We start from the raw sequence: 48,865 nt of genomic DNA, 5'->3' as shown, positions 1-48,865 counted from the left end.
CCATCCACAAAAGCGGATGATCGCACCAAATAATTGGCACTGACATTCATCGGCACACTGTTGAGTTCTCAAAGAACACGCACACACCATCGCGTTCCAGACTGTGTCTGACCCGCTCCGGGGCAACCGTTCCAATCTATCACCTTCGACCGGCGGCCCGCAACTCGTGCGTTCCTCGATCTTCGGCTGTTCTGAGTGACGTTCAGGACACCACTGAACTCCGAACCTCTCGGTCCGGGGCGGGTGTCCCTGTCGCTCGAACGAGGACTAAGTTACGCCCACGCTTCCGGGCCGTCAAATCGCCTGGTCAACGGCCCGGAAGCGAGTCAGAACCTCCGCGGTCAGCTGCGGTGCACGCGAACGCCGGCGAAATTACGCTTCCCCCGGCGGATCACCAGCCAGTGCCCGTGCAGGAGCTCTGCGTCGGACGGTGTCCACTCCTCCGACGAGACGCGGACGTTGTTGACCGACGCGCCGCCCTCCTTGACCGTGCGGCGCGCAGCGCCCTTGCTCTCGCACAGACCGGTCGAGACGAGCAGGTCGACGATGGTGTCGGGCTCCCCCGGACGCAGGTCCATCACCGAGGCCTCCGTGAGCGCCGCCGCAAGGGTGGGCTCGTCGAGGTCCGCGAGTTCCCCGCGCCCGAAGAGAGCGCGACTCGCCAATTCCACGGCTGCGGTGTTCGCAGCGCCGTGGACGAGCGTGGTCATCTCCGCCGCGAGCCGCTTCTGGGCCTCGCGTGCATGGGGACGCTCGGCCGTCGCGGTTTCGAGTTCGGCCAGTTCCTCGCGGTCGAGGAACGTGAACCACCGCAGGTACTTGACGACATCGGCGTCCGCGGCATTCACGAAGTGCTGGTACCAGGCGTACGGACTGGTCATCTCCGGGTCGAGCCACAGGCTTCCCCCGCCCGTGGACTTCCCGAACTTCTTGCCGTCCGAGGAGGTCACCAGCGGGACCGTCAGCGCGTGGACCGATGCTCCGTCGGTCCGTCGGTTCAGTTCGACGCCGGCGATGATGTTGCCCCACTGATCCGAGCCACCGACCTGGAGCGCGCACCCGTAGTCGCGGCGAAGCTGCACATAGTCGTTCGCCTGCAGCAGCATGTAGCTGAATTCGGTGTACGAGATGCCGTCGCCTTCGAGCCGCCGCTTGACGGTGTCGCGTGCCAGCATCACGTTCACCGAGAAGTGCTTGCCGATGTCGCGCAGGAAGTCGACCGCCGTCAGGCGCCCCGTCCAGTCCAGGTTGTTCGCGACGACGGCACCGGTCGGCGAATCGTCGAAGTCCACGAAGCGTTCGAGTTGTCCCCGGATCCGATCCGCCCAGTCGGCGACGGTATCGGCGGAGTTCATCGTGCGCTCCCCCACGTCCCGAGGATCGCCGATCAAGCCGGTCGCTCCGCCGGCGAGGACGATCGGACGGTGGCCCGCGCGCTGGAATCGTTTCAGTGCGAGAAGCGGCACGAGGTGACCGGCGTGCAGGCTCGGTCCGGTCGGATCGAAGCCGGCATACAGGGTGATCGGACCTGCGTCGAGATCGCGTCGGAGTGCATCGAGATCGGTCGATTGGGCAATGAGCCCGCGCCAGGTCAGTTCGTCGAGAATGTGCTCAGTCACCGCTCGATCATCCCATTCGTGTTCGGAGTGCGGGCGCCCGTGGGCTCCGTCGATACGCCGAGACCCCCGGAGAGCCCGGAATCCACAGACGCCACGGCCGGTCTGCGGCGACGCTGATCCCGACGCGCGGGCCGGAGGCCACGTCGACGTCGTCCCGTCGCTCGGGCAGTTCGAGGCGAACCCGCGACCGCGGAGAGAATACGTCGAGACCGTTGTCGGAGATATCCAATCCCAGTGCCGCGGCGAGGTTTCCGGGTCCGCGTGCAAGCTTGTCGGACGGCATCCCCGGGGTCCGTCGCCGGCTCGCGCACTGTTCGCCGTCCACGATCTCGCCGCCGCGCAGCAACACGGCGGCGGCCACGCCGTCGGGTCCGACCGAGATGTTGGCGCACAGATGCAGGCCGTAGCTGCGGTAGACGTACAGATGGCCGGCGGGTCCGAACATCACGGCGTTGCGCGCGCTCGGCCCCCGATACGAATGAGCGGAGGGGTCGGGCCACGGACCGTCCTCCGGTCCGCCGTACGCCTCGACCTCGGTGAGCCGAATGGCGACATCGCCTACCCGGACCACAGCACCGAGCAGCGCACGAGCCGCCTCGACAGGGTCGAGGGATTCGAGGTACTGCGCGCTCATCGCGGCGGGGTCGGTCAGTCTCGGGTCCAGCCGGGAACACCCCGCGTGACGTAATCCTCGTGCTCTGCGTCACCGACGGCCACGGCCTCGTCGATCAGGAGCACCGGGATGCCGTTCTCGATCGGGTAGGCGCGGCGCAGCCGAGGGTTGTAGAGGACCGTGTCGTCGACGAGAAGCAGCGGCCCCTTGTCCTCGGGGCAGGCAAGAATGTTCAACAGCGTGGGATCGACGGCCACGGGGGTCCTTCCGACTTCGTACACAACGGAACGGGTTCAGCCTACCGGGCGGCGGGCGTGGCTCCCGCCGTGCCCGTTGCCCATTTCGTGGCGACCGCCTTGGTGAACCGCTTGTAGGTGCCGGTGTCCCGGTCCGCGTACCACGAGCGAACGGTCGGGGTCGGCAGGCCGTGTTCGCGCAGCTTGTCGGCGGCGGGACGGTAGGACGGCCCGATCGGGATGGACGGGACGATGTGCACCAGATCGGGGCGCTCCGCTTCGGGAACGACGTCGAGAGCGGCCGTGATCTCCGCTGCCGTCGGGGCCTTCTTACCGCGCAACGTACACGCGGCCACCGCGATATCGCTGTCCCCCAGAGTGATTCCGTACGAGACTGCAAGATCGATACGCGGAATCATCCCGAGCATGTCGATCACCGGCTGCGAGTACACCGGTCCGTGCGCGGTGACGACCACCCCGCGTTTGTTGTCGAGAAGCCAGTAGTCACCGTCCGCGTCACGGCGGAACAGGTTTTCGGTGGCGATCCACACGTCACCCGGTTCGAACACACCGCGCATGACGTCGCCGAGCGCTTCGTTGGACGCACCAGGTTTGCCGAGGAGAAGTCCGACCTCGCCGTCGGCGCACGAGCGTACGAAGCCGCGGTCGTCTTCGATGAGCCGTCCGGTGAGCGGGTCGTAGGCCGCGAGACCGACCGCAGCGCTGCCGGGGAGCGGGCGTCCCTTAGATCCCACTTTCGAACCCGACACGTTGGCGAGGATCACGTCGCCTTCGGTGGACGCGTAGAACTCGACCACCCGCGCGGGAGCAAAACGTTCGAGGGTGCGCCACCACAGCCCGGGCGGCATGCCGGAGCCGATGAACAACCGGATGGGGTGACTGGCGTCGATGTGCAGGGAAGGGCTGTCGAGCACCTCTCGCATCATCGACCACGTGTACGTGACCACCGTGACGCCGTAGCGATGGACTTCCTCCCCGAACTTCGCCGGGTCCAGTCCGTTCGACAAGGCGATCCGCGCTCCACCCGCCAATGCACCGCCGAAGCTCACGAGCAGGCCCGACGAGTGATGCAGCGGTGCCAGGCAATACATCGTGTCGCGGCGGCCGAGCGACGCAGCGGTCGCCGTACCGAACGCCGACAGCGCCCAGCGATAGTTGGTGACCCGCTTGGTTTCGAGCGTCGGACCACTCCCCACGAAGAGCACGAACGCCAATTCGCGGGCGAGGCCCGGATCCGGGACGTACCAGCCCGGCAGGTGCACCCCGGAGATGTCGGTCCGCTCGAGATCGACGACGTCGGCGCCGGGCTCGACGTCGAGGTCGCGGACGTCGCCTCCACCCAGCACGAGAACCGGCAGGCCCGTGCCGATAGCGAGGTCGAGGTTTTCCGGGTCGGAGACGAGTTTTTCCACACCGCCGAGTCGGGCGGCGGCGGCCGCGTCCGGTCCGGGGGGGATCAGGACCGATACCGCGCCGAGACGGGAGACGGCGGCCACCGCCGCCATGGCGCTGGGCCGGACGTTCATGAGCACACCGACACGCATCGCCGGCCGGACGCCGTTGTCGACCAGACCGAGAACGATGTTGTCGATACGGCGGTTGACCGCTTCGTAGGTGTAGACCCGGTCCTCGAAGATGAAGCACTCGCGCTGAGGCCCTCTCCTCCCCTGTTCGGCGAGGAGGCTGCCGACGGAGACACGGGTGCGGGGCTGGATCTGTCCCAGGCGGGCGAGACGCGGAAGTGCTCGCGCGGCTTCGCCCGACAGGTCGCGGGCACCGCGCACCGCGCCGGTCGCGACCTCGGCGATCCCCTTCCCGATATCGGCGCCGACATCGGCGAGCGTTGCGACCGTGTGCGCCACCCGGCTACTGATGGAGACGCCGGTCGCGCCCTCGTCGCTCGGCTCCGGCGCGGTCATGGGACTGACCCCGACGGGCCGGTCCCCGATTCCCTCCCTCCACTGCACCCATTCGCTCGTCGCAGGCCACGTCTGTTGCGCTGCAACGGATCCGACGACGAGACCGAAATGGCCCGCGCGGAGCGAATATTCGTAGACCTCGGCGCGCGGCGACGCTCTGCGAATTCCGCGTACTGCGAGAGGCTGGCCGATGTCGTCGACTTCTCCGAGGAACGCGAGGATGGGGCAGGTGATCTCCGCGAGCGTCACGGGCTTGTCGTTGATCACGAAGCCCCCGCTGACCATGCGGTTGTGCGCGACGAACTGGCGCAGCAGGTCGGCAACCGCGGGTCCGGACCACGCGACCCAGCCCTCGGTGTCGAGGAACCTGCGCTGGGGCTCCCGCGGAAGGAGAGCTTCGCGGTCGTGGAGCTGCCGGAGGAAGTCGATACGCGACCGCACCGTCTTGACCGGGTCGAGGAACTGGAATCCGGTACGAGCCATCCAGCCTGTGATCGCGAGACGGTTGAAGACGTGATCGGCCAGGAAATCGGCCGAGAGTGTCGCCACAGGGCCGGGGATGCCGAAGGGCAGTGCGGCGAGGGTATCGACGGGACTGCCGAAGGTGATGAGGCTGGCGATGTTGCGGCTGCGGCGATAGGCGGCAGCCTGGTAGCAGAACATGCCGCCCTGCGAGTAACCCCCGAGGTGGACGTCGCGTCCGGTGTACGCGTGAATCCGGTCGACGATTTCGTCGAGAGCGAGGATGTGGTCGGTGAGGGTGCGGTCCCACCCGCCTTCCTCTTGGTCGGGCGAGCCGAAGTCCACCACCCAGGGATCGAGTCCCGCGGCGTGCAGGACACCGACCGCACCGCTGTCGCGGGTGACGTCGTAAACGTCCGCGGACATCATCATCGGCGGCACCAACACCACGGGTGGACCGGACGCGGCGGTGTCCGAGTCGGGGAAATAGCGCCGGAGACGGTACATCCCGCACCGTTCGACGACCTGATACGGAGACGACGAGGTGCCCGGTTCGAGCCCCCCGAAGCGGATGACTTCGAGACCGTTCTGCGCCGTCGCGATGAGCCGACGCATCGGTCCGGTCACCGCTCTACCGTCCAGTCCCACGATCGCTTCCCTCCACGATGCCCATGACCCCGGTACATGACGGGTGTACGCGTAAGCCTGCCATATCCGTGATCCGGTCCCGGGCAATTCGGACGCCGCCCGGTCCCGGGCTATTCGGATGCCGCCCGGGACCGGAAGAGGAACAGACGCAGCGCGGCGCCCGCCTACGCGAGGGGCGTCAGGCCCGCACCCAGGCCCGCAGCGCCGCCGCGGTCTCGCGCACCCTGCCGAGTTGCTCGGCAACGCGGACTCCCGCGGTGCCGCCGCGAGCGTTCCGCGACGCGATGGAGCCCTCGACCGTGAGAACTTCACGCACCTGAGGGGTGAGTGCGGGATCGACTGCCGCGAGTTCGGCGTCGGTGAGGTCTTCGAGCCCCACCCCGCGCGTCTCCGCTGCCCGGACGCAGGCGCCGGCAGCTTCGTGGGCCACGCGGAACGGGACGCCCTGGCGCACCATCCACTCGGCGATGTCGGTCGCCAAGGTGAATCCGGCGGGCGCGAGTTCGGCCATCCGTTCGGTGTGGAACGTCAGCGTCGACACGAGCCCGGTGATCGCCGGAAGCAGAAGCTCGAGCTGGGCGACCGAATCGAAGACCGGTTCCTTGTCTTCCTGGAGGTCCCGGTTGTAGGCCAGCGGCTGTGCCTTGAGCGTCGCGAGCAGGCCCGTGAGGTTTCCGATGAGCCTGCCCGCCTTGCCGCGGGTCAGTTCGGAGACGTCGGGATTCTTCTTCTGCGGCATGATCGACGATCCGGTGGACCACGCGTCGGCGAGGGTGATGTACCCGAACTCCGGTGTGCTCCACAGGATCACCTCCTCCGCCATCCGCGAGAGGTCGACCGCGATCTGAGCGAAGACGAACGCCGCTTCTGCGGCGAAGTCGCGCGCACTGGTCGCGTCGATGGAATTGTCGGCGGCAGCGTCGAATCCCAGATCGGCGGCGATTGCCTCGGGGTCGAGCCCGAGGGACGAGCCCGCGAGCGCGCCCGACCCGTACGGCGAGACAGCCGTGCGCCGGTCGAAGTCACGCAGACGATCGACATCACGCAGCAAGGGATGCGCGTGCGCGAGCAGATGGTGCGCGAGCAACACCGGCTGCGCCGCCTGCAGGTGGGTCTTCCCCGGCATCACGGCGTCGGGGTGCGCGGCGGCCTGGCCTGCGATGGCCTCGACGACATCGAGCACACCGTCGCCGATACGCCGCGCGCTGTCGCGCAACCACATGCGGAACAGCGTCGCGACCTGATCGTTGCGGGAGCGCCCGGCGCGCAGACGTCCGCCCACCTCGGGGCCGACCCGCTCGATGAGACCGCGCTCGAGTGCGCCGTGCACGTCCTCGTCGGAATCCGACGGGACGAACGCGCCCGATGCGACATCGGCGGCGAGGCCCTCGAGCCCGTCGAGCATGGTCGCGAGGTCGTCGTCACTCAGTAGCCCGGCCCGATGCAGGATCTTGGCGTGCGCCTGGGACGCCCGCACGTCGTAGGGCGCAAGCACCCAGTCGAAGTGGGTCGACTTGCTCAATGCCGCCATGGCGGCGGCCGGTCCGGATTCGAACCGGCCGCCCCACAGCGCACCTTCGTTGGTGCCGTGGGTGGCCATGACTACAGGCCCAGATCGCGCTTCGCGGCGACCTTCGACGACAGGCCGTGGATCTGGACGAAGCCCTTGGCGTTGGACTGATCGAAGCTGTCGCCCTCGTCATAGGTGGCGAGGTTGAAGTCGTACAGCGATTCGGGGCTGCGGCGTCCGTTGACGGTGATGTGCCCGCCGTGCATGGCCATCCGGATGTCGCCGGTGACGCGTTCCTGCGTGTTCTGGATGAACGCGTCGAGCGCGTACTTGAGCGGGGAGTACCAGAGGCCGTCGTAGACCAGCTCGCTCCACCGCTCTTCGACACGGCGCTTGTAGCGGCCGAGCTCACGCTCGAGGGTGACGTGCTCGAGTTCCTGGTGCGCGGTGATCAGCGCGATCGCGCCGGGCGCCTCGTAGATCTCGCGGCTCTTGATGCCGACGAGGCGGTCCTCGACCATGTCGAGCCGGCCGACACCCTGTGCGCCGGCGCGCTTGTTGAGTTCCTGGATCGCCTCGAGCACGGACACGGGCTTGCCGTCGATCGCGACGGGACGGCCCGCTTCGAAGGAGACGATGAGCTCGTCGGGGGCCTGCCAGTTGAGGGTGGGGTCCTCGGTGTAGTCGTAGACGTCCTTGGTGGGGGCGTTCCACAGGTCCTCGAGGAAGCCGGTCTCGACGGCACGTCCCCACACGTTCTGGTCGATGGAGAACGGGGACTTCTTGGTGACGTTGATCGGCAGGTTGTGCTCGGCGGCGAAGGCGATGGCCTTCTCGCGGGTCCAGGCGTAGTCGCGCACGGGTGCGATGACCTGCAGGTCGGGAGCGAGGGCGCCGAAGCCGACCTCGAAGCGCACCTGGTCGTTGCCCTTGCCGGTGCAGCCGTGCGAGACGATGGTGCCGCCGTACTCCCGGGCCGCCTTCACGATGTGCTTCACGATCAGCGGGCGGCTGATCGCGGAGACCAGCGGGTAGCGGTCCATGTAGAGCGCGTTCGCCTGCACGGTGGGCAGGCAGTACTCGTCGGCGAACTCGTCCTTGGCGTCGACGACGACGGACTCGACGGCACCGCAGTCGAGCGCACGCTGACGCACCACTTCCATGTCCTCGCCGCCCTGACCGAGATCTATGGCGACGGCGACGACCTCCTTGCCGGTCTCCTTGCCGATCCAGCTGATGGCAACGGAGGTGTCCAGCCCGCCCGAGTAGGCGAGTACGACGCGATCGGCCATTGTCTTGTGCTCCTTCTTTTCTTTCGTGTACGTCTCTCGACGTGATGGTTCAGGCCAGTGATTCGAACAGGGCGGCCAGTTGGGCCCCTGTCATCGGTTCCCGGGCGATCACCGCAATGGTGTCGTCCCCGGCGATCGTGCCGACCACCTCCGGTAATGATGCCCGATCGAGTGCGCTGGCCAGATAGTGCGCTGCCCCCGGTGGCGTCCGGAGGACCGCGATGTTGCCGCTGGCGTCGGTGGAGACGAGCAGTTCACCGAGTAGCCGGGAGAGTCGATCCGTGCCGCCGGACACTCCGCGGACGGGGCTGCCGTCCTCGGGCACGATGTACACGCCCGCTCCCCCGTCTGCGCCGCGCAGCTTGACGGCACCGAGTTCTTCGAGGTCACGGGAGAGGGTGGCGGTGGAGACCTCGATGCCTTCGGCCGCGAGGAGTGCCGCGAGTTCGGTGTGGCTGCGCACCGCGCGGGTTGCCAGGAGCGCGGTGATACGCGCCTGCCGCGCGGCCCGAGTCGGGGCGGCGCTGCCGGCCCGTTCGACGGCTCCCTCCGCGGTGTTCACGTTCAGCTCCTGCGCTGCTCGAGCAGCCACACGAGCAGGGCCTTCTGTGCGTGGAGCCGGTTCTCGGCCTCGTCCCAGACGACGGAGCGGGGTCCGTCGATGACCTCTTCCGTGATCTCCTTTCCGCGGTAGGCGGGCAGGCAGTGCAGCACGATCGACGCGGGATCGGACAGTGCCAGCAGCGTGTCGTCGAGCTGGTACGGCCGGAAGGGGGCCTCGCGGTCCTTGCCGTCGACTTCCTGCCCCATCGACACCCAGGTGTCGGTGACGAGGACGTCGGCGCCGGTCGCCGCTGCATGGGGATCGTCGGTGACGGTGACGCTGCCGCCGGTCTCCTCTGCCCGCGCGCGGGCTGCGGCGACCACTTCCGGGTCGGGGGTGAAGCCCGTCGGGGACGCGATGGTGACGTGGAGGCCGGCGGTGACGCCTCCCAGCATCAGCGAGTTGGCCATGTTGTTCGCGCCGTCACCGAAGTAGGTGAGTTTCAGCCCGTGGGTGCGGCCCTTGTGTTCGCGGATGGTCTGGAGGTCGGCGAGCACCTGACACGGGTGGAAGGTGTCGGTCAGCGCGTTGACCACGGGCACGGTGGAGTGCGCCGCGAGGGTCTCGATGCGGTCCTGCCCGAAGGTGCGCCACACGACCGCTTCGGCGAACCGGGAGAAGACGCGCGCGGTGTCCTCGAGCGTTTCGCCTTTGCCGATCTGCGTGGAGCCGGCGTCCACGACGATCGCGTGACCGCCGAGCTGGGCGATGCCCGCGTCGAACGAGAACCGGGTGCGGGTGGAGGGCTTGTCGAACAACACCGCCACGCTGTAGGGGCCCTCGAGCGGACGCCGCGACAGCGGGGCTTTCTTGAGTTCCGCTGCCAGATCGAGGATTTCGTTCTGTTCGGCGGGAGTCAGGTCGTCGTCACGCAGAAGATGTCTCAGCACGGTGCTTCAGTTCCCTTCCCGGTCTGCGTTGTCGAGGATGGCGGGTAGCGCCGCGACGAAGCTTTCGGCCTGGCGCTCGGTGAGGATGAGCGGCGGCGCGAGCCGGATGACGTCGGGCGCCGGGGCGTTGACGAGGAACCCGGCCTCGCGCGCGGCGGCTTCGACCGCTGCGGACTTCGTGTCGGTGAGCACCACACCGAGAAGCAGGCCGGAGCCCCGCACGTGCGAGACGAGGGGGTGCCCGAGGGACTCGATGCCGGTGCTCAGTGTCTTGCCGACGGCGTTGACGTGATCGAGCAGGTTCTGCTCGTCGATGGTGCGGAGGACGGCGAGGGCCGCGGCGGCACACACCGGGTTCCCACCGAACGTGGTTCCGTGCTTGCCCGGCTGGAAGAGGTCCGCGGCCGGCCCGGTCGCGAGGACGGCACCGATGGGCAGACCGCCGCCGAGACCCTTGGCGAGGGTCATCACGTCGGGCACGACTCCGGCTGCCTGGTGAGCGAAGAAGGTGCCGGTGCGGGCGATGCCGGTCTGGACTTCGTCGAGCACGAGCAGCGCGCCGCGCTCACGGGTGATGCGGCGGGCTTCCGCGAGGTAGCCCTCCGGCGGCACGACGACCCCGGACTCCCCCATGATGGGTTCGAGGAACACGGCGGCGGTGTTCTCGTCCACCGCGGCGTCGAGCGCGGCGATGTCGCCGTAGGGAACGAACTCGACGCCGGGGGGCATCGGCTCGAACGGTGCCCGCTTGTCGGGCTGACCGGTCAGCGCGAGGGCACCCATGGTGCGGCCGTGGAACGCCTTCTCACAGGCGATGATCTTCGGCCGGCCGGTGAGGCGGGCGATCTTGAAGGCCGCTTCGTTGGCTTCGGTGCCGGAGTTGCAGAAGAAGGCACGCCCCGGGTGTCCGAAGTGCCCGAGGAGTTGTTCGGCGAGTTCCACCACCGGTGCGGAGGCATAGAGGTTGGACACGTGGCCGAGCTGCCCGAGCTGAGCTGTGACGGCCTCGAGGATCGCGGGATGCCGGTGGCCGAGACTGTTGACCGCGATGCCCCCGAGCAGATCCAGGTACTGCATGCCGTCGGCGTCGGTGACGACCGCGCCGTCGCCGGCGACGAGCGCCAGCTTGGGGACGCCGTAGTTGTTCATGAGCGAGCCTGCCCAGCGTTGCTGTAGCTCGGACGTGCCGGTCATGCGTTTCCTTCCGTGACGGGGAGCACCGTCGGGCTGTGCGTGCCGGTGCCCTGGCCAGGGGTGACCATGGTGCCGATGCCCTCCTCGGTGAACAGTTCGAGCAGCACCGAATGCGCCTGGCGACCGTCGATCACGTGAGCGGTCGGTACCCCGCCCTGGACGGCGCGCAGGCACGCCTCCATCTTGGGGACCATGCCGGAGTCGAGGGAAGGCAGCAGTTCGGCGAGCGTGTCCACGTCTATGGACGAGGTCAGCGACGAGCGGTCGGGCCAGTTCGTGTAGAGCCCCTCCACGTCGGTGAGTACCACCAGTTTCTCGGCGCCGAGGGCCTCGGCGAGCGCGGCGGCGGCCGTGTCGGCGTTGATGTTGTGGACGACGCCCTGGATGTCGGGCGCAACGGTCGACACCACGGGGATGCGACCGGCGGCGATCAGGTCGAGGACGGCGGCGGGGTCGACGGTGGTGACGTCACCGACGAGCCCGATGTCGGTGTCCGTGCCCTCCACGACGACGGTGCGACGGGTTGCGGTGAACAGCCGCGCGTCTTCGCCCGAGATCCCCACGGCGTAGGGGCCGTGGGCGTTGATGAGGCCGACGAGTTCGCGGCCGACCTGGCCGAAGAGCACCATCCGCACGATGTCCATCACCTCGGGGGTGGTGACGCGGAATCCGCCGCGGAATTCGCCTTCCAGCCCGAGACGCCGCAGCATGGCGTTGATCTGGGGTCCGCCACCGTGCACCACGACGGGGTGGATGCCGACGGTGCGCAGGAACGCCATGTCGGCCGCGAACGCCGTTTTGAGGTCGTCGTCGATCATGGCGTTGCCGCCGTACTTCACCACGACGATCTTGTCGCGGAACTTCTGCAGCCACGGCAACGCTTCGGCGAGGACGAATGCTTTCTGCTGTGCGGACAGGTTCGCGATGAGGTCTGCGGCCATGTCGGCTCCGGTCACGTGCGCGGTCACGACGAGTAAGCCGAGTTCTCTTCGACGTACGCGTGCGACAGGTCGGTGGTGCGGATCGACACCTCGGCGTCGCCGAGCCCGAGATCGATGTCGAGCGCGATATCGATACCGGACAGGTCCACCTCGCGGGCGCCGGGGGCGCCGACGCCGCCGATGCACACGGGCTGCCCGTTGAACGTGACGGTGATCGTGTTCGGGTCGAGTTCGATCGGGGCGATCCCGATGGCGGCGAGCACCCGTCCCCAGTTGGGGTCGGAGCCGAACAGCGCGGTTTTCACGAGGCTGTCGCGGGCGACGGTCCGGGCGCCGATGAGCGCGTCGTCTTCGCTCGCGGCACCGCGCACGGTGACGGTGACGCGTTTGGTGACACCTTCCGCGTCGGCCATCATCTGGTCGGCGAGACTGTCGCAGACGGCGAGGACCGCGGCGTCGAGTTCGTCCTGTGTGGGGCTGACCCCGCTGGCGCCGGAGGCGAGCAGCAAGACGGTGTCGTTGGTGGAGGTCGCACCGTCGATGTCGAGTCGGTCGAACGTCTTCCGGCTGGCGTGGCGCAGCGCCGCGTCGAGTTGTTCCGGGGTGGCGACGGCATCGGTCGTGAGCACGCAGAGCATGGTGGCGAGCGCCGGGGCGAGCATGCCCGCGCCTTTGGCCATGCCGCCGACGTTCCAGTTCGCCGCGTGGTGGAGCGCCGCCTGCTTCGGGACGGTGTCGGTCGTCATGATCGCGTGGGCGGCGTCGGTGCCGCCGGAGATTCCTCCGGCGAGTTCGTGGACGATCTCCTGCACGCCGGTGAGGACCTTGTCCATGGGCAGCCGGTCGCCGATGAGCCCGGTCGAGCACACGGCGATCTCACCCGCGCCGGTCTCGGTGCCCCAGTTGCTCAGTGCGTCGGCCAGCGTTTCGGCCGTGGTGTGGGTGTCCTGGAATCCGCCGGGTCCGGTGCATGCGTTGGCACCGCCGGAATTGAGGATCACCGCGCGCAATGCGCCGGTGGTGAGGACCTGCTGGGACCACAGGACGGGAGCGGCTTTGACCTTGTTGGTGGTGAAGACGCCTGCCGCGGCGAGCTCGGGTCCCTCGTTGAGGACGAGGGCGAGATCGGCGTTGCCGTTGGCTTTGATCCCGGCCCGGATGCCGGCGGCGCGGAACCCTGCCGGGGCGGTCACGCCCTGGGTGCGGATGAGCCGTCCTCCGGCGATCTCCTCGGCGTGTGCGTACGCGGCGTCCACGCTGTCCTCCGTGGTGGTGCTGTCGGTCAGATCGGTCACGGCGCCACTCCTACGGTGGACAGGCCGGCGGCCTCGGGCAGCCCGAGCGCCAGGTTCATGGACTGGACCGCAGCTCCGGCGGTGCCCTTGGTCAGGTTGTCGAGCGCGGCGATCACGATCAACAGGCCCGCGTCGGGGTCGACGGTGACGGCGAGCTGAACGGCGTTGGACCCGATCACCGAGCCGGTGGCGGGCAGCACCCCTTCCGGTAGCAGGTGCACGAATGTTTCGTCCCCGTAGGCCTTTTCGTAGACGGCGCGCGCTTCCTCGGCGGTAGCCGTGGTCGGCGCCGTGCAGGTGGCGAGGATGCCCCGGGGCATGGGTGCGAGAACGGGGGTGAACGAGACGGAGACGTCGGTGCCGGCGAGCACCGAGAGATTCTGCTTGATCTCGGGGGTATGGCGGTGGGCGCCGCCGATGCCGTAGGCCCGCACCGATCCCATCACTTCGGAGCCGAGCAGGTCGACTCTCGGCGACTTGCCCGCGCCGGAGGCACCGGACACCGCGACGATCTGCACGGACGGTTCCACGATGCCGGCTGCGACCGCCGGAGCGAGAGCGAGCGACGCGGAGGTGGGATAGCAGCCGGGTACGGCGATGCGGGTCGCGCCGATGAGCTTGTCGCGCGCGCCGGGCAGTTCCGGCATGCCGTACGGCCAGGTGCCCGCGTGGTCGGTGCCGTACCAGCGCGTCCAGTCGTCGGAGGAGGTCAGCCGGAAGTCGGCGCCGCAGTCGATGACGACGGTGGTCTCGGGCAGTTGCTCGGCGATGACCGCGGAGTGGCCGTGCGGCAGGCCGAGGAAGACGACGTCGTGCCCGGCGAGGCTGTCGAGGTCGGTGGGTGCGAGAACCCGGTCGGCGAGCGGCAGCAGATGCGAATGGAATTCGCGGAGGGTGGCTCCGGCGTTGCTCCCGGCGGTGAGTGCACCGATGACGAGTGATCCGTCCTGGTACGCGGGATGGCCGAGAAGGAGGCGCAGGATCTCGCCGCCCGCGTAACCGCTCGCTCCCGCGACGGCCACCCGGAGCGGCGCCTGCGGCGTCGCCGTGAATACCGGTGAATTACCCATACGATTGATTATGCACGATGATGCAAACTATTTCATCCGGCTCTGGGTCACACCCAGTTCCGGGTCATTCCGAACGCAACGACCGCCGGATCTCCGCGAGCTTGTCGGCCGCGGCTGCCTGCCGCGCCTCGTACTCGTCGTCGAGGGTGCGCCCGGACACGCTTTCCCTCGCCAGTTCCTCTGCGCCGATCGCTGTCGCCGAACGGTGCTCGATCTTCTCTCGCACCGAGTCCAGCGTGGGCACGCCGTCGCGGGTGTACCCGGTGATCTCCTCGATCGTCGGCGCCCGCCCCCCCCCCCCGACGGGGCCGGGATCGGGGGCCGGTTCGGGCGCGGCGGGCGGCACGTCCGGGATGTCCGGCGACGGCGGCACGTCGGGCACCGTGGGAGTCGCGGGTTCGGCCGGTGTGACGTCGGGCGCAGGCTCGTCCGGCGTCTCGGGCTCCGGTATCCGGCCGTGGTTCCGTTCGTCGCTACTCATACATCCAGGTTACGTCGGACGGACCGAGAGCGGGGGCGCCGAGCCGTGACCCGGCGCGCCCCCGCCGAGGACAACGTCAGCGACGCATCTCGGCACCCACGGAGGCAGCAGCCGCAGCGACCGCAGCGTCACGGGCAGCGCTCGCCTCGTCCTCGGTGAGCGTGCGATCGGGCGCCCGGAAACGCAACGCGAACGCGAGCGACTTGCGGTTCTCACCCACCTGCGCGCCTTCGAACACGTCGAACAGCCTGATGTCTTCGAGCAGTTCGCCGCCACCCGCGCGCAGCGCGGACTCGACCGACGCCGCCGGCACCTCCGCGTCGACCACCACCGCGACATCCTGCAGCACCGCCGGGAACGGCGAGACCACCGGAGCGGGCAGCGACTCGGAGATCGGGAGGGCGTCGAGATCGAGCTCGAAAGCACACGTGCGCGCCGGAAGGCCCGCCCGTTCGACGACGGCCGGATGCAACTCACCGGCGTGGCCGACGACCACCCCGTCGACGAGCAACTCGGCGCAACGACCCGGATGCCACGGAAGATATTGCGCCGCACGCCGTTCCAGCTGCACACCCGCGGCCCTGGCAATGGTCTCGGCGGCCGCGAAGGCGTCGGACGCCTCTGCCGCGCGTCCCGGTCCCCACGGTCCCGCGGGCTCACGCATTCCCGCGAGCGCACCGCCGACGTGCACGGGCTGCGCCGGGAGCGACTGCTCGAGGGTTGCGATCTCGTCGTCGCTGGGACGCCGGTCGACCGGCAACGGCGCGACCGCCACCGTGTCGGGACCCGGCTGCACCACCTGGGCGATGGAGAACAGCGCCAGGTCGCGCTGGCCACGCGAGACATTGCGCGCGAGCACCTCGAGGAGGCCGGGCAGCAGCGTGGTGGCCAGTTCCGGGCGGTCCGATTCGAGCGGGTTGAGCACCTTGGTGGTGACGCGGCGCGGATCGTCGGCGTCGAGTCCCCAGGTGTCGAACACGCCGGTGGGCAGGAACACCGGGGCGAGTACCTCGACGTAACCGTCGTAGGCGAGCGCCTTGCCGACGGCGCGGCGACGCTTCTGACTCGGCGTCAGTCCCCGTCCTGCGGGAGCGGCCGGGAGCACCGACGGGATCTGTTCGAGCCCCTCGAGGCGAAGCACTTCCTCGACGAGATCTGCGGGCTGACGCAGGTCGGGGCGCCACGACGGCGGCGTCACCACGAGCTGACCGTGACCGTCCTCGCCGACACCGACCTCCACGGCACACCCGATCTGGGTCAGGCGACGGGCGGCGGTGCCATTGGGGTAGGTGACCCCGGCGATGCGGTCCGGAAGGTCGATGTCCATCCGGATCGACACGGGTTCGGTCGGAACGACGATGTCGGTGAGGGTGGGCTCGACGGTGCCGCCGGCGATCTCGACGAGCAGCGCTGCCGCGCGATCGAGTGCGGCGCGGGCGACGGCGGGGTCGACGGTGCGCTCGAAACGCTTCCCGGCTTCACTGCTGAGCTTGTGACGCCGGTTGCCGCGGAACACGGCGAGCGGATCCCAGGTCGCCGCTTCGAGCAGGATGTCGGTGGTCGCGTCCCCGACTTCGGTGGTGGCGCCGCCCATGATGCCGGCGAGGGAGATGACGCCGGAGTCGTCACAGATCACGACGTCCTCGGGATCGAGGTCGCGCTCGACACCGTCGAGGGTGGTCAGCTTCTCCCCCGCCCGAGCTCGGCGCACGACGATATCGCCCTGCAGGGTGGCCGCGTCGAACGCGTGCAGCGGCTGGCCGAGTTCGAGCATCACATAGTTCGTGACATCGACGGCCGGGGAGATCGGGCGCACACCGGCGGTGTGCAGGCGCCGTTGCAGCCACCACGGGGACACTGCGTTCGGGTCGATGCCCGTTACCCGGCGTGCCGCGAACCGGGTGGCGTCGGTCTCCGGCTCGAGCCGGATCGGGTAGGCCTCGCCACCGTCGGCGGGCAGCGGGGTGACCTGAGCTGGGTCGACGAATTCGAGGTCGAAGCCGCAGGCGAGTTCGCGGGCCAGTCCGCGGGCGGAGAAGCAGTAACCGCGGTCCGGGGTGATGTTCAGTTCGACGACCGTGTCGCCGAGCCCGAGCAATTCGTTCGCATCCGCGCCCGGCTCGGCACTTCCCGGTTCGAGCACCAGAATGCCCGAGTGGTCGGTGCCGATACCCAGTTCGCTCACCGAGCAGATCATCCCGTCGGAGACCTGCCCGTAGGTCTTGCGGCTCGCGATGGCGAACCCGCCGGGAAGCACCGCGCCGGGGAGTGCGGCGACCACGAGGTCACCTTCGGCGAAGTTGCGGGCACCGCACACGATGCCGCGGGGCTCGTCTTCGCCCACCTCGACCTTGCAGAACCGGATGGGCTTCTTGAACCCCTCGAGTTCGGTGATCTCGGCGACCCGTCCGACGACCAGGTTGTCGATGCGTTCGAGGGTTTCGATGTCCTCGACCTCGAGCCCGACCCGGACGAATCCCGCGTCGAGTTCCTCGGGCGTGACGTTCCACTCCGGGGTGGCACGCTGCAGGATCTCGGTCAGCCAGGACTGCGCTATTCGCACTTGGGTTCAGCTTTCTCGTTCGTTCGGGGACGGATGGAGGTGGCGGGCGTCAGCCCTGCACACCGAAGGGCAGGGTGAAGCGCACGTCGCCTTCGACGATGTCGCGCATGTCGGGGATGCCGTTGCGGAACTGCAGCGTGCGCTCGAGACCCATGCCGAATGCGAATCCGGTGTACACGTCGGGGTCGATGCCCGAGGCCCGCAGCACATTCGGGTTCACCATGCCGCAGCCGCCCCACTCGACCCAGCCCGCGCCGCCCTTCTTGTTCGGGAACCAGACGTCCACCTCGGCGGACGGCTCGGTGAACGGGAAGTAGTTCGGACGCATCCGCGTCCGCGTCTCCGGTCCGAACAGGGCACGCGCGAACGCATCGAGCGTGCCGCGCAGGTGGCCCATGGTCAGACCCTTGTCCACCGCGAGGCCCTCCACCTGGGAGAACACCGGGGTGTGCGTGGCGTCGAGTTCGTCGGTACGGAATGTGCGGCCCGGGCACACCACATAGATCGGGATGTCGCGGTGCAGCATCGTGCGCACCTGCACCGGGGAGGTGTGGGTGCGCAGCACCTGACGCGACCCTTCCGGTGCGATGTGGAAGGTGTCCTGCATCGTGCGGGCCGGGTGGTCGGGCAGGAAGTTGAGGGCATCGAAGTTGAAATGCTCGGTTTCGACCTCGGGCCCTTCGGCGATTTCCCATCCCATCGCGACGAACACGTCGGCGACCTGGTCGGAAATGATGCTGATCGGGTGCCGGGCACCGAGCGGGCGGCGAGTCGCCGGCAGCGTCACGTCGACGGCCTCGGCGACGAGGACCGCCGCGTCACGCTCGGCCTGCAGTTCTTCCTTGCGGGCGTCGAATGCGGCCTGCGCGGCGGTGCGGTGGGCGTTGACCCGCTTGCCCGCGTCTGCGCGCTCCTTGCCCGGCAGCGAGCCGAGCGCACGCTTGGCGAGGGAGATGGGCGCCTTGTCGCCGAGATGGTCGACCTTCGCCCGCGCGAGCGCGTCGAGGTCGGCAGCGGCCGCGAACGCCTCGATCGCAGCCTTCTCGGCCGCAGCGAGGGCCTCCTCGGTCAAGGCGCTCGGATCGACTGCCGGCGGGGTGCCGCCTTCATTCTTGGCCACGACCGGTGCAACTCCTTCTTCGGGCGAACGATGGTTCGAAATGTTCTCGCGGGCGCCGCCGCGACCGGATGGTCGACGGCGCACCGACAAATCCTATGTGATGGGTCCGGAGGCCCGAGTCTGCACCGGGGGCCGGTGCTGCACCCGGGAGCTGGCGTACAGGCAGATCGACGCTGCGGTAGCGAGGTTGAGAGACTCGGCACGACCCCGGATCGGGATACGGACCCGATGGTCTGCCCGCGCGGCGACCTCCGGATCGAGACCGTGGGCCTCGTTTCCGAACAGCCACGCCGTGGGACGGGCCAGCAGTTCGTCGGCGTCGTCGAGTTCGACCTCGCCGTCGGCGGCCGTCGCGAGGATCTGCACGCCTGCGCCGGAGAGGGCGTCGAGAACACGCAGGGTGTCCCGCTCCCGCGCAACCGGCAGGTGGAAGATGCTGCCTGCCGACGCACGCACACACTTTCCGTTGTGTGGGTCCACCGAGTCGCCGGCGAGGATCACCGCGTCGGCGCCGACAGCGTCCGCGACACGGATCAGGGTGCCGGCGTTGCCGGGCTCCGCCATCGCGACGGGCACCGCCACGAGCCGGGGGCGCGGCGACAGTGCCGCCTCGAGAGGGACGTCGAGGGTGTCGCAGACGGCCACCAGTCCCGGCGGGGTCACTGTGTCCGACAGACGGGCGGCGGCTTTCTCGGTCACGGTGGCGACGCGCACCCCCGCGCGGTGCGCGGCGTCGACGCAGTCGCGGTAGCGCTCGGCCGCGGCTTCGGTGACGAACAGGTCGTGCACGTGACCGGCCGCGAGCGCTTCGGTGACGGAGTTCTCACCCTCGGCGAGAAACCGCCCGTTTTTGCGTCGTTCCGCGGCCCGCAAGAGTTTCACAGCAGAAACGACCCGCGGGGTGCGCTCGGTGAGCGGATCCACGGGCCGTTCCTGTGTTGTGTCGTCGTTCAGCGTCGTGCTCAGGCAGCCGGAGCGTTGACGTCGGCCGGCAGCGCAGCCTTGGCGAGCGCGACCAGGCCGGCGAATGCCTCGGCGTCGGAGACGGCGAGCTCGGCGAGGATCTTGCGGTCGACCTCGACACCCGCGGCCTTGAGGCCCTGGATGAAGCGGTTGTAGGTGATGTCGTTGGCGCGAGCCGCCGCGTTGATACGGCTGATCCACAGCTTGCGGAAATCACCCTTGCGGGCGCGACGGTCGCGGTAGGCGTAGGTCAGCGAGTGAAGCTGCTGCTCCTTGGCCTTGCGGTACAGACGCGAGCGCTGCCCGCGGTAGCCCTTCGAGGCCTCGAGAATCGAACGGCGCTTCTTCTGGGCGTTGACGGCCCTCTTCACGCGTGCCACTGGTTAAGTCCTGTCAAAGTTCGGGGGACGACATTGTTTCGTCCCCGGAGAGCGGGAAACGGTCGGGGAAGCTCAGAGGCCGAGCAGGCGCTTGACCCGCGGGGTGTCCGCGGGCGCGACCACTGCCACGCCGTCGAGACGGCGAGTGACGGTCGAAGGCTTGTGCTCGAGAAGGTGGCGGCGCCCGGCCTTCTGGCGCAGGATCTTCCCGCTGCCGGACACCTTGAATCGCTTCGCGGTGCCGCTGTGGGTCTTCGACTTGGGCATGGAGTCCTCAGTTCTTGTCGGTGTGTACATCGGTGCTCGCACGCAGCACCGGGTGTGCTGGTTCGAGCGGCTAGCTGCTTGGGGCGTCGCCCTGCTGCGGCGCCGGCGGCGGGGTCGCAGGGGCAGATGCCTGCGTTGCCTGCGCGGTGCTCGAGGGCTGCGCGGTGTTGACCGGTGCAGCATGGGCGGCTTCCTGCGCCTTCGCGCGGGTCTTCGCGCCCTTGTGCGGGGCCAGCACCATGGTCATGTTGCGACCGTCCTGCTTCGCGGAGGTTTCGATGAAGCCGAGTTCGGCGACATCCGCACCCAGACGCTGCAGCAACCGGTACCCGAGTTCGGGACGCGACTGCTCACGGCCACGGAACATGATGGTGACCTTGACCTTGGACCCGGCCTCGAGGAAGCGAACGACGTTGCGCTTCTTGGTCTCGTAGTCGTGATCGTCGATCTTGGGCCGGAGCTTCTGCTCCTTGATCACGGTCATCTGCTGGTTCTTGCGCGATTCGCGCGCCTTCTGCGCGTTCTCGTACTTGAACTTGCCGTAATCCATGATCTTGCAGACCGGCGGCCGAGCGTCGGGCGCCACCTCGACAAGGTCGAGATCGGCTTCGATGGCCAGGCGGAGTGCATCTTCAACACGCACGATGCCGACCTGTTCCCCGCCAGGTCCGACGAGACGGACCTCGGGAACTCGGATGCGTTCGTTGATGCGGGTCTCAGCGCTGATGTGGCCTCCTAGGTAGAACGGTGGGTCGGTGTGACCGCACCGCAGCAGGTGGCCCGAGTTCCTCGACGAAAAGACCCCGCTGTGGTGCCGAGGCTCCACGCGGGGTCCGATACCGACCGGTCGACGAACGGCAGTTGCACTGCACATACGCCCCAGCATCCCGGAGGATGCGGCATCCGCGGTGCGAGCACCGGGAAGACCGGACCACTGAACTGCATCTATGTGCCGCCAGAGGTGGGAGTCGGACTCCACTTTGCTGCCCATGCTGGTATGCATGGGCGGTCGTGGGGACAAGTCTAGCAAAGATGCACGTCGGCATCGAATCGCCCCGCGAGCGACCACCCGAACTGCGTCGCTCCCGGGCGCAGTGGGATCCTCGATGCATGACCGAGGCACCCGATTCCCAGGACCCGAACGTAGCGCCGGACGACGTGCGCGAACTCGCCGAGATCCCGGCTGTCGAGGTGATCAGCCGCGCTGCCGTGATGTTGATGAGTTCGGCCGCCGAGAAGCTGGGCCTCGGCGACGCCGACCCCCAGCAGAGCAGCCACCTCGATCTCGACGAGGCACGACGTGTGATCACTGCGCTGGCCGGCCTCGTCACGGCTTCCGTGGAATACCTCGGACCGCACGCCGGACCGATCCGAGAGGGCCTGCAAGCACTGCAGCGCGCGTTCCGGGAGGCATCGTCGACTCCCGACGAGCCCGGATTCGGTCCCGGCGAGAAGTACACCGGCCCCGTCTACTGATCCGACCCGCACAGCACGACACCCGGGACGCAGCGCTCGGCGCCGCTCCCGGGTGTCCTGCGTGACTATTTCGCCGCGACCTTCTTCTTCGCCGCCCGCTTCCGGGCCGGAGCCTTCTTCGGCGCGGGCGGTACAGGCGCGAGCGCCTCGGCGAGGAAGCGCCCGGTGTAGCTCGCTTCCACCTCGGCGATGTCCTCGGGCGTGCCCTGTCCGACGACGGTGCCGCCCCCGGCTCCGCCTTCGGGTCCCATGTCGATCACCCAGTCGGCCGTCTTGATGACGTCGAGGTTGTGCTCGATGACGATGACGGTGTTGCCCTTGTCGACAAGCCCGTTGATGACGCCGAGCAGTTTGCGGATGTCCTCGAAGTGCAGGCCGGTGGTCGGCTCGTCGAGGATGTACGCGGTGCGCCCGTTCGACCGCTTCTGCAGTTCCGCCGCGAGCTTGACGCGCTGGGCTTCGCCGCCGGACAGCGTGGTGGCCGGCTGGCCCAGCCGCACGTATCCCAGTCCCACCTCGGTGAGTGTCTTGAGATAGCGGTGGATCGAGGTGACGGGCTGGAAGAACTCGGCCGCCTCCTCGATCGACATGTCGAGAACCTCGGCGATCGTCTTGCCCTTGTAGTGCACCTCGAGGGTTTCGCGGTTGTACCGCGCCCCGTGGCACACCTCGCACGGCACATAGACGTCGGGCAGGAAGTTCATCTCGATCTTCAGCGTGCCGTCACCGGAACACGCCTCGCAGCGTCCGCCCTTGACGTTGAAGGAGAAGCGCCCCGGCTGGTACCCGCGCACCTTCGCCTCGGTGGTGGCCGCGAACAGCGTGCGGATCTTGTCGAACACCCCGGTGTAGGTCGCGGGGTTGGACCGCGGCGTGCGACCGATCGGAGACTGGTCGACGCGCACGAGCTTGTCGAGCTGGTCGAGACCGTTGATGCGGGTGTGCCGGCCGGGCACCTGGCGCGCCCCGTTGAGCTTGTTCGCCATCACCGTCGCGAGAATGTCGTTGACCAGCGTGGATTTACCCGAACCGGATACGCCGGTGACGCAGGTGAGCACACCGAGCGGGAACGACACGTCGATGTCGTGCAAGTTGTTCTCGCGCGCTCCCACCACGGTGATCTGCCGCTTCTGGTCCACGGGACGACGGAGTGCCGGGATCTCGATGGCTTCACGGCCGGACAGGTACGCGCCGGTCAGCGACTCGGGGTTGTCGAGCAACTCCTTGTAGGTGCCGCTGTGCACCACCCGGCCACCGTGTTCGCCCGCTCGCGGACCGATGTCCACGACCCAGTCGGACGCGCGGACGGTGTCCTCGTCGTGCTCGACGACGATGAGCGTGTTCCCGAGATCGCGGAGCCGCGTGAGGGTGTCGATGAGCCGCCGGTTGTCGCGCTGATGCAGGCCGATGGACGGTTCGTCGAGCACGTACAGGACACCGACGAGGCCGGAGCCGATCTGGGTGGCAAGCCGGATGCGCTGCGCTTCCCCGCCCGAGAGGGTCGCGGCGGCGCGGGAGAGCGAGAGGTAGTCGAGGCCCACGTCGAGCAGGAACCCGAGCCGCGCTTGCACTTCCTTGAGCACCTGGCCGGCGATGGCCGCCTCACGGCTACCCAGGGTGAGCGTGTCGAGGAACTCGGCGCACTCGGCGATCGACAGGTCGCACACCTCTGCGATCGACCTGCGGTCGTGGTTGCCGGCGGTGATGGTGACCGAGAGGATCTCGGGCCGCAACCGGGCGCCTTTACATGCGGGGCAAGGGATTTCCCGCATGTACCCGTCGTAGCGTTCCTTCATCTGATCGGACTCGGTCTGCTCGAGGCGACGATGCAGGAACGGCATCACACCTTCGAACTCGGCGTAGTACGAACGGACGCGGCCGTACCGGTTCTTGTACCGCACGTGCACCTGGTCGGTGCTGCCCTCGAGGACCGCCCTGCGAACCTTCGCGGGCAGTTTCTTCCACGGAGTGTTGATGTCGAAGCCCATGACGTCGGCCAAGCCGGTCAGCAGGCGCGTGAAGTATTCCGCGCTCTGGCCCATCGACCAGGGCGCGATCGCACCTTCTGCCAGGCTGACGTCCGGGTCGGGCACGACGAGATCGACGTCGACTTCCTTCCGGACACCGAGGCCCGCGCACTCGGGGCACGCGCCGTAGGGCGAGTTGAAGGAGAACGAGCGCGGCTCGAGATCGTCGATCGCCAGGGGGTGCCCGTTGGGGCACGCCAGCGACTCGGAGAACCGGCGCTCGCGATCCGGCGCATTCTCGTCGCGGTCCACGAAGTCGAGGACGACCACGCCTTCCGCCAGGCGCAACGCCGTCTCGACCGAATCGGTCAGGCGCTGCTTGGCGCTCGGCTTCACAGCCAACCGGTCGACCACGACCTCGATGTCGTGCTTCTCCTGCTTCTTGAGCTTCGGCGGATCCGACAGCGGATACACCACGCCGTCGACCCGGACGCGGGAGTAACCCTGCACGGTGAGCTGCTCGAACAGGTCCACGAACTCGCCCTTGCGGGTGCGGACGACCGGCGCGAGGATCTGGAATCGCGCCCCTTCCTCCATGTCGAGGACCTGATCGACGATCTGTTGCGGCGTCTGCCGGGAGATCTCCTCGCCACACACCGGGCAGTGCGGAGTGCCCGCGCGGGCGTACAGCAGACGCAGGTAGTCGTACACCTCGGTGATCGTGCCGACCGTGGATCGAGGATTGCGGTTGGTGGACTTCTGGTCGATGGACACAGCCGGCGACAAGCCCTCGATGAAGTCGACGTCGGGCTTGTCCATCTGTCCGAGGAACTGCCGGGCGTAGGCCGACAACGATTCGACGTAGCGCCGCTGGCCCTCCGCGAAAATGGTGTCGAACGCGAGGCTCGACTTGCCCGATCCCGACAGGCCGGTGAACACGATGAGGCTGTCGCGCGGTAGGTCCAGGTCTACTCCCCGCAGGTTGTGTTCCCGTGCTCCACGCACGATCAGGCGGTCCGCCACGCCATATCCTTCCTGTAGACACGGCCGAGGTTCGGCCTTGATCCATGGTAGGCGCGGGTACCGACAGAGGCCGGGCGCGCTTCGTCCCCTCCCGGGTATGGCGGCGGTAGGTTTGCGGGTATGACGCAGCACACCGTGATCATCGAGGACACCTACACCGGCGACGTCACCCCGGGAGGGTCGGCCCAGCGACGCGCAGTCCCCGGCGCGGAGATCGTCAAACTCGCCGTCGGCCCGATGAACAACAACACCTACCTCGTCACCGACACCGCGACCGGCAAATCCGTATTCATCGATGCCGCAAACGAACCCGACACACTGGTGCAGTTCCTGCGCGACAACGCCCCGCACCTCGAACTCATCGTCACGACCCATCAGCACTGGGATCACTGGCAGGGTCTCGAGAAGGTCGCCGCCGAGACGGGTGTCCCCACCGCCGCGCACGCACTCGACGCCGGACCGCTGCCGGTCGCACCCGATCGAATTCTCACCGAGGGAGAGTCGATTCGGGTGGGTGACCTGGATCTCGAGGTGATTCACCTCGCAGGGCACACACCGGGGTCGGTCGCGCTGGTTCTCACCGAACAGGGCACAGGCAAGCACCACATCTTCACCGGCGACTCCCTCTTCCCCGGCGGCGTCGGCAAGACCCCGGATGACGACGCCTTCCGCTCGCTGATGAACGATGTCGAATCGAAGATCTTCGACCGCTTCGGCGACGACACGGTGTTCTACCCCGGGCACGGCAAGGACTCGACGCTCGGCGCGGAGCGTCCGCACCTCGGCGAGTGGCGCGAACGCGGCTGGTGACGGACTGCGTAGCAGGTCATCGGCCCGAGCCTCGACGCCGGCCGTTCGGCGACCCGATTCGAGGCGGAGCGAGGTTCCGGGCCGGTGATCCCGTACTGTCAGGTCATCAGGACCGTTCAGGTCCTCGAATGAGGGTGGCAGCATGGCCGACAAATCGCCTCGCAGTTCCATGTCCAAGAAGTCCGGCAAGTCGCTGAAGGAAAAGCGGGCCGACAAGAAGTCGGGCGCGAACTCCCAGGCCGATCCCGAGATCGTCGCGCACGTCAAGAAGCGCTGACACAACTCTCCCTCATCACCAAACCCGCAGGAGCACAACTACATATGCTTGATCTCGGTGTCCTGGCGCACTCTCGGAAGAAAAACGAGCGACGTCTGCCGATCCACCCGCACCACTTTTCCCGGATCGACGAGGATTTGCGTGCCCACATCTATCTGGAGCCCGGCTACGGCACACCCTTCGGTGTGTCCGATACCGATCTGGAGCCCTTCGTCGCGGGATTCCGCTCCCGGGAGCAGTTGATCGCCGACTGCGACGTGATCGCTCTGCCCAAGCTTCAGGCGAGCGATCTCGCGGAGTTCCGGGAGGGCCAGACGGTGTGGGGCTGGCCGCACTGCGTCCAGGACACCGCGGTGACGCAGCAGGCCATCGACCGGCGGCTGACGCTGATCGCCTTCGAAGCGATGAACCACTGGCGCAGCGACGGAAGCTTCGGGCTGCACGTGTTCCACAAGAACAACGAGCTTGCCGGTTACAGCTCGGTGATCCACGGTCTGCAGATCATCGGGTGCACCGGTGACTACGGCCGTCGTCTGCGCGCCGTCGTCATCGGGTTCGGGGCAACGGCCCGGGGCGCGGTCACCGCCTTGAACGCACACGGCATCGACGATGTCCGGGTGCTCACCAACCGTGATGTGGCGGCCGTCGGATCGCCCATACACTCGGCGCGCATCGTTCGGTTCGAACACGAGGCCACCGATCCGCATCGCAGCTTCGTGCTCACCGACGAGGGACGGGTGCCGCTGGCGCCGTACCTCGCGGAGAACGACATCGTGGTCAACTGCGTCCTGCAGGACACCGCAGAACCGCTCACATTCCTCGGCGAAGAAGACCTGGATGCATTCGCGCCCGGCAGCCTGATCGTCGACGTGTCGTGCGATGCGGGCATGGGGTTCAGCTGGGCGCGGCCCACCTCGTTCACCGAGCCGAGCTTCGTCGTCGGTAACAACATCCACTACTACGCCGTGGATCACAGTCCGTCGTACCTGTGGAACTCCGCGACGTGGGAAATCAGTGCAGCGCTGCTCCCCCACGTGCGGACGGTCCTCTCCGGCCCGGACGCCTGGGCCGGCGACCAGGTCATCGCCCGAGCGATCGAGATTCGCGACGGAGTGATCCGGAATCCGAGTATCACCGCGTTCCAGCACCGCGCCGCCGACTACCCGCACGCGATGCTCGCTGAGACGGTGGACGCGACCGCGCGATGACGGGTGGGGGCCCGCCCCCCCCCCCCGCCGGTCGCGGTTACACGATCGCGGGCATCCGGACGACCTGCCCGGCGTACGAAAGCCCGGCCCCGAACCCGAGCAGCAGTGCCGTGTCACCGGGCTTGGACGCACCGGATCGCAGCAACTCTTCCATGGCCATCGGAATCGAGGCCGCGCTCGTGTTGCCCGTTTCCGCGATGTCGCGAGCGACCGCCACGGTGTCGGGTAGTCCCAAGGTCCGGATCAGGGCATCGGTGATGCGGCTGTTGGCTTGGTGCGGCACGAAGGCATCGAGGTCGTCGACCGTGACGCCGGATTTCGCCAGGGCGTCTTTGCACGCCGTCTCGAGGAACGTCACGGCCCAGCGGAAAACGGCCGCGCCGTTCATCCGGATGTACGGGCGTACCGGCGTCTGACCGCCGGCCAGCGCGGCGTCGACCTCGCCGAAATACTGCTGGAAATCCTTGTCCTGCTTGATGGCGTCGGTCTGGCTGCCGTCCGAGCCCCAGGCAACCGGCCCGATCCCTTCCTCCTCGGCCGGGCCCACGATTGCGGCCCCGGCGCCGTCGGCGAAGATGAACGCGCACGTGCGGTCGGTGGGATCGAGCAGGTCGGACAGTCGCTCCACGCCGATGACAAGGACGTTGCGGGCCTGGCCGGCGCGGACGAGACTCGCCGCGTTGCCGAGCGCGTAGCAGAACCCGGCGCAGCCCGCGGAGACGTCGTAGGCGGCGGTGTTCTGCATGCCCAGTTCGGTGGCCACGACAGCCCCCGCGGACGGTCCCAGCACCATCTGCGACGAGGTGGCCAGTACGACGGCATCGATCTGATCGACATCCATGCCCGCCGCGGACAGCGCGTCGCGGGCAGCGGCCGTGCTCATCGAGACGATCGTTTCGTCAGGTTCGGCCCAGTGGCGGGCGGTGATGCCGGAGCGGGTCCTGATCCATTCATCGGTGGAGTCGATGCGCTCGACGATCTCCGAATTGGGAACGACGCGGCGAGGCCGGTAGACCCCCAGACCGAGGAGGGCGGTGTGAACTGTCGGCGGTGCGGTGGTGATGTGTGCGGGCATTCGCACATCTTGCCCCTACCGCGCGCCGTTCGGAAGCACTTCCATGGCATCGCCACAACGCCCCCGCGCGCACGACTGAACGCCGGACAGGACAGCCGGCCGCTCTACTGCCGGTCCGCTTCCGATTCGTCCCCGCGATGTTCGTCGTCAGGCTCGGCGAACGCGGTACCGGAGACCATTCCGTCGGTACCCGGCACGGTTTCGGTGGGCCGTACCCCGGGTTCGTACATCTTGCGGACCTTCTCGGCTTTGTCCTGCGCCTGCCGCTTCGCGTCTTCGTCGAGGTTGTCCCATCCACTCGGATCCTGACTGTCGTCCACGCCGGACTCCCCTCGTTCCGAAGTTCCGCCGGCGGAGACTGCCGGCATCAACAGCGTCCCCCCGATTCCCCTTCCCGGGGCTCGTTTCGTCGGGATCGGCCTTCTGATCCCGGTACGATTCGGTCGCATCAGGCCTCGCTCCTGCGAACTCCGGCACGGTGAACCATGGCGGCACTTCTGCTCGGACCCGTCCTCAGGCACGTCGGTTCCACGGACGCCACGGTGTGGGTGGAAACATCTGCTCCCTGCACCGTCGAGATACTCGGCCGTTCCGAACGGACGTGGTCCGTCGCGGGACACCATTACGCCCTCGTGGTGATCGACGGCCTGGAGCCGGGCTCCACCACGCCGTACCGGGTGCGACTCGACGACACCGACGTCTGGCCACTCGAGAACGCCGACGCCTCTGTCATCCGGTCCCTGAGCGACGACGCCCGGTTCGATCTCGCGTTCGGCTCGTGCCGGGTCGCCACCACCGGCGCCGAGACCGACGGCGGGCCCGACGAGTCGCTCGGCGCGGACGCTCTCGCCGTTTACGCGCAGCGTATGAGGACGCAACCGCGCGACCTGTGGCCCGACGCGTTGATGCTGCTGGGCGACCAGGTCTATGCCGACGAACTGTCCCCCGAAATCCTGCAACGCGTCGGAGAGCGGCACGACCTGGACGAGCCGCCCGGCGCCCAGGTGCGGGACTTCGAGGAATACACCTGGCTCTATGCCCAGGCGTGGTCGGACCCGGAGGTGCGGTGGCTGCTGTCGACCGTGCCGACCTCGATGATCTTCGACGACCACGACGTGCACGACGACTGGAACACCTCGCAATCGTGGCGCGCCGAATTCGAGGCGAGCAACTGGTGGGAGGAGCGGATCGTCGGGGCGCTCATGTCGTACTGGATTTACCAGCACCTCGGAAACCTCTCGCCCGCGGAACTGCGCCGGAACGAGTTGTACGCCAAGATCCGCGGGACCACCGGCGACGCGACCGCCCTGCTGCGCGAGTTCGCGTCCGAGGCCGACGAGGAGGCCGACGGTGCGCGCGGTGTGCAGTGGTCGTATCGCCGGGATTTCGGGTCGGTGCGTCTTCTCGTGATCGATTCGCGCTGCGGGCGGGTCCTCACCTCGGAACGGCGCGAGATGGTCTCCGATCCGGAGTTCGACTGGATCGAAGACCAGACGGTGGGCGACTACGACCACCTCCTCGTCGGAACGTCGTTGCCCTGGCTGCTGCCCCGCGCGTTGCACGATGCGGAGGCCTGGGACGAGCAGTTGGCGTTCGGTGCGCGGGGACCGCGGTTCGCCCGCTGGGCGGAGAGTCTGCGCCGCGGCGCCGACCTCGAGCATTGGGCAGCGTTCCACGACTCGTTCGACCGCCTCGCGCGACTCTTCGGCGAAGTCGCCCGCGGAGACCGGACCGATACGTCCGGCATCCCCCCGGCGACGATCTGTGTGCTGTCGGGCGATGTCCACCACGCCTACGCCGCGAGCGCGCGGTTCACCTTCCCGACCGACTCTCAGGTCTATCAGTTGACGTGTTCACCTCTCCACAATCGGGTTCCGGCCGCGGTCCGGGCGGGGTTCCGGGCGGCGTGGAGTCGCCTGGCGGAACGGTCGGTACGCGGGTTGCTTCGGCTTGTCACGCCGGTTCCCCGGTCGCCCGTGGAGTGGGATCGGATCGCCGGGCCGACGTTCGGGAACCAGATCGCGACGCTCCGGTTGCACGGCCGCGCGGCACGACTGTCGATCGAGCGCACCACGAGCCGTGGTAGCGCCGCCCCGTACTTCGAGTGCGTCACCGACCTGGTCCTGTCGCGGGACGACGCGACTACCGACGTGCCGCGACTGCATCGTCCGGACCGCGCGGAGACCTGACCTGCCGTAAATGCAATTCTCACGAAATCGCAACCGCATAATCGCCGACGACATATCTTGTTGACATCGCACCGTCGGCGATGTTAGACATTCCGCACGTGCCGAACCCGCACGTGTTTGCGCTTTCATTCTCGAACCTGTTGGGGCACAAGCCTTCAGCGGACGCCTGACGGACTGTCCAGGTGAACGGAGAACCTGCCGCATGACACTTCCGCCGTCGTTTTCCCGCATACCGAACCGCCCTCTGCGACGAGCACTCCGGTGACCCGCACGCAGACTCCCCCGGCCGTCCGCGACGACGCCGCCGCGCGCGGGGTCGTCGGCACCTCGGTTCCGCGCATCGAGGATCTCCGCCTGGTCACGGGCGCCGGCACGTTCGTCGACGACGTGACACGGCCCGGGATGGTGCACGCCTGCTTTGTACGAAGCCCGTTGCCCCGCGCGCGAATAGGCGCGATCGATACATCCGCGGCACTGCAGCTCGAGGGCGTCTTCGCTGTATACACCGCCGCCGAACTGAACACCGTCGCGCACCAGATCTCCTACGCGCTCGACATGCCCGGCATGCCGCCGGTACCTCGGCCACCGCTCGCCGAAGAAGAGGTGCGATTCGTCGGAGACCCGGTGGCCCTGGTCGTTGCCGTCGACCGGTACGTCGCAGAAGACGCCGTCGAACTCGTGGAAGTCGAGTACGAACCGCTCGAACCGGTACTCGATTACGTCACCGCGGATTCGTCACCGCATCTCGTGCACGCCGGGTTCGCCGGCAACTCCGCCGGTGAGATGGCCGGACGTCCGGCATCGGATCTCGATCCGATCTTCGAGGCCGCCGCACATACCGTGCAGCAGCAGATCTTTCAGCAGGCCTACCTACCCGTTCCCATGGAAACCCGCGGGCTGGTGGCGGAGTGGTCGGCCTCGACAGGCGAGATGACGGTGTGGATCTCCACCCAGTCGCCCCACGAGGTGCGCGGCTTCTGTGCCCGGCTGCTGGGCATCGACGAACACCGGGTCCGGGTGATCGCGCGCGACACCGGAGGGGGTTTCGGACTCAAGGTTGCGCCGCTGCGCGAGGAGATCTGCATCCAGCTCGCGGCACGCACGCTCGGCACGGCGGTCAAGTGGATCGAGGACCGTCAAGAGAATCTGATGTCGTCGGGTATGGCGCGTCACGAGCACGCAGACGTGCGGATGGCCTTCGACGCGGAGGGCCGGATCCTTGCTGCGGGAATGGACCATGTGCAGAACGTCGGTGCCTACCCCACTCCTTCGCCTCTCACCGCCGGAGTCGTGGTGGGCATGCTGTTCCCGGGTCCCTACCGGGTCCCGGACGCGTCGTTCAGCGTGAAGTTCCACTACTCCAATACTGTCGGCCGGCTTGCCTATCGTGGTCCGTGGCAGTTCGAATCCGTCGCTCGTGAAGTGCTTCTCGACCATGCCGCCCGCCGGATCGGCATCGATCCCGTCGAGCTGCGACGTCGCAACATGATCCGCCGCGAGGACTTGCCCGTGTTCAACCCGCACGGCATGCCGCTCGATCACATCTCGCCCCTCGACACTCTCGAGCAGGCCGTGGCGATGCTCGGCTACGAGGACTTCCGGGAAGAGCAGCAACGCGCCCGCGCCGAGGGACGGTATCTCGGCGTCGGTACGTGCACCTACGTCGAGCCGACCACGGGCGGAACCTCGTTCCACAGCACCGAGGGCGCCACCATCCGGATCGAGCCGACCGGCAAGGTGAATGTCTATGTTGCCGGGGGCTCCGCGGGCAACAGTCTCGAGACGACCGTCGTGCAGTTGACGGCAGATGCCCTCGGCGTCGCGATGGCGGATGTGCGGACGGTCCAGGGCGATACCGCCGTCACGCCGTTCGGGGCCGGCACCGGTGGCAGCAGGTCCGGGTCGATGACGGCAGGTGCGATTGCCGAGACCGCCGCGGGCCTGCGTGAACGGATCGTGGCGATCGCGGCGCACCGGTTGGACACGACTCCCGACGAGATCGACTTCGTCGACAGCACGGCGTCGGCGCGGAACGCACCGGACAAGACACTGTCGCTGGCCGAGATCGCGGATATCGCCTACTTCCAGGGCGAGGCCCTGCCACCGGGTGTCCCGCCGGGTCTGGAAGCGAGCGGGCGTTACCGCACACCGCACATGATGATCTGGGCCAACGCCACCCACGTGTGCACCTGCGAGGTGGACGTAGCGACCGGCAAGGTGACCCTGCTTCGCTACATCGTGAGCGAGGACTGCGGCAAGATGATCAATCCGAGCGTGGTGGAGGGCCAGATCTGCGGCGGCACCGTCCAGGGAATCGGCGGCGCACTGTACGAGCATCTCGCGTACGACGACAGCGGCAATCCCGTCGCCACCACCTTCATGGACTACCTGCTGCCGACGGCATCCGAGATTCCGGCGATCGAGATCGGGCACATCGACACCCCGAGCCCGGGGCCCGGAAACTTCAAGGGGGTCGGCGAGGGCGGTGCGATCGGCGCGACCCCCGCAGTGCTCAACGCGGTGATGGACGCGCTTGCTCCGTTCGGAGTCGAACTGAAGCAGCTGCCGCTGTCCCCCTCCGCCGTTCTGACGATGATCGACGACGCCCGCACCGCCGCGAAGGACGACGAATGAAGCCCGCCGCGTTCGACTACCACGCACCGGAGACGGCCGACGAGGCGGTTCACCTGCTCGCCGAACTCGGTGACGAGGCCAAGTTCATCGCCGGCGGGCAGAGCCTGATGCCGCTGCTCGTCCTGCGGCTCGCCGTGTTCGACCACCTTGTGGACCTCCGGCGACTCACCGATCTGGCGGACATCACGGCCGGCACCGACACCGTCCGGATCGGGGCCACCACCACGCACGCGATGGTCGGCCTGTCCGAGGCGATCGCCCGAAGCGTTCCCCTGCTGGCCCGCGCGACACCGCTCATCGGGCACTTCCAGATCCGCAACCGCGGCACGATAGGCGGTTCTCTCGCGCACGCCGATGCCGCAGCGGAGTATCCGGCGGTGGCCCTGACCCTCGATGCCGACATCGAAACGCGCTCCCCCCGGGGGTTGCGCACGATCCCCGCCGCCGACTTCTTCCAGGGGATGTGGACGACGGCGATGGAACCGGACGAGTTGGTGACCGCAGTGACATTCCCGGTGTGGCGCGGCCGGTGCGGTTCTGCGATCGAAGAATTCACCCGCCGCAGCGGCGACTTCGCGGTGGCGGGCGCTGCGGTCGCGCTCCGCGTGGATGCGGACGAGCGGATCGAACGGTGCGCGGTCACGGTCTTCGGAATGGGCCCGACACCGATCCGCGCGCGAACGGTCGAAAGGGAACTGCTCGGACGCGGGGCATCGACGATCTCCGCCGAGGAGGTCGGCCGCGACGCGACCGCACATCTCGACGCGGTTCCGTCGGACGGTCACGGCACGGCCGGGTACAGGCGCCGCGTCGGGTCCGCGATGGTAGCTCGCGCGTGGAACCGCGCCGTGAAGGAGGCACTCGATGACTGACGTCGATATCCGTGTCCGGATCAACGGCGCGACCCGCCACGATCGCGTACCACCGCGCTTGACGCTGGCCGATTACCTGCGCGAGCGGTGCGGCCTGACCGGCACACATCTGGGATGCGAGCACGGAGTGTGCGGGGCGTGCACCGTCCTCTTCGACGGCGAGGCCGTGCGCGCGTGCCTGATCTTCGCGGTCCAGGCCGACGGAGCCGAACTGACGACCATCGAGGGCCTCGCCGGTGCCGACGGGGAACTGTCCTCCGTCCAGGCAGCCTTCCGGGACCAGCACGGACTCCAGTGCGGTTTCTGCACACCGGGATTCATCGTCTCGGCAACCGCATTCCTGCGAGAGAACCCGTCACCGTCCGACGACGAGATCCGGGAAGCGATCTCGGGCAACCTGTGCCGCTGCACCGGTTATCAGGGCATCGTCCGCGCGGTACGCGCCGCGGCCGGTGGCCCGGACTCCAGCGGCGAGCCCGGCACCGTCGCCGCATCCGGCGCCTGACGCATACGACGACAACACCGAGTGAAGACGATCCCGCCCGAGTATCCCTGTACCGCGAAGGAACAGCTGTGACCATCGATGACGCACCCGTCGACCGGGACCGTAAGCACCCCCGGGCCCATTTCGACCGGCACACCCCGGAATACCGGCATCGGTTCGAGGAGATCACGCAGGATCTTCACGCCCGGTGCCCCCTCGCCTGGACCGACACCTACGACGGGCACTGGGTAGCCAGCGGGAGCGACGAGGTCTTCGAGCTCGCACGCAGTGCCGACGTGTCGAACGACCACGACGTTCACGGCACCCGGCGCGGATACAAGGGGATCTCGATTCCCACCGCACGTCGCGCGGCAATGGTGCGCGGCGGCATTCTCGAGATGGACGACCCCGAGCATCGCCTCTACCGGCAGGTCCTCAACCCTTACCTGTCCCCCGCCGCGGTGAAACGGTGGGAACCGTTCATCGACGAGGCAGTCCACGCCGCACTCGACGAGAAGATCGAATCCGGACGGATCGACTTCGTCGACGACCTGGCCAACATCGTGCCCGCCGTCCTCACCCTCGCCATGCTCGGTATCCGAATCGAGAAATGGTCCGTGTACAGCGAACCGGTGCACGCGTCGGTCTACACACCGGAGAATTCGCCGGACGCCGAGCGGGTCGCCGAGATGCACCGCGCGATGGGGATCGACCTGCTGTCGAATCTGGCCGAGATCAAGACGAACCCTCGTCCGGGACTCGTCAACGGGCTCGTCGAGTTGCGCATCGACGGCGAGCCGGCGCCCGACCTCGAACTGCTGGGCATGCTCGGACTGCTGATCGGTGGCGGTTTCGACACGACGACGGCGCTCACCGCCCACTCGCTCGAGTGGTTGTCGTCGAATCCCGACCAGCGTGACGTGCTCATCCGCGACCGCGAACAGTTGCTCGATTCGGCCACCGAAGAGTTCCTGCGCTTCTTCACGCCGGCACCGGGCGACGGGCGCACCGTCGCGGCCGACTTCGAGGTCGGTGGCACCGAGTTGCGCGAAGGTGAGCGCTTGTGGCTGTCGTGGGCGATGGCGAACCGTGACGCGACGGTCTTTCCCGATCCCGACGAGATCGTCCTGGACCGGAAAGGGAACCGGCACTTCAGTTTCGGTCTCGGAATCCATCGCTGCATCGGCTCCAACGTAGCCCGAACGGTGTTCAAGTCGATGCTCACCGCGGTACTCGACCGCATGCCGGACTTCCGGTGCGATCCCGAAGGGACGGTGCATTACGACACCATCGGTGTCATCCAGGGCATGCGGCACCTGCCCGCGTCCTTCACTCCGGGCCCCCGGAGAGGCCCGGGCCTGAGCGCCACGCTCGAGAAGCTGCAACGGATCTGCGACGAGCAGCAACTGGCCGCCCCGGTGACCGCCCGCCCGGAGGTCGCGCGCATCGATTGACGCGACGACCCTCAGGTCTCGGCCCGGTTGTGCCGGCGGGTGTGCACCCCTGCCGATTCGGGTTATCTAGAAGTTCCGTCCTATGCGAACCCCACTTCTGCGCGGAAAAGGACATCCCGGGCGACACTCCGGGATCCCGGGCATATTCCGGCAGCGGTGGGGGTACACGGGTTCCGGTGGCAACACACCCGACTACGGGAGGAATTACATGATCGTCCGGAGACTCGCGAGACCGATGCTCGCGTCCATTTTCATTGCCGGGGGCGTCGACGCCCTCCGCAATCCCGCTCCGCGGGCGAACGCGGCCAAGCCCGCGCTGGATCAGGCGGTGAACACACTGCCCGCCTCGGTCACCGATCGGCTCCCGAGCAACCCCGAGACGCTGATCCAGCTCAACGCAGCGGTTCAGATCGGCGCCGGCGCACTGTTCGCGCTGGGCAAGGCACCTCGACTCTCGGCACTCGCCCTCGCCGGGTCTCTCGTACCGAGCACGGCGGTCGGCCACGACTTCTGGAACGCAGAGGACGCCGAAACGCGGTCCCGGCAGCGTACCGAGTTCATCAAGAGCGTGAGCCTTCTCGGCGGACTCCTCATCGCAGCCGTGGACACCGAAGGCAAGCCCTCGCTCGGCTGGCGCGGCCGCCGCGCCGCTCGCCGCGCCCAGGCTTCGGTCGCCGCAGCACTCCCCCTGGCGGCATCGTCCGACCACGGCACTGCGGACGCTTTCAACACCGTGGCCGAACGCGTGAAGTCCCTCACCGGAGACGCTGCCGAGCACGGCGGCCACCTTCTGGATGTCGCGAAGGAGCGAGGTCCCGTATTCGCCGAGGTGGCCAAGGAACGCGGCAGCGAGTTTCTCGAAGTCGCGCGCGACCGCGGTCCGGTACTGGCCGAGCGCGCACGCCAGCGCGGCACCGGCCTGCTCGACGTCGCCAAGGAACGCGGCCCCGAGTTCGCGGACACCGCCCGTGAACGCGGCACCGAACTCCTCGGCGTCGCCAAGGAACGCGGCCCGGAAATCGCCGAGGTCGCGCGGATGCGCGGCACCAGGTTCCTCGACACCGCCCGTGATCGCAGCAGCGAATGGGCACAGCTTGCCGACGAGCGTTCGGCGGTGCTCAACGGCAAGGCTTTGAAGGCGGCAGAAAAGGCCCGGGCCAGCGCCGAGAAGGCACGCAAGCAGGCCGAGAAGTCCCTCGAGAAGAACCGCAAGGCGCTCGAGAAGCGTTAAGACTGTTCAACAGCACCACACCGAGCCGAGGGATTCGGCTCCAGCGGGCGCGCGGGGGGGGGGCGGGCGGCGCCCCGGCGCCCCCCCCCCACCCCCCGGGCCCCGCGCCCCCCCCCGCGTTTGTGACCGGGTGTTTCCCGCTGCCCGGAGCGATCCGACTAGACTTCTCGGGCACTTCCGTCGACGCCCCCACGCGTTCGATCTGTCCCTATCCGAGGAGTTCATGTGCCGGCCGATGGCGCGTCCCACCCAGACCTCGAGCCTGAGCAGGCCTACGTCTCGATGCTCTACCGGCACCTCGACGACCTGCGCGACTACGCGAAGACGAGGCTGACCCGCGTGCTCCGGGAGTCGGGGGGCACCCCGCAGGCACGCTCCGAACGCGAGTCGTTCACCCAGATGTATACCGAGGATCTCGCGAAGTACGACGCCGCGGAACACGGCCTGTGCTTCGGGCGGATCGACGTGCGGGACGACGAGGTCGACAACGACGGGGGCCTCGACAGCCGATACATCGGGCGCATCGGAATTCTGGACGAAGACAACGACTACGAGTCGCTTCTCCTCGACTGGCGGGCACCGCAGGCGCGGCCTTTCTATCTCGCCACGCCGGCAACACCCGACGGCGTGGTGCTGCGTCGCCACATCCGCAGTCGTGGACGTTCGGTGACCGCCCTGAACGACGAATACCTCGATCTCGACGCCGCGCAGGAGCACTCCGACACCCCGGCTGCAGGCGGAGTCGCCGGCGAGTCCGCCCTGCTGGCGGCCCTCAACGCCGCCCGCACCGGGCAGATGCACGACATCGTGGCCACCATCCAGGCCCAGCAGGACGCGATCATCCGCTCCGAGCACCGAAGCGTGCTCGTGGTGCAAGGCGGGCCGGGAACGGGCAAGACTGCGGTGGCGCTGCACCGCGCCGCATACCTGCTCTACACGTACCGGAAGCAACTCGCGAAGAGCGGCGTGCTGATCATCGGCCCGAATTCCACCTTCCTCGACTACATCGGTCAGGTGCTGCCCTCCCTCGGTGAGACGGGCGTGCTGCTGTCCACCATCGGCGACCTGTATCCGGGTGTGAAGGCCACGCTGGACGACAGCCGCGAGGCCGGTGAACTCAAGGGGTCGTCGGCCACGGTCGACATCCTCAAGAAGGCGGTGCGGGACCGGCAGGAAGTCCCGAGTTCCCCGGTGCCCGTCTCGTTCGACACCTACCGCCTCATGCTCGACCGGAAATCTGTCTCGCGTGCACGCGGCCGGGCGCGCTCGTCGCGTCGGCCACACAATCTGGCTCGTCCGATTTTCGTGTCCGCGGTCATCGAAGCGCTCGCAGACCAGCTCGCCTCCATCATCGGTACCGACCTGGTCAACGGCGGAAACCTGCTCAGCCGCGACGACATCGACGACATCCGGTCGGAGATGCGGGCGGACCGGGACATCGTCTCCGCGATCGACGCCTTGTGGCCGGAACTGACCCCGCAGCAGGTGCTCACGGATCTGCTCGGCTCACGGGAACGTCTTGCCTCGGCCGCGCCGCACTTCTCGGAAGACCAGATCGAGGCGCTCTACCGCCCGGACGGTGCGGGACATTTCAGCGCCGCCGATGCCCCGCTGCTCGACGAGATCGCCGAACTGCTCGGGGTCGACGACGCGGCGGAACGAGAACGCGCGTCCCGCAGGTGGCGCAGGCAGATCGCCGACGCCCAAGGCGCACTCGACATCCTCACCGGTTCCGCACCGCAGGATCTCGAGGACGACCTCGACCCCGAACTGCTCATGGCATACGACCTCATCGACGCGTCCCAGCTCGCGGAGCGCCAGGACCACCGGAACTACGAGACCACCGCGGAACGTGCTGCCGGTGACCGGACCTGGACCTACGGACACGTGATCGTCGACGAAGCGCAGGAACTGTCGGAGATGGCGTGGCGGGCGCTGATGCGCCGAATCCCGAACCGGTGGATGACCCTCGTGGGCGACACCGCCCAGACCGGTGATCCGGCGGGCAGCACGTCGTGGCAGCGGGTCCTCGAGCCGTATGTCGCGAACCGGTGGAAGAAGGCCGAACTCACCGTCAACTACCGGACGCCTGCGGAGATCATGCGGGTCGCGCACGCGGTGCTCGCGGAGATCGACCCCGAACAACTCCCGCCGGAGTCGGTGCGCGAATCCGGCTACGAACCCTGGGCACGTTCGGTGGACGCCGACAGCTTGGTCGACGCGGTGCGCAGCGCACTGGACGAGGAGTCGGGACCGGGCACGACGGCGGTTCTGGTACCTGCCCGCCTGGTGGCGGAGTGGGCGCACCTCGCCTCACCGTCGGTGACGGTCGCTGCCGTCAAGGACGTCAAGGGCCTCGAGTTCGACGCCGTGCTGCTGGTGGAGCCGTCCGAGATAGTGTCGGAATCTCCCCGCGGCATGAACGACCTCTATGTCGCACTGACCCGAGCGACCCAGAGACTCGGCGTGCTGCACACCACCCCGCTCCCCCGGGTACTCGACGGACTCGCCGCCAAGGCCCGGTGTTGAGCAGGGGTCGTCTCGACGTTGCGGTGAAGCAGCACGCTGTCGATCGGAACGATTCCGTTATGCCGGGAAGGTACGGTCCTGTGCACGGTGCCGTACGCCACGGCACCGCCGACAGAAACGTCCGGTTCGTCGACGGTGTGAGGTGAGGGTGATGGGACGGGGACGGTGGCCGATCGGCGCCGCGGCTCGGGTTCTGCTCGCCGGCGCGGCAGTGCTCGCGGCTGCCGCATGCTCGGCCGGCACAGCCGACCCCGTCGAGGCGGTGGAGACACCCACGGCCACGGCCGCGGCCGAGCCACCGGTGCTGGACGCGCGCGCGACACGCATGAAGGAGACGCTGGACGAAGCGGGACTGGTCGCGGATGTTCCGGACGAGACCCTGCTCGCGGTCGCGCGCGGACTGTGCGACCAGCTCGCAGCCGGAATGCCGGAGGAACGCATCCTGGAGACAGCGCGGCCGATCGCGTCGTACGCCGCGGCGGCGACGCATACGACGATGCCGGGCGACGATGCCGCCCGGCACTATGTCGAGATCACGCGCGAGACCTACTGCTGACTCCCGCGCGTTCGCGGAACTCTGTCAGCGGACGGTGTGCACGACCAGCACGTCGGAGGTCGCTTTCCGGGCCACGTCCGACGGCACCGAGCCGAGGAGCCTGCCGGTGAGGGTGTTCAGTCCGCGGTTACCGATCACGATGAGATCCGCCTCGACCTCTGCGACGAGGGCGAGGAGGGATTCCACGGGCGAACCGACGACGGGCCGTTCGACGATGTTCTTCGCGCCCGCCACGGTGGCCTTTTCCCGTGCCGTGCGGAGGATTTCGTAGGTCGGTGCGGATCCGGTGACCTGGTAGGCCTCGTCGCGCAGCACGTCTGCGGCGTGTGCGGTGTCCTTGGGATCGGCTGGGTAGTACGCACAGGCGATCACCAACTTGGCGCCGGCGTCTCCCGCGAGGGCAGCTGCCTTCTCCACCGCCTTGTACGACGATTCCGAACCGTCCGTCCCGACGACAATGGTCCGGTAGGCGCTCATTCGTTCCTCCATCGTGTTCCGGTCACCGGCGCGTGCCGCCGATGGTGCCGGTGGAAGAAATGCGAACCCTCCCCCCGGCGCTGGCGTAGACAGTATCGGGACACCGGGGCGCATGGGGGATTTGGGTCCCACGCCACAGCGACGCGTCCCGGACCCTCGCGGCCGCCGGGAGCGGTTCTCCGGATCTACTTCAGACCCGCGGCGTCCATCCCCCGCAATTCCTTCTTGAGATCGGCGATCTCGTCGCGGAGCCGACCCGCCAGCTCGAACTGCAGATCGCGTGCGGCCTGCATCATCTGGTCGGTGAGTTGCTGCACAAGGTCGGCCAATTCGGCGCGCGGCATCGTCGTGGTGTCGCGACCTTCGACGACACCGGAACTCGTCGCGCGTCCCGACTCACCCTGGGCGCGACGTCCGCGCGAGGCATTGCGGCCCGATCCGCCCACCTCAATGGCTTCGGTGTCCTCAGCTTCCTGATACACCTGGTCCATGATGTTGGCGATCTTCTTGCGCAACGGCTGCGGGTCGAGGCCGTGCTCCTCGTTGTAGGCGATCTGCTTCTCTCGCCGGCGGTCCGTCTCGTCGATGGCGCGCGCCATGGAGTCGGTGATTTTGTCGGCGTACATGTGCACTTCGCCGGAGACGTTGCGCGCCGCGCGCCCGATGGTCTGAATCAGCGACGTGCTCGAGCGGAGGAACCCCTCCTTGTCGGCGTCCAGGATCGCCACGAGCGACACCTCGGGGAGGTCGAGACCCTCACGGAGCAGGTTGATGCCGACGAGGACGTCGTACTCGCCCAGACGCAACTGCCGGAGCAGTTCGACGCGGCGCAACGTGTCGATGTCGGAGTGCAGATACCGCACCCGGATACCGAGTTCGAGCAGGTAGTCGGTGAGGTCCTCGGCCATCTTCTTCGTCAGCGTCGTGACGAGCACACGTTCGTCACGGTCGGCCCGCTCCCGGATCTCGTGGATGAGGTCGTCGATCTGGCCCTTGGTGGGCTTGACGACGACCTTCGGGTCCACCAGGCCGGTCGGGCGGATCACCTGTTCGACGAATTCGCCGCCGGTCCGTCCGAGTTCGTACGGTCCGGGCGTCGCCGACAGGTAGACGGTCTGGCCGATTCGAGACGCGAACTCCTCCCAGGTGAGCGGCCGGTTGTCGACGGCCGAGGGCAGGCGGAAACCGAATTCGACGAGGTTGCGCTTGCGCGACATGTCGCCTTCGTACATGGCGCCGATCTGCGGCACCGTGACGTGGGACTCGTCGATGACGAGGAGGAAGTCTTCCGGGAAGTAGTCGATCAGCGTCGCGGGTGCGGTGCCGGCGGGCCGGCCGTCGATGTGCCGCGAGTAGTTCTCGATGCCGGAGCAGAATCCGACCTGCCGGATCATCTCGAGGTCGTACTGCGTGCGCATCCGCAGCCGCTGCGCCTCCAGAAGCTTGCCGCGGTTCTCGAGATCGGCGAGACGTTCCTCGAGTTCGGCTTCGATGTCCTTGACCGCGCGTTCCATCCGCTCGGGTCCGGCCACGTAGTGCGTCGCGGGGAAGATCCGCAACGAATCGACCTTGCGGACGACGTCGCCGGTCAGCGGGTGCAGGTAGTACAGGGCCTCGATCTCGTCGCCGAAGAACTCGATGCGGACCGCGAGTTCCTCGTAGGCAGGGATGATGTCGACGGTGTCGCCCTTCACACGGAACGAGCCGCGGGTGAACGCGAGGTCGTTGCGGTTGTACTGCACGTCGACGAGCAGGCGGAGCAGGGCGTCGCGCGGAACTTCGAGGCCGACCTCGAGCTGGATCGAGCGGTCGAGGTAGGACTGCGGGGTGCCGAGGCCGTAGATGCAGGACACCGAGGCGACCACCACGACGTCGCGGCGGGAGAGCAGCGACGAACTGGCCGAGTGACGCAACCGCTCGACGTCGTCGTTGATCGACGAGTCCTTCTCGATGTAGGTGTCGGTCTGCGCGATGTACGCCTCGGGCTGGTAGTAGTCGTAGTACGACACGAAGTACTCGACCGCATTGTTGGGCAGCATCTCCCGCAGCTCGTTGGCGAGCTGCGCGGCGAGAGTCTTGTTGGGTGCCATCACGAGGGTGGGACGTTGCAGCCGCTCGATGAGCCACGCGGTGGTAGCGGACTTGCCGGTACCCGTGGCACCGAGCAGGACGACGTCTTTCTCCCCCGCCTTCAGCCTGCGCTCGAGTTCGTCGATCGCGGCGGGCTGGTCGCCGGCGGGTTCGTATTCGCTGACGACCTCGAACGGGGCGTCGGTGCGTTCGATCTCCCCCACCGGACGGAACTCGGAATGGGCGACTACAGGATGCTCACTTGCGAACGCCATGTTTCCAGGGTAATTGCTCCCACCGACACGTGCGGCGCGCCGCCGAGCCCGCCGCTCCCCGCCAGGCGCAACGCCCGTTCCCGCGCGGACGGTAACGTGCGGTCATGACGCCGCACCTTCACCCCGTCAAAGAGGAACGTTTCGATGTTCCCGCGCAGACCAACACCGACCCCAAGGGCAATGTGCGGCCGGTGGACGTGTACCGGGTCGAGCCGTGGGGGCTGTACATGGCGCGGCCGGCGGACCACCACGAGTTCGGGTACGTGGAGTCCTGGCTGCTGCCGTCCCGGCATCTGCGCGTGACGATCTTCCATTACCGACACGGGCACGAGCGCGACCTGGATCGGTACGTCGATGTGGGCGAGTACTGGCGAGACGGTGACGTGTGGCATTCGCGCGACCACTACCTCGATCTTCTCGTCCGCACCGGCCGTGGCACCGCGGTAGAAGATGTCGACGAACTGTTCGCCGCCGTCGCCGCGGGTCTGCTCGACACGGACGACGCCGAACTGGCCGTCCTGCGCGCGTTCGAAGCGGTCGACGGCATCGCCGCCCACGGTCACGACGTCGACGCGTGGCTGAGCTCGGTCGGGCTGCCGATCAGCTGGCAGTGACGCCCGCCGCTCCCCTGCTCATTCCCGGGCTCCGGCCCCGCTCGCAGCCGGAGCGACGAGCCGGTGCGGCGACCCGGGGCCTTCGGCGGCGAGCGACGCGTGGGTGGGCGGGTCGGACGGCACATGCGCGGGACGCCGTCGTTCGAACTCGGTACGGAGCACCGGGACGACCTCGCGACCGAGGATTTCGATCTGCTCGAGCACCACGTCGAGCGGCAGACCGGCGTGATCCATGAGGAACAGCTGACGCTGGTAGTCACCCGCGTAGTCGGCGAAGCCGAGAGTGCGCTCGACGACCTGTTCGGGGGTGCCCACGGTCAGCGGGGTCGTCGCGGAGAATTCCTCGAGGGACGGGCCGTGGCCGTACACCGGCGCGTTGTCGAAATACGGACGGAAGATGCGCCTGGCCTCGGCTTCGGTGTCCGCCATGAATACCTGGCCGCCGAGTCCGACGACGGCCTGCTCGGCCGCGCCGTGCCCGTACTGCTCGAAGCGGTTCCGGTACAGGGTGATCCTCTGCCGGGGTGTGTTCCTTGTTCCAGGAGCCGTCGCCGTAGAACGCTGGCTGTTCAGCGATTCCAGGCCACCGAGAACTACCACCTGCTCCGGCGCCTATGTCGCGAGAGAAGGTCGTCGACTGGGAAGACAAGTTCCGAACCCCGCTGCGGTTAGTGACGCGTCACCGGTTACGAGTTGGGGCGAACCGTCGGGGACATCGGCTTTCCGGTGCCCGACGTCGAGTACGTCGTTGAGGAGTCCAGCGGACAGTCCCGTCCGCGTGTGGTGGTCGATCATCACTAAGGCCTTCGCGAGTGAACGTCGCGGCGATCAGCGGCCCGGACGGAGCCGGTACAACTTCCAACGAGAGAATCGGCAAAGGACGGTGCTGGCTCATCGGTTCTCGGTGGAGCTGGTGGACGGGCCTCTCGAAATCGAACGTTGTGTGCGAGCACAAGTGCAAGGACCAGTGTGCGTTCGGGTCAGTACCAGCCAACTCGTGAATTCCACCCACGGCGAGAATTTGCGATACGCGGTCGCGAATGGGGAGACTTTCTGGCCGTTTGCTCGCTACTCAACGGTCAAGGCCGCTCCCATTACGAGCGGTCTCTTGCGATCCGTGAGGCACTGCGACACGGGTGCGACGAAGACGCGGTGTTTCGCGCCAAGACCAATCCAGGCGACTGGCAAGAGACACACTGGCAAGGGGTACTGTTTTGATGTCGGATTCCACGATCGAGAAACGACCGAGGACAATCGTGAGCGAGCGGTTGCACGTGGACAAGTAGTCGTACGACATGACGAAGCATCTGCACCGCCCGAGCGCGCGCGACCTCGAAGTGATCGCGCGGGACCGACACCTCCTTCGCCCGTGTACCGACCGGATCGACACGGCAGCTTCCCTGATGAGTCTTACTCACGTAAATTTCGCGGGGTGATGACAAGACCGGTCGGGCCAGCAATTCTATACGGAATGTTCGCAGCCAACAGTCTCGCAAACGGAATATGGATTGCACTGTGGGCAGTTTACTTTGTCTCTGTTGCAGACGTGAGCCCAGCCGTTGTTTCTACGGTCTCCCTCTTCGGCGGGGTTGCGGGCATGGCTCTTGCATATCCCGTGGGATCACTTGGAGACCGCGTCGATGACCGCTAATTGCTAGCTCTGTTATTAACGCTGCGGGGTATCGCCGCCCTCCTTGTGTCGCTTTCGAGTAGCACGGTCCTGCTACTCGCAGCACTGTTTATTACGCTTGGCCTTCAATCCGCCCAAACAGGCCTATCGACTAGCATCGTCGCGACTCGCGTGGATCCCATGAGCAGAGTGAAATCGCTCTCATGGATCCGGACTCTGCAACATGTGCTCTACGCCCTAACAGCTGTCGCCGCATCTCTTGTTCTCGCCTCCGGCGCTGAGATCTTTTTCCGGATTGCTTTGGCTATTGGCGGCACCATGCTGTTCGCGGGAGCACTTATGTGCACTCGGATAAGCCGCCGGTCAGCTGTGACCTCGTCGCGAGCGGACCGTCGGATCGGTGGCTCGACAGCCGTAAAAGACCGGGCGTTCCTGCTAATGATGCTGGGGTCGAGTCTTCTCATGCTGTGCTGGCCGGTTCTCACTGTCGGATTGCCGTTGTGGATTACCGAATCAACTGTAGCCCCGCCCGCAATGGCGGGAGTTTGTTTGGCGATCAGCGCGATTATCATTATAATTATCCAGATCCCCGTAGGAAATAAAGTCGTGACATTGAAGCACGGCAGATACGTAAACCTGGCCGGATCCATTTTTCTATCCGTAGTATGTGCGGGATTTGTGATCGCAGGCGAAACGGAGTCGACCCGCGTCGCTGTCGCAATAATTCTCGGCCTTACTTTGCTCCACGCTTTGGCCGAAGTTTTGGTCGTAACTTCAAAATGGTATTTTTCTACCAGCATGATGAATGATGACCACGCGGGCGGATATCAATCGATCGCCGCGATTGGAGACGGACTGGCAGTAGCAGTTGGTCCGGCCATCATGATTGCTCTTGTCGGAACGGGTAATACGGGCTGGTGCCTTTTAGGGTTGACGTTCTTCATTGTTGGTGTCTTTCAAGCGATTTACTCTCGGAGAATACTTGTACGTACCGCCGAGCGCGCAGGCCCGTCGATGGCTCCGAAGCCAGAAGCTTGAGGGCTGCATATGATGCGGCGTTGTGACCAAGCAATTCGGCTCGCGTTGGTGGCGGTCGAGTACCTCCTTGCGCTGATCCGCGCCTGGCCCGGCACCGGCTCGCTACGAGTTCGTCTCGCGTACATTGCACCGACCCCCTAATCGGGAGATGTATGCGGTGTGGCGATGCAGTGCCAGGCCAACCCAACCATCCATGCACTGCGGGCAGCGCTTCCGACGACGCCCTACGCCTCACGGTCGAAACAACAGATCGCACACTCACCGCTCGATAGATCAGCCCGCCCGCAGAGGCGAACATCCCGCCCAGTGGGCGGACTGTTGATAATGGATCACATCGTGCCGACTTCGGTCGAGGACCGACCGCGGCCGCGCCTCACCCGTCCGGTAACAACTCGCAGTGGCGGAAAGTCACGCTGTCGAGCCTGTTGGGCACCACCATCGAGTACTACGACTTCCTGCTGTACAGCACCATGGCCGCGTTGGTCTTCGGGAAGCTGTTTTTCCCTCGTCGAGCCCGGCAGTATCGACGATCGCCGCGTTCGGGACGCTGGCGGTCGGCTACGTCGCACGGCCCTTGGGGGGTTTGGTATTCGGCCGGCGGACGGTGAGCCTCACCGGCGCGGCTGTGGCCGTGCTGTATGCGTTCCCTTGTATTCGATGATCGACGCCGGTTCGGTTGCGGTGCTGACCGTCGCGCTGATGCTCGGGCAGGTGGTGCAGTCCGCGATGTACGCGCCCCCCGCGCCGATGCTCTCTGAGATGTTTGGAACGAACGTGCGATATACCGGGGTGTCGTTCGGTTACCAGTTCGCCAGCCTGATCGGCGCAGGCTTTACCCCGATGATCGCTGCGAGCCTGCTGGTTGCCTTCGACGGCTCGAGTGTGCCGCTGAGCCTCCTACTCGCGGCGACCGCCGGAACCACCATCCTCGCCGCGTGGAGCGCGTCGGAAACGAGCGGAAAGAACCTGGAAACCAGCAAGATGGAGTAGAGCTCACGACGGACCCGGTGGGTCGGCCCTGTTGTGCAGGGTCTACCCACTGCAAAGGAAAGCCGACACCGGAGAAGGGCGTCCGGCTATGCGCTCCAGCCGGTGTCCTGCGCCCATGCCCACGCGCGATGGTAGGCGCGGTCGAACCAGGGCGATTTCGCCTCGCTGTACGCCACGGCCGACTCCAACGGATCACCGAATGCCGACGCCGCGTCTGCTGCGGCACGTTTGACGTCGGCGTATTCCGCGGCCGCTTCCGCGTCGGCACGCAGCCAATCGCGTAGCAGCAGCGCGAACTGCTGCCCGGGCCAGCCGTCGACGCGCACCGCGACCCGCGCGGGCTGCCCAGGATCGGCGCTTCCGTGCAACCGCATCGCCCACAACGCAGGGTCCGTCTCGCCGCCCGCGCCGTACGAGGGCTTCGGCTGGTCGTGATCGACCTGCTCGATACGAGGGAAACCTGCGACGGCCAGCGGCTCGGCGAGCGCGTCGGCGGCAGCGAGATCCGGCACCGTGACCTGCAGATCGAGCGCGTCGACTGCGTCGAGCCCTGGCACTGCGGTAGATCCCACGTGGTCGATGCGCAGCGCGCTGCCGCCACAGGCCACGGCGAGCCGGGCGATCAGTCGTTGCGCTGACCGATCCCATTCGGGGCGTGCCGGAACGAGTACCGGCGCCGCTGTCACCGCGGTGCGGGTGCGCACGTTGCGTTCGAACGGCACCAGACGGTCTGTCCACAGCGCCCGTACCCGGCTCACCACATCGTCCGGCTCGCCGGTGTTGTCGAGCCAGACATCGGCCACCACGCGCCGCTGCTCTTCCGTGGCCTGCGCCGCGATCCGGGCACGAGCGTCGGACTCGGGCATTCCCCGTAGCTCCACCAGCCGGCGGAGTCGCTCGTCCTCCCCCGCGTGCACGACGGCCACCAGATGGAAGATCGGGGCCATTCCACCTTCGACGAGCAACGGGATGTCCTGTACGACGACTGCATCCTCCGGTGCCGCAGCAACGAGTTCGGCCGTGCGTGCGCCGACGCGCGGGTGGGTGATGGCGTTGAGGACGGCGCGTGCGTCGTCGGTGGCGAACGCTTTGGCCGCGAGCGCGGGACGGTCCAGCGAGCCGTCCGGCCGGAGAATGTCCTCTCCGAACGCGTCGACGAGTTCGGCGAGACCTTCCGAGCCCGGCTCGACGATCTCGCGCGCGATCGCGTCGGCGTCGACGAGCACCGCCCCGAGATTCACGAGTTCCTTGGCGACAGTGGACTTACCCGCGCCGATACCTCCGGTCAACCCCATTCGCAGCACGCCGACCAGTGTCGCACCACACAGCCGAGCACCGTGAGTCGACCCGCCGCTGTCACGGCACAGTCACGGCACGGTCACAAGCTGGTCGCGACCGCGGCCTTCCTGGGGAAACACGGCCTTTCACCTGCGGTAAATGACCGGCAGGGCTCTTCGCGTCCGATATCGTCTTGGCGAAGCGTCCGACTCCGGTTATCCCGTTCATCGAGAAGGCAGGCTATGAGTTCCTCCCCCTCACCTTCCGGTCGACATCGCCTCGGTATGGAACACGGTGTTCACTGCGTCCTCATTCCCGAGGTGGCCGCCGCGCTCGCCGAGCATCGGCGCAACTGGTTCACCACGCTGCTGAGCAATGCGCGGCACAGTCACGCCGCGATGCGTAAGCGCGCGGCCGCACTTCCCGCGCAGTGGGCCACCCCCGCCGTGGGCTGATCCCGCACGGGCCGGACCGCTACGGTCACACACCACAACGGCGACCCCTCCCGACAGGAGGTGGTCGCCGTCGTCGTCCGAGCCCGGGAGCGCCGCATGACGCACCGACGCAACCGGCACCGAACGCAGAAAAGCGGAAGACCCCGCACCGAATCGGTGCGGGGT

Annotated in this window: 40 protein-coding genes and 2 pseudogenes; 16 read left to right on the top strand and 26 right to left on the bottom strand. The window is 67.5% G+C overall.

From position 1 onward, the window contains the following. Positions 1-341: 341 nt before the first annotated feature. The 19 genes from tyrS to infC all read right to left on the bottom strand — a co-directional run bounded on the left by tyrS (position 342) and on the right by infC (position 20,860). Positions 342-1,619, bottom strand: a complete 1,278-nt coding sequence (tyrS, locus tag TVH25_RS05715; RefSeq protein ID WP_169652884.1) for a tyrosine--tRNA ligase — start codon at positions 1,617-1,619, stop codon at positions 342-344. A gap of 7 nt (positions 1,620-1,626) precedes the next feature. Continuing rightward, positions 1,627-2,253 carry a DNA-3-methyladenine glycosylase gene (locus TVH25_RS05710; RefSeq protein ID WP_169622997.1) on the bottom strand — a complete coding sequence of 209 codons (627 nt, stop codon included), beginning with the start codon at positions 2,251-2,253 and terminating at the stop codon, positions 1,627-1,629. Positions 2,254-2,267: 14 nt separating this feature from the next. Further along, the gene (locus TVH25_RS05705) at positions 2,268-2,489 is read right to left on the bottom strand and encodes a Trm112 family protein (RefSeq protein ID WP_169622996.1); all 222 of its coding nucleotides are present in this window, start codon (positions 2,487-2,489) and stop codon (positions 2,268-2,270) included. 41 nt (positions 2,490-2,530) lie between these two features. Further along, positions 2,531-5,518 (bottom strand): alpha/beta fold hydrolase, encoded by a 2,988-nt coding sequence (locus TVH25_RS05700; RefSeq protein ID WP_169652885.1) that lies wholly within the window; start codon positions 5,516-5,518, stop codon positions 2,531-2,533. A gap of 178 nt (positions 5,519-5,696) precedes the next feature. Continuing rightward, positions 5,697-7,118, bottom strand: coding sequence for an argininosuccinate lyase (argH, locus tag TVH25_RS05695; RefSeq protein WP_296549944.1), 1,422 nt, complete (start codon positions 7,116-7,118; stop codon positions 5,697-5,699). A gap of 2 nt (positions 7,119-7,120) precedes the next feature. Beyond that, the gene (locus TVH25_RS05690; RefSeq protein WP_169622993.1) at positions 7,121-8,320 is read right to left on the bottom strand and encodes an argininosuccinate synthase; all 1,200 of its coding nucleotides are present in this window, start codon (positions 8,318-8,320) and stop codon (positions 7,121-7,123) included. 49 nt (positions 8,321-8,369) lie between these two features. Further along, a complete protein-coding gene (locus TVH25_RS05685; protein ID WP_169622992.1) occupies positions 8,370-8,882 on the bottom strand; it encodes an arginine repressor in 513 nt (170 codons plus the stop codon). 2 nt (positions 8,883-8,884) lie between these two features. After that, on the bottom strand, positions 8,885-9,814 hold the full coding sequence (gene argF, locus TVH25_RS05680; protein WP_169622991.1) for an ornithine carbamoyltransferase: 930 nt from the start codon (positions 9,812-9,814) through the stop codon (positions 8,885-8,887). A 6-nt stretch (positions 9,815-9,820) separates the two neighbouring features. Further along, positions 9,821-11,008: an acetylornithine transaminase gene (locus TVH25_RS05675; protein WP_169622990.1), complete on the bottom strand. Its 1,188-nt coding sequence runs from the start codon at positions 11,006-11,008 to the stop codon at positions 9,821-9,823. Beyond that, positions 11,005-11,949: an acetylglutamate kinase gene (gene argB / locus TVH25_RS05670; protein ID WP_422423551.1), complete on the bottom strand. Its 945-nt coding sequence runs from the start codon at positions 11,947-11,949 to the stop codon at positions 11,005-11,007. The genes TVH25_RS05675 and argB overlap by 4 nt, the downstream gene beginning before the upstream one ends. A 23-nt stretch (positions 11,950-11,972) precedes the next feature. Continuing rightward, complete coding sequence (argJ, locus tag TVH25_RS05665) at positions 11,973-13,205, bottom strand: bifunctional glutamate N-acetyltransferase/amino-acid acetyltransferase ArgJ (RefSeq protein ID WP_378528429.1); 1,233 nt, start codon at positions 13,203-13,205, stop codon at positions 11,973-11,975. 35 nt (positions 13,206-13,240) lie between these two features. Continuing rightward, the gene (argC, locus tag TVH25_RS05660; RefSeq protein ID WP_422423549.1) at positions 13,241-14,314 is read right to left on the bottom strand and encodes an N-acetyl-gamma-glutamyl-phosphate reductase; all 1,074 of its coding nucleotides are present in this window, start codon (positions 14,312-14,314) and stop codon (positions 13,241-13,243) included. 64 nt (positions 14,315-14,378) lie between these two features. Beyond that, entirely contained in the window at positions 14,379-14,795 is a 417-nt protein-coding gene (locus TVH25_RS05655; protein ID WP_422423548.1) for a hypothetical protein, read from the bottom strand. A 76-nt stretch (positions 14,796-14,871) separates the two neighbouring features. Next, a complete protein-coding gene (gene pheT, locus TVH25_RS05650) occupies positions 14,872-17,358 on the bottom strand; it encodes a phenylalanine--tRNA ligase subunit beta (RefSeq protein WP_296549937.1) in 2,487 nt (828 codons plus the stop codon). A 49-nt stretch (positions 17,359-17,407) separates the two neighbouring features. Next, positions 17,408-18,478 (bottom strand): phenylalanine--tRNA ligase subunit alpha, encoded by a 1,071-nt coding sequence (gene pheS, locus TVH25_RS05645; RefSeq protein ID WP_169622986.1) that lies wholly within the window; start codon positions 18,476-18,478, stop codon positions 17,408-17,410. A 93-nt stretch (positions 18,479-18,571) separates the two neighbouring features. Further along, positions 18,572-19,402, bottom strand: coding sequence for a TrmH family RNA methyltransferase (locus TVH25_RS05640; RefSeq protein ID WP_169622985.1), 831 nt, complete (start codon positions 19,400-19,402; stop codon positions 18,572-18,574). A gap of 38 nt (positions 19,403-19,440) precedes the next feature. Next, complete coding sequence (rplT, locus tag TVH25_RS05635) at positions 19,441-19,821, bottom strand: 50S ribosomal protein L20 (RefSeq protein WP_169622984.1); 381 nt, start codon at positions 19,819-19,821, stop codon at positions 19,441-19,443. 72 nt (positions 19,822-19,893) lie between these two features. After that, positions 19,894-20,088: a 50S ribosomal protein L35 gene (gene rpmI, locus TVH25_RS05630; protein ID WP_072698932.1), complete on the bottom strand. Its 195-nt coding sequence runs from the start codon at positions 20,086-20,088 to the stop codon at positions 19,894-19,896. 70 nt (positions 20,089-20,158) lie between these two features. Next, positions 20,159-20,860, bottom strand: coding sequence for a translation initiation factor IF-3 (gene infC / locus TVH25_RS05625; RefSeq protein WP_206037422.1), 702 nt, complete (start codon positions 20,858-20,860; stop codon positions 20,159-20,161). A gap of 338 nt (positions 20,861-21,198) precedes the next feature. Here infC and TVH25_RS05620 point away from each other — a divergent pair, with 338 nt between their 5' ends. Further along, a complete protein-coding gene (locus TVH25_RS05620) occupies positions 21,199-21,564 on the top strand; it encodes a DUF1844 domain-containing protein (RefSeq protein ID WP_169622983.1) in 366 nt (121 codons plus the stop codon). Positions 21,565-21,629: 65 nt separating this feature from the next. Here the strand turns inward: TVH25_RS05620 and uvrA are convergent, their stop codons facing one another. Next, a complete protein-coding gene (gene uvrA / locus TVH25_RS05615; RefSeq protein ID WP_169622982.1) occupies positions 21,630-24,554 on the bottom strand; it encodes an excinuclease ABC subunit UvrA in 2,925 nt (974 codons plus the stop codon). 120 nt (positions 24,555-24,674) lie between these two features. Here uvrA and TVH25_RS05610 point away from each other — a divergent pair, with 120 nt between their 5' ends. From TVH25_RS05610 to TVH25_RS05600, 3 genes are all read left to right on the top strand, one after another. Continuing rightward, complete coding sequence (locus tag TVH25_RS05610; RefSeq protein ID WP_296549929.1) at positions 24,675-25,364, top strand: MBL fold metallo-hydrolase; 690 nt, start codon at positions 24,675-24,677, stop codon at positions 25,362-25,364. Between the two features lie 142 nt (positions 25,365-25,506). Next, the gene (locus TVH25_RS05605) at positions 25,507-25,641 is read left to right on the top strand and encodes a hypothetical protein (protein WP_277350493.1); all 135 of its coding nucleotides are present in this window, start codon (positions 25,507-25,509) and stop codon (positions 25,639-25,641) included. 44 nt (positions 25,642-25,685) lie between these two features. Further along, positions 25,686-26,849, top strand: a complete 1,164-nt coding sequence (locus tag TVH25_RS05600) for a N(5)-(carboxyethyl)ornithine synthase (RefSeq protein WP_422423547.1) — start codon at positions 25,686-25,688, stop codon at positions 26,847-26,849. A 37-nt stretch (positions 26,850-26,886) separates the two neighbouring features. On the opposite strand, the gene TVH25_RS05595 is transcribed toward TVH25_RS05600, so the two are convergent. Continuing rightward, the gene (locus tag TVH25_RS05595) at positions 26,887-27,924 is read right to left on the bottom strand and encodes a beta-ketoacyl-ACP synthase III (protein WP_296549922.1); all 1,038 of its coding nucleotides are present in this window, start codon (positions 27,922-27,924) and stop codon (positions 26,887-26,889) included. A 104-nt stretch (positions 27,925-28,028) separates the two neighbouring features. Further along, positions 28,029-28,244 (bottom strand): hypothetical protein, encoded by a 216-nt coding sequence (locus tag TVH25_RS05590; RefSeq protein WP_240955183.1) that lies wholly within the window; start codon positions 28,242-28,244, stop codon positions 28,029-28,031. 165 nt (positions 28,245-28,409) lie between these two features. Here TVH25_RS05590 and TVH25_RS05585 point away from each other — a divergent pair, with 165 nt between their 5' ends. From TVH25_RS05585 to TVH25_RS05550, 8 genes are all read left to right on the top strand, one after another. Next, positions 28,410-30,113, top strand: a complete 1,704-nt coding sequence (locus TVH25_RS05585; protein WP_422423546.1) for an alkaline phosphatase D family protein — start codon at positions 28,410-28,412, stop codon at positions 30,111-30,113. A 261-nt stretch (positions 30,114-30,374) separates the two neighbouring features. Beyond that, positions 30,375-32,747, top strand: coding sequence for a xanthine dehydrogenase family protein molybdopterin-binding subunit (locus TVH25_RS05580; RefSeq protein ID WP_422423545.1), 2,373 nt, complete (start codon positions 30,375-30,377; stop codon positions 32,745-32,747). Beyond that, the gene (locus TVH25_RS05575) at positions 32,744-33,619 is read left to right on the top strand and encodes an FAD binding domain-containing protein (RefSeq protein ID WP_422423544.1); all 876 of its coding nucleotides are present in this window, start codon (positions 32,744-32,746) and stop codon (positions 33,617-33,619) included. The genes TVH25_RS05580 and TVH25_RS05575 overlap by 4 nt, the downstream gene beginning before the upstream one ends. Further along, entirely contained in the window at positions 33,612-34,124 is a 513-nt protein-coding gene (locus TVH25_RS05570) for a (2Fe-2S)-binding protein (protein ID WP_296549898.1), read from the top strand. Before TVH25_RS05575 ends, TVH25_RS05570 begins: the two co-directional genes overlap by 8 nt. Before the next feature lie 68 nt (positions 34,125-34,192). Next, complete coding sequence (locus TVH25_RS05565; RefSeq protein WP_422423543.1) at positions 34,193-35,557, top strand: cytochrome P450; 1,365 nt, start codon at positions 34,193-34,195, stop codon at positions 35,555-35,557. Between the two features lie 208 nt (positions 35,558-35,765). After that, positions 35,766-36,788, top strand: coding sequence for a DoxX family protein (locus TVH25_RS05560; protein ID WP_422423542.1), 1,023 nt, complete (start codon positions 35,766-35,768; stop codon positions 36,786-36,788). 225 nt (positions 36,789-37,013) lie between these two features. Beyond that, entirely contained in the window at positions 37,014-39,317 is a 2,304-nt protein-coding gene (locus tag TVH25_RS05555) for a HelD family protein (protein ID WP_422423540.1), read from the top strand. Positions 39,318-39,468: 151 nt separating this feature from the next. Further along, on the top strand, positions 39,469-39,873 hold the full coding sequence (locus TVH25_RS05550; protein WP_240952817.1) for a DUF732 domain-containing protein: 405 nt from the start codon (positions 39,469-39,471) through the stop codon (positions 39,871-39,873). 24 nt (positions 39,874-39,897) lie between these two features. Here the strand turns inward: TVH25_RS05550 and TVH25_RS05545 are convergent, their stop codons facing one another. Both TVH25_RS05545 and uvrB read right to left on the bottom strand, forming a co-directional pair. Next, on the bottom strand, positions 39,898-40,350 hold the full coding sequence (locus TVH25_RS05545; RefSeq protein WP_169622971.1) for a universal stress protein: 453 nt from the start codon (positions 40,348-40,350) through the stop codon (positions 39,898-39,900). 185 nt (positions 40,351-40,535) lie between these two features. Then, on the bottom strand, positions 40,536-42,695 hold the full coding sequence (uvrB, locus tag TVH25_RS05540; RefSeq protein WP_422423539.1) for an excinuclease ABC subunit UvrB: 2,160 nt from the start codon (positions 42,693-42,695) through the stop codon (positions 40,536-40,538). A gap of 104 nt (positions 42,696-42,799) precedes the next feature. On the opposite strand from uvrB, the gene TVH25_RS05535 reads away from it, so the two are divergent. After that, positions 42,800-43,309, top strand: a complete 510-nt coding sequence (locus TVH25_RS05535; protein WP_422423537.1) for a DUF402 domain-containing protein — start codon at positions 42,800-42,802, stop codon at positions 43,307-43,309. 18 nt (positions 43,310-43,327) lie between these two features. Here the strand turns inward: TVH25_RS05535 and TVH25_RS05530 are convergent. Next, positions 43,328-43,907 (bottom strand): annotated as a pseudogene (locus TVH25_RS05530) (LLM class flavin-dependent oxidoreductase); the annotation flags it as partial. A gap of 1,053 nt (positions 43,908-44,960) precedes the next feature. On the opposite strand from TVH25_RS05530, the gene TVH25_RS05525 reads away from it, so the two are divergent. After that, complete coding sequence (locus tag TVH25_RS05525; RefSeq protein WP_422423535.1) at positions 44,961-45,977, top strand: MFS transporter; 1,017 nt, start codon at positions 44,961-44,963, stop codon at positions 45,975-45,977. A 413-nt stretch (positions 45,978-46,390) separates the two neighbouring features. Further along, positions 46,391-46,967: pseudogene (locus TVH25_RS05520) on the top strand (hypothetical protein). An 86-nt stretch (positions 46,968-47,053) separates the two neighbouring features. Here the strand turns inward: TVH25_RS05520 and coaE are convergent. After that, on the bottom strand, positions 47,054-48,271 hold the full coding sequence (gene coaE / locus TVH25_RS05515) for a dephospho-CoA kinase (RefSeq protein ID WP_422423534.1): 1,218 nt from the start codon (positions 48,269-48,271) through the stop codon (positions 47,054-47,056). 216 nt (positions 48,272-48,487) lie between these two features. Between coaE and TVH25_RS05510 the strand changes: the two genes are divergently transcribed. Next, positions 48,488-48,700, top strand: coding sequence for a hypothetical protein (locus tag TVH25_RS05510; protein WP_296551249.1), 213 nt, complete (start codon positions 48,488-48,490; stop codon positions 48,698-48,700). Positions 48,701-48,865: the final 165 nt, after the last annotated feature.

This window comes from Rhodococcus sp. 7Tela_A2, assembly GCF_049311045.1.
In the GTDB taxonomy this organism is placed as follows: Bacteria; Actinomycetota; Actinomycetes; order Mycobacteriales; family Mycobacteriaceae; genus Rhodococcus.
The sequence above is the reverse complement of the archived record's forward strand: the minus strand, read 5'-3'. Positions and strand labels throughout refer to the sequence as shown.

Coding starts and splice junctions, on each gene's coding strand:
- TVH25_RS05690 (WP_169622993.1), bottom strand. CDS start 8,320: ATGGCCGATCGCGTCGTACTCGCCTACTCGGGCGGGCTGGACACCTCC.
- TVH25_RS05595 (WP_296549922.1), bottom strand. CDS start 27,924: ATGCCCGCACACATCACCACCGCACCGCCGACAGTTCACACCGCCCTC.
- uvrB (WP_422423539.1), bottom strand. CDS start 42,695: ATGGCGTTCGCAAGTGAGCATCCTGTAGTCGCCCATTCCGAGTTCCGT.
- TVH25_RS05710 (WP_169622997.1), bottom strand. CDS start 2,253: ATGAGCGCGCAGTACCTCGAATCCCTCGACCCTGTCGAGGCGGCTCGT.
- TVH25_RS05535 (WP_422423537.1), top strand. CDS start 42,800: ATGACGCCGCACCTTCACCCCGTCAAAGAGGAACGTTTCGATGTTCCC.
- TVH25_RS05620 (WP_169622983.1), top strand. CDS start 21,199: ATGACCGAGGCACCCGATTCCCAGGACCCGAACGTAGCGCCGGACGAC.
- TVH25_RS05610 (WP_296549929.1), top strand. CDS start 24,675: ATGACGCAGCACACCGTGATCATCGAGGACACCTACACCGGCGACGTC.
- TVH25_RS05655 (WP_422423548.1), bottom strand. CDS start 14,795: ATGAGTAGCGACGAACGGAACCACGGCCGGATACCGGAGCCCGAGACG.
- TVH25_RS05550 (WP_240952817.1), top strand. CDS start 39,469: ATGGGACGGGGACGGTGGCCGATCGGCGCCGCGGCTCGGGTTCTGCTC.
- TVH25_RS05605 (WP_277350493.1), top strand. CDS start 25,507: ATGGCCGACAAATCGCCTCGCAGTTCCATGTCCAAGAAGTCCGGCAAG.
- TVH25_RS05560 (WP_422423542.1), top strand. CDS start 35,766: ATGATCGTCCGGAGACTCGCGAGACCGATGCTCGCGTCCATTTTCATT.
- TVH25_RS05510 (WP_296551249.1), top strand. CDS start 48,488: ATGAGTTCCTCCCCCTCACCTTCCGGTCGACATCGCCTCGGTATGGAA.
- rpmI (WP_072698932.1), bottom strand. CDS start 20,088: ATGCCCAAGTCGAAGACCCACAGCGGCACCGCGAAGCGATTCAAGGTG.
- TVH25_RS05570 (WP_296549898.1), top strand. CDS start 33,612: ATGACTGACGTCGATATCCGTGTCCGGATCAACGGCGCGACCCGCCAC.
- TVH25_RS05600 (WP_422423547.1), top strand. CDS start 25,686: ATGCTTGATCTCGGTGTCCTGGCGCACTCTCGGAAGAAAAACGAGCGA.
- TVH25_RS05675 (WP_169622990.1), bottom strand. CDS start 11,008: ATGACCGGCACGTCCGAGCTACAGCAACGCTGGGCAGGCTCGCTCATG.
- TVH25_RS05585 (WP_422423546.1), top strand. CDS start 28,410: ATGGCGGCACTTCTGCTCGGACCCGTCCTCAGGCACGTCGGTTCCACG.
- TVH25_RS05545 (WP_169622971.1), bottom strand. CDS start 40,350: ATGAGCGCCTACCGGACCATTGTCGTCGGGACGGACGGTTCGGAATCG.
- argH (WP_296549944.1), bottom strand. CDS start 7,118: ATGGCCACCCACGGCACCAACGAAGGTGCGCTGTGGGGCGGCCGGTTC.
- argC (WP_422423549.1), bottom strand. CDS start 14,314: ATGGGTAATTCACCGGTATTCACGGCGACGCCGCAGGCGCCGCTCCGG.
- TVH25_RS05575 (WP_422423544.1), top strand. CDS start 32,744: ATGAAGCCCGCCGCGTTCGACTACCACGCACCGGAGACGGCCGACGAG.
- argB (WP_422423551.1), bottom strand. CDS start 11,949: ATGGCCGCAGACCTCATCGCGAACCTGTCCGCACAGCAGAAAGCATTC.